Origin of the sequence: Bradyrhizobium sp. CCH5-F6 (genome assembly GCF_001556045.1) — a bacterium.
GTDB lineage: Bacteria > Pseudomonadota > Alphaproteobacteria > Rhizobiales > Xanthobacteraceae > Bradyrhizobium.
Genome location: NZ_LSIC01000113.1, coordinates 1 through 57671 on the forward strand (window position 1 = coordinate 1; position 57671 = coordinate 57671).

Here is a 57671-nt window from a genome sequence, read left to right on the forward strand (position 1 = left end):
GTCACGGGCGTGAGCGGCGGCGTCAACGGCACCGTCAGCTTCAATGCCCAGACCAATACGGTCACCTTCACGCCGACCGCCGGCTATACCGGCGCCGCATCCTTCAGCTATGCCATCGCCGACGGCCGCGGCGGCACCGCAACTGCAACGGTCGGTCTGACGGTCAATACCGCACCCAACCAGTCGCCGGTTGCCAACAACGACAGCGGCTACAGCACCACGCAGGACACGGCTCTGACCATTGCCGCGTCTGCCCTGCTTGCGAACGACACCGATCCGAACGGCGATCCGCTGACGATCACGGGCGTGAGCGGCGGCGTCAACGGCACCGTCAGCTTCAATGCCCAGACCAATCTCGTCACCTTCACGCCGACTGCCGGCTACACCGGCGCCGCATCCTTCAGCTATGCCATCGCCGATGGCCGCGGCGGCACTGCGACCGCGACAGCCAATTTGGCGGTGACTACGCCGATCGTGAGCCTGTTTTCAAATTCGGATACACCGGCCGTCCTCTCGGATCCCGATACGGCCCAGGTCAATCTCGGGGTGCGTTTCACGTCATCTGCGGCCGGCACCATCAACGGCATCAAGTACTACAAGGGCACGGGCGACACCGGCACCCATACGGGGTCATTGTGGAGCAGCACCGGCACGCTGCTGGCGAGCGCTACATTCTCGAACGAAACCAGCAGCGGGTGGCAGACCGTCATCTTCAACAATCCGGTTTCGATCACCGCCGGCACGACCTATGTGGCGAGCTACCACAGCAACGGCCATTACACGTCCACGGGCAACTACTTCACCAGCCCGCACGTCAATGGTCCGCTCACAGCGCCCGCCGGCAACAATGGCGTCTACACCTACGGCTCCGGCAATCTGTTCCCGACCAGCACCTACGGGGCCAGCAACTACTGGGTGGACGTGCTGTATAGCCCCGCGAGCGGCGGCGCCAACCTGGCACCAGTCGCCGCGAATGACTCCGGCTTCAGCACAACTCAGAACTCTCCGATCTCGATCCCAGCCTCGGCCCTGCTTGCCAACGACACCGATCCCGACGGCGATGTCCTGACGATCACGGGAGTGAGCAATGGTGTCGGCGGCGCGGCAAGCTTCAACGCGCAGACCAACACCATCACTTTCACCCCCAATTCCGGATATACTGGAGCGGCGTCGTTCGCCTATGCCATCTCTGACGGTCGCGGCGGGACGGCAAGCGCGTCCGCCTCTCTGGATGTCAACGCAACATCCGGCAGCATCGTAAGCCTGTTCAGCAGCAACCCGACGCCGAGCGTGGTAACGGTCAATGATCCGAACCCGGTGGAGCTTGGGTTCAAATTCCAGGCATCCAGCCCCGGCGACGTCACCGGACTGCGCTTCTACAAGGGCCCGTCGAACGTCGGCACTCATACCGCAAATCTCTGGAGCGGCACCGGCACCCTGCTGGCCACCGCGACCTTCAGCAATGAGACGGCGAGCGGCTGGCAGCAAGTCAATTTCGCCACGCCGGTCGCGATCACGGCGGGGGCGACTTACGTTGCGTCCTATCACACGTCAGGAAACTACTCCGTCGAACCCAACCTCTTTAGCTCGGCGGTCAGCAACGGACCGCTGACTGCGCCATCCTCGGCTTCGAGCGGAGGCAATGGAGTGTATGCCTATGGATCCGACAGCCTCTTCCCGACCAACACCTATAACTCATCGAGTTACGGTGTGGACGTTTTGTTCCGTGCGCAACTGACCGCGTAGCGAGGCAGCGGCTGACTGAGCCACTGCTACCGTGAGAAAAGCCATGTCGCGGTCGAGGCGGATGTTTGCGCAGCAGTGTTTGCGAGAACAACCGACCGCGGTGAACAGCACGATGTTCGTCAGCTCCCGGCACAACCCGGTCAACGGGTGAGGCGTGCGAATGCGCCTCGACCAGAGGCGCGGACCTGATACGCCCCAACGCATCCGATTGTCCGGCGTCGTTTTCGGTTGACCCTCGTCCCGACATGTAACATATACAGTTACATGAGACGCGATTCCCGCTTGTCCGGCGTGCTCCACGTTCTGCTGCACATGGCGCAGCAGCCTGGGCCGTTCACGTCCGAGACCCTGGCCAAGGCGATGGACACCAACCCGGTGGTGATCCGGCGCATCATGGCGGGCCTGCGCGACCTCGGCTATGTCCGCTCCGAGAAGGGGCATGGCGGCGGCTGGACGCTGGCGTGCGACCTTTCGAAAGTAACGCTGCGCGACGTCTACATTGCACTTGGCAGCCCGGCGCTGCTGGCGATGGGCAACCGCACGGAGGCGCCCGGCTGCCTCGTCGAGCAAGCGGTCAATGCCGCGCTCGATCAGGCCTTTCACGATGCGGAAGCGCTGCTGCTGTCGCGGCTCGGTGAGGATCTCCGCAAGCGGCTCGGCTCCCGCAAGCTTCAAGCCATAAGCGCGCATCACACGTGATGGGGGCTTCAGCAAGGACGACGTCATGACCGGCATTCAAGACATGTTCTCCGATCCGCAGGCGGTGGCGAACTACACCAACGGACCGCCGCGATTTGTTCCCGGCTACAACGCGATGCTGTCGATGGCAGCAATCCTGCTGGCCGAGCGCGCACGTGAAGATGCGCGGATCCTCGTCCTCGGCGCCGGCGGCGGCCTGGAGCTGAGGGCGTTCGCGCAGGCACAGCCGGGTTGGCGCCTCGACGGTGTGGACCCGTCCGCCGCGATGCTGGGGCTCGCGAGGCAGACCCTTGGCGAGCTCGCGCCGCGCGCGCGTCTTCATCAGGGTTACATCGACGATGCGCCGGAGGGGCCGTTCGACGGGGCGACCTGCCTGCTGACCCTGCACTTCGTCGATGTCGCGGAACGGCGTCGCATCGCGTCGGCAATCCACCGGCGACTCAAGCCGCGCGCACCTTTCGTGGTCGCCCATTTGAGCGCGCCCAACGGCGATGAGGAGCGCCCGCTGTGGCTGTCGCGGTACTCCGCGTTCCTGGCCTTCTCCGGGGTCGAACCCGAGAAGGCGGCGGCCGCGCGGGACGCCGTGACCAAGCATCTGGACATCCTCGCGCCGGCGCAGGACGAGGCGGTTCTGCGCGAGGCCGGCTTCACCGACCCCACCCTGTTCTATGCCGGCTTCGCCTTCCGCGGCTGGGTGGCTTACGCCTGAGGCGTCGCGGTTCGGTCACCGATCAACCGGCATGCCGGGGCCGAGATGATACCTGCTGGAGAAGAACACCAGCGGTGTGGAGTCGCGATGATCGCAGCTCGAGACTTCAGCGATGATCAGCGTGTGGTCGCTGACCTCGACGTGCCGTGTGACCTCGCAGGCGAACCAGGCGATGCATCCCTGCAGGCGCGGAAGGCCGTCGACGATGTCGTAATGCGGCGCCGCGCCTGCGTTCGGCTGGCTGGCGAAATGTCGTGACAGATCCCGGCCGTGGTCAGGCAGGACGTTGACGCAATAGCGTCCCGTCGCCGAGATCGCGCGGTGCATGCGGCCGGGCATGACGGAGACCAGCACGGTCGGCGGCGACAGGCTGACGGTCACGAAGCTGTTCGCGGTCATGCCGCAGACGCGGCCGTGCTCGTCCAATGCGGTCAGCACCGTGACGCCGGTCGCAAAGCGCGACGCGGCTTCGCGAAACGATGCCGGGTTGGCGCGCGGCCTCTCAGTCTCCGCTCGCATCGATCCTCACGCGATCGCCCTGACGGGCTCGGGCGGCGCCGACATGCGTTCGATCCAGGCCTGGATGCGCTGCGGCGTGGAGATGCGATCCCACTGCCGGTCCGGATAGTTGAAGTTCTCGGTGAATTCGTTTGCCAGTATTGGATTCTGGCTCATCGCGCCGATCAGCATGCCCAGGGCTTCCGTCGGCGGCTGCAGCATCACGTTGGTCCAGCGCGAGGCCGCCAGCACGCGGTCCTGCCGCTTCAGATCAATCTTCTCGCAGAGGCGCGCGTCGAGTGCGTCGGCGTTGACGATCTCCTCGCCGAGCACGAAGGCCGCATAGGAGGCGACATTGGCGCCCTGGCCCATCATGGGATCGACGATGGCATGGACGTCGCCGAGCGCGATGGCGCATTTGCCATCGTCGAATTCGACCACCGTGTTGCGCACCGTCGGGACCACGCCGCCTTGCAGCAGATCCTGCGGCTGCGCGAGATCGAAGCGCGCGGTGTCGATGCGGTCGTAGGTGGTCGGGTGATGCTTCTCCAGTTTGCCCAGCAGCACCTTCAGAAAGTGCCTGGGGTCATCGTCGTAGCTGAGCGTGGCCAGCTCCTCCATGTCGCCGCCGGGCACGTTCTCCATCAGCAGCGCGTTGGCGATGCCGCCGAAGGTGACGGTCGGGATCACGATCATCTCGCCATGACCGGGCGACACAGAGAGCGTGACGTTCATGGGATCGGGCTGACGCACGCCGGTGTAGAGGCCGACGCACAGCCGCCGCTGCGGCTGGGAATAGGGGGTATGCTCGGGACGATAGGTGAAGAGCTGACCGAGCGGCCCCTTGCCGGTGGAGACGACCAGCAGGTCGAAGCGCGCGACCAGCGGACGGATGTCGCGCTCCTCGATGCGGCGGTACTCGATGATGCCGCCGCGCTTCGTGAAGTCCTGCATCAGGGCAGGAAGATAGATCCGGTAATCGACGGCGCGGCTCGCTTTCGAGAAGTCGCCACGAAAGCGCAGCGGCTGCGGAAAATTGAAGACGTGGTCGTGGTAGTAGTAATGGTCCTTCGGATCGGTCCAGTGATTGACGCCGAGATAGTCCTCGCGCGCGATCGTCACATGGTGGTGCGCGACGGTGTTGAGCAGCCGGCTATCGCGATAGTCTTCCGGCGTCCGGTCGGTGATGACGGTGGCGTCCACGCCATGCTTTTGCAGGTAGAGCGCGAGATGCAGGCCGGCGATTCCGGCGCCGACAATTCCGATATGGCGTGCCACGTGACTCCCTCCCCGGCTGCTTGTTTTGAGGAAGCCTAGCGGCACGAGCCGTTGCGCACCACGGAATATATGGGATATGATTTATTCCAGCTCGGAATTAATCATGGACCGGATCGACTGCCTCCGCGCTTTCGTTCGAACCCTGGAAGGCGGCAGCTTCTCGGCGGCGGCCAAGGAGCTCGGCATTGGCCAGCCCTCGATTAGCAAGCGCATCGCGATGCTGGAGAGCGAGTTCGGTACGCAGCTGTTCTCGCGCACGACGCGCACGCTGAAACCGACGGCCGAGGCGCACCGCATCTACGATCTCGCGCGCCAGATCCTCGACAATTTCGACATGGCACGGTCGAGCGTGGAGCAGGCGGCGCCACGCCCGACAGGCACGCTGCGGATCGGTGTGCCCTCATCGTTCGGGCGGCGCTACATGATGCCGGTCATCGCCGAGTATGTGCGGCACTATCCGGAGGTCCGGGTCGACATCCGCTTCAGCGAGCGGTTCGTCAATCTCGTCGAAGAAGGCATTGAGCTCGCGCTGCGCATCGGAAACCTGGAGGCGAGCACGCTGGTCGCCCGCCGGCTCGGCACCGTGCAGCGCTATTTGGTTGCGACACCGACCTATCTGCACGGCCGCCCGATGCCGCGGACGCCCGACGATCTCAGCGCGCACCAATGCATCGTCTATTCCAGGATGTCGCCGGCCCACCAATGGGCCTTCGAATCCGAGCATGGCCGTCACGTCGCGTCGATCAACGGACCCATTCATGTCGACGATGCCGACGCGATGCAGGAAGCAACGATGCATCATCTCGGCATCGCGGTTCTGCCCGACTGGAATGCCGCGAACGGTCTTCGCAGCGGCGAGCTCGAACATGTGCTGCCGGACTACACGATTGCCGCGCTGCCGCTGCATGCGGTCTATCCGGAGACGCAGTGGATGTCGCCCCGCGCGCGAACCTTCCTGGATCTCCTCGTGGAGCGCGCCGAACATTTTGCTGTGTCCTGGCCGCAGAGCACCGGCATCAGTGCGGATGGTTGACGCCGTCCCACGCATCATTAAATGACGCCCATGAAAAAGATCGGATTCCTCTCCTTCGGGCACTGGACGCCCTCGCCGCAATCGCAGACGCGCTCTGCCGGCGACACGCTGCTGCAATCGATCGAGCTTGCGGTCGCGGCCGAGCAGTTAGGGGCCGACGGCGCCTATTTCCGCGTGCACCATTTCGCACGGCAGCTGGCCTCGCCGTTCCCGCTGCTGGCCGCCGTCGGCGCGAAGACGAGCAGGATCGAGATCGGCACCGCCGTGATCGACATGCGCTACGAGAACCCGCTCTACATGGTGGAGGACGCAGGCAGCGCCGACCTCATCGCCGGCGGCAGGCTCCAGCTCGGGATCAGCCGCGGCTCGCCCGAGCAGGTGATCGACGGCTGGCGCTATTTCGGCTATCGGCCGGCCGAAGGCCAGAACGACGCCGACATGGGACGGCGCCATGCCGAGGTCTTCCTCGACCTGCTCCGCGGCGAAGGTTTTGCCGAGCCCAATCCGCAGCCGATGTTTCCGAACCCGCCGGGGCTGCTTCGCCTCGAGCCGCATGCGCCGGGCCTGCGCGAACGGATCTGGTGGGGCGCCGGCTCGAATGCCACCGCCGTATGGGCGGCGAAGCTCGGCATGAACCTGCAGAGCTCGACGCTGAAGAACGACGAGACCGGCGAAGCCTTCCATGTGCAGCAGGCCGCTCAGATCCGCGCCTATCGCGCGGCATGGAAGGAGGCGGGGCACAGCCGCGAGCCGCGCGTGTCCGTCAGCCGCAGCATCTTCGCGCTGATGAACGATCGCGACCGCGCCTATTTCGGCGGGGAGCGCGGAGGCGAGGACCAAATCGGCTTCATCGATCCGCGCACGCGGGCGATCTTCGGCCGCTCCTATGCGGCGGAGCCCGATGTGCTGATCGAGCAGCTGCGGCAGGACGAGGCGATCGCCGAGGCCGACACGCTGCTGCTGACGATTCCGAACCAGCTCGGGGTGAGCTACTGCGCGCATGCGATCGAGGCGATCTTGAAGCACGTGGCGCCGGCGCTGGGATGGCGGTAGCGCAAACCAACGATCTCCATCGATGAACAATTGCCGGCTCAGCTTCCTCATGGACGGGCAACCCTGAGGAGGTGGACGCAGCAACGCACGTCATTGACAGCACGACACAACCTGAGAGAGCATCTGGCGTTTCATTCAGACCTTTGGAGAATGCCAGTATGACCGCCATCCACATGGATTCCTCAGTCAGCCAGACCATCACCCGCGCCGTCATGAATGGCGGGGTTCTGAGCTGCACCAAGACCAGCGACAAGGACGTCTACTCCCATTCCATATGGGCGACGGAGAGCAACATTCGCCAGTTCACGATGCATGAGGGCGACAGCATCGTCGTTCCGCCCGGCTCGACCCTCACGATCTGGATTTTCCGGAAGCTGCCCGGGCAGTCGACGTGGCAGATGGATTTCGACCTCACGGAAAAGGCGGCCTGAGGCCTCAAACAGGTTCAAGACCGAGCATCGCCGCGACGTGCAGACGACGGCGCGGCGATGTCATCATCCAACCGCAAGACCCAGTGCGCCACCCTCGGGGTGAGGCGCCACCGAACCGGCGGGCACGTGATTGACGACGAGGCCGGTCGGCACGGCCGCATATTTCGACAGCGCCGCGGTCACCCTGCGCATCGCGCCCGAGCCAAGCTCGCCCGCGCGCGCCACCAGGACGATCAGGTCGGCATGCGCGGCCAGGGCGACGGCGTCGGGCTGCAAGGCGAGATTGCCGGCATGGACGACGATCAGGTCGAACTCCGAACGTATGTCGTCCTCGGGCCTCGCATCGGGTTTTCGGCCGGCACTCAGGAGCTCGTCGATCGACTGAAGTCCCGCCGTGGTCGAGCCGTCGTTCCATTCGGTCACCGGCGGCTGGTGACTTGCGAATTCCGGCTGGAGCCGGATCAGCACGCTCATCATGCCCCGATTCACGGCGGCCCGATTGAGGGAGCGCGCAACCGTGTTGCCGCCGGCGCTCTTGCCGACCGACAACACCAGCGCGACCTTGCAGCCGCGCACCGGCACACGGTCGATGCGTTCGAGCAGCGGCCGCAGATGGATGCCGAGATCGAGCTCTGCTGAAGTGGCGATCGGTCTTTGCCAGACCGTGTTGGTCCCGGCTCCGGACGCCAGCTCGGGGATGCGGGCCCAGACAGGAAGGCCGGGCATCGGCTCGGCCTTCGACATCGCTTCGGTTCGGTGCATGGCCGCGGCCGGAGGCTGGGCTTCCCGGCCGGGCGTCTCCTCCGCGTCCAAGGATGCAGGCGCCTGAACGGACGCGGGCTTGTCGGCGGTCATGCTCGACGTCACCGAAACCGCGGCGGTGGACGTCAACAGCGAGCCGATCGCCAGCGCCGCGAGCAGCAAGGCGAGCGGCGGACGCGTCGGGCGCACCGGCGGAATGGCGGGCGAGGCGATCTTGGTCTGGGACGCCTGCAGCTGACGCTGCTCATTGGTGGTCTTGAACCTCGACAGGAACTGCTCGTAGATGTTCCTGTTGGCGTCGGCGTCGCGCTGCAGCTCCTGCAGCTTCACCAGCGCCTGGCCGTCGATCAGCATCTTCGTCTCGAACGCCTTGAGCTGCTTCTCCAGCGCATTCTGCTGCTCGAGCTGGGCCTCATATTCGGACTTGGCCGTGTCGATGTTCTTCTTGCGCTCGATCTCGATCTGCCGGTTGATATCCGCCAGCTGGCTGTAGGAGATCGCGAGGTCGGGATGGCGGTCGCCGTACACCGCCTTCTTCTGCGCGATCTGGTCATTCAGGGCCGAGCGCTGCGCGCGCAGCATGCTGAGGAGGTCCTGCTTCACCGGCCCTTCGACGTTGGCCTTGAGATCGCGCTGCACCTGCTCGTAGCGGGCCTTGGCCTCCTCGGTGCGCAAGCGAGCGGCGGAGACCTGCTGGGTCAGATCGGTGACCCGCAATTGCTGCGTGGTGGATTCCTTGCCGGCATTGACGATCTTGTGCTCGAGCCGGAAGGCGGCGACGGCGTCTTCCGATGCGCGCAGGCGCTCGTTCAGCGTCTTCAGCCGGTCCTTGAGCCAGTCGGCCGCCTCGTCGGTCGCCTCGGTGCGAACGCGGCCCTGACTGGCGACGAACGCCTCTGCGATCGCATTGGCGTAGTAAGCGGCCCGCTCGGGGCGGTTCGAGGTGACGGAAATCGCCATGACGTAGGTGAGCCCGCGCCGGGTGATCTCGAGGCGGTTGCGGAATCTTTCGAGCACGCGCGTCATGTCGGTATAACCGCCCGCGATGTCCTCGTCGTCCGCGATCTTGAGCTGCTCGATCAGGGGGCGGAGAAAGCCGTCGGATTTGGCGATCTCGATCTGGCTCTGGAGCGCCGCGGCATCCTGGCCGATGCCCGGCAGCACCTCCTGATCCGAGGTCACGCGCAGCTCGCGGGGATCGAGCACGACCAGGGCCGTCGCGGCGTACCGGACCGGAAGAACCATCAGAACCACGGCGCCGAGGGCGAACAGCGCCAGGGCCAGCGTCAGAATGCGCCGGCCATTCTCGCGCAGAAAGGAGAGCGTACCGGAGACGGTCAGCGAACCCTTGACCATTGCCGGCCCGGTGCCGTCGGACTTCACTCTCGCAGCCCGGGGCGCTTCCCACGAAGCCGCTTGCTCCGTCGGGGCGATGCTTCGCGGAGATGCGCGGCTACCGAACGCCATGGGGTTGGACTCGAAATCAACTGACAGTCATAGCCGAGAGGCTTGTCACACCGTAAATATCCATGGTTAACCGCCGGTTACGGCCGCCGCGCGAAGCCGTTATGGCACGCGGCTCGGCCATGCCGCCGGCGACGGCGCCTTGGCGGCGCCCGCAGGCTCGAGCTTACGATCGCCAAGCAGGCAGGACCGCAGGGTCTCGATCTCTGGACAATCGGCGGTGCCGAGCGGGCCGATCAGGAAGCCGCTGTCCAGAGGCTCGCACCTGTAGCCGGTGCAGCGCTGCACCCTGTCCGCGATCAAGACATCGACCTTGCCTTCGAGCAGCTCGTGCAGCCCAGCCGGCTGGCTGATGCGAACGGCGAGCTGTGGCTGAGCCCGACGGAACTGTGCCAGGCGAGTCCGCAACCCATCAATGGCAAAACTCGCGTGGAGCCCGACATGCAGCAGGCTCGTGACGCCCTCAGGCTTGAGTTCGGCGGTCGCCTCGGCGAGGCAACGAAACGCCTGACGCACCCGCGCCAGATAGGTTTCGCCTGCCGACGTCAGAATGACCTGCCGCGTCCGGCGCTCGAACAGCTGCACGCCCAGCCGTTCCTCCAGCAGGCGGACCTGCTGGCTGACGGCACCAGCCGTGACGTGCAGCTCGTGGGCGGCCTGCTTGAAGCTGAGGTGGCGGGCCGCGGCCTCGAAGGCGCGCAGGGCATTGAGTGGCGGCAACAGATACGTCATGGCCGGCTCCGGACGATGCGGGAAGGATAGGGAAGATGCATGAGTTTCGTTCGCCGGACAAAAGAGAAATCCTGCTTTGTCGCCTGTGACGGCGGACGATACCCCGGGCCGTAGCTCCCCAGCCCGAGGAGATCTGCCGCAGTGCCGCCTGACATTCCGTCGATCGAGGCTCCCTATTCCTGGATTCGTCTTTCGGCCTCCATCATCCTCAGCACATTGGGCTGCGTTGGGATGTGGTCGCTGGTCGTGGCCTTGCCGGCGGTGCAGGCCGACTTCGATGCGCCTCGCGCCGCGGCGACCTTGCCGTACACGCTTGCCATCATCGGCTTCATGATCGGGGGCATCGTCGTCGGCCGGTTGGCGGATCGCTTCGGCATCCTCCCGCCGCTGGCCGGCGGCACGATCCTGATGAGCCTCGGCTACCTCCTCACCGCCTTCGCGCCAAACCTGTCTGTCTTCGCGACGATCTGCGGTCTCACGATCGGCCTCGGCGGCGCCGCTAGCTTCGCGCCCCTGGTGGCCGACGCCTCGCTGTGGTTCGACAAGCATCGCGGCCTCGCCGTTTCCCTGGCGACGGCCGGCAGCTCCCTGGCCGGAGTGGTCTGGCCACCCATCGTCCAGAACGCCATCGCTGCGGTCGGCTGGCGGCAGACCCATATCGGCATCGGCCTGTTCTGCCTCGCGACGATGCTGCCGCTGTCGCTGGTCCTGCTGCGCCGGCCGGAGTTGCAGAAGGCGACGCCCAGAGCCGTGAGCAGCGGCGGCACGGTACGAACCATAGGCTTGCCTCCCGCTGCCACGCAGGGCCTGCTCGCCTTCGCCGGCATGTGCTGCTGCGTCGCCATGTCGATGCCGCAGGTGCACCTGGTTGCCTATTGCGGCGACCTCGGCTACGGCCCTGCGCGCGGAGCCGAGATGCTGGCGGTCATGCTCGGCTTTGGCGTGGCGAGCCGCCTGATCTTCGGCTGGGTGTTGAACCTCATCGGCGGCCTGCCGACCTTGCTGCTGGGCTCGGCGATGCAGGCCGTGGCACTCGCGCTTTATCTGCCGTTCAACGGGCTGGTCTCACTTTATTTCGTTTCCGCCATTTTCGGACTGGCGCAGGGTGGCATCGTGCCGAGTTATGCGGTGATCGTCCGTGAGCTGTTCCCGGCCCAAGAGGCCGGCTTTCGCGTCAGCCTCGCCATCTCGGTCACGCTCGCCGGCATGGCACTGGGAGGCTGGATGGCCGGCGCGATCTACGACTGGACCGGCTCCTACGCTTCCGCGCTGGTCAATGGCATCGCCTGGAATATCGTGAACATGGCGATCACGGCCTGGCTGCTGGAGCGCCAGCGTCGGCATGCTGCCGGCGCGTGCGCGTCGAACGCAGCGCTCAGCTGATGTTCAGAAGGATCCGTCCCGATGTGCCGCTGCGCATCAGGTCCAGCGCGTCGTTGATGTCATCGAGCGCGAACTCGTGGGTGACGATGCCGCGGTAGCTCACCTTGCCGGCATCGCTCAGGCGGACCAGACGCGGGATATCGCGCGCGGGCTGGCATTGCCCGCCTTCCGAGCCCTTCAGCACCTTCTCGAAGTGTAACGGCAGCGTGTAGATCTCGGCCTTCTCGCGGGGAACGCCGACGAGGATGCAGCGGCCCTTCTTCGCCGTGATCTCGTAGGCGAGCTCGATCAAATTCTTGACGCCGGTGGTCTCGACGACCTTGTCGGGTCCGTCGGGCCCCGTGATGGACCGAACCTCGGCGGCCACGTCCTTCACCACCTCGGAATTGATGATGTGCGTGGCACCGAAATCCCTCGCCATCGCCAGCTTGTTGTCGAGGCGGTCGATCGCAATGACCGGCCAGGCGCCGACCATCGCGGCAAATTGCACGATGTTCAATCCGACGCCGCCGACGCCGAACACGACGACCGCTTCGCCGATGGCGATTTGCGCATCGTTGTTGACGACGCCGAGCGCGGTCGTCACCGCGCAGCCGAGCAGCGGCGCGCTGGTGCGATCGATCGAGGCGGGAACGGGCGTGACGCGGTTCTCCGACACCACGGCATATTCATTGAAGGTGGTGACCCAGCCCGCATTGAGGCGCTTGCCGCGCCAGGAATAGACCGGCGTGTTGGACTGGATGCCCTTGCCCGGCCGCCAATGCATGACGACGGTGTCGCCCTGCTTGCAGGAGACGACGCCGGGCCCGGTTTCGACGATGGTCGCCAGCGCCTCGTGCCCCAAGAGATGCGGCAGGAACTTGTCGACGCCCTTGACGGCGTCGATCTCGTTGATCTGTGCGCCGCAGATGCTCGACGTGTGCACATGCGCAAGCACCTGGCCGTGCTCGAGCTTACCCGGCAAGGTGAACTCGTCGACGACCAGCGGCTTGCCGGACTCGACGAGAATGGCTGCCTTCGCAGTCTTGATGTCCATCGGCAGCGCCCGGTCACTCGAAATAGATGAATTCGTAATCGCCGGTGTAGCCGAGCTTGCCATACAGCCAGATCCATTCCGACGTGTGCAGGATCGACTCCGCCGTCAGCGCCCAGCATTCGAGATTGTGCAGCTCGGCGACGGTCCGGTAGCCCTCGACCATGACGTATTTGTTCTTGCCGACCCGCTCGATCTCCTTGAGCGCGGCCTCGAGCTCGTAGAGCCTGAGATTGTGCAGGGTGCCGAGCGAGATGACGAGGTCGAAACTGTCGTCGCCATAGGGATAGACGTCCTGGGCGCGATAGTTGAACAGGTACGGCTTCACCTGCTCATGCGCGTTCGCGAGACCGTGCTTGGAGATATCGAAGCCGACGACCTTCAGGCCCGGCAGGATCTTCTGCATCTCGTACAGCAGAAAGCCCTTGCCGCAGCCGACGTCGAGCACGCTGGACTCATCCTTCAGACCATAGGTCTCGATCAGCGCCTTGGCGACCGGCGCCCAGCGCCCCTCGATGAAGCGGTAGCCGCCATAGCCGAAGCGGCGGTCTCCATCCCAGTAATCGGCCTCGTATTCCCGCGCCTTCAGCGAGCAGCCGATCTTGTCGTCGTTCATGCGGGCCATGTAGTCGCGCTTGGTCGCCGTATGCAGCGGCGTCACGATATTCAAAAGTCGTCCCATCGAGTCCTCGGATTCCATCACGCGCTGAGATCGTCTTGACCGGCCTGGGGAGCCGTGCGCCGTGACCTGCGACTCGCCCTAGCATTTGTGCCGAATTGCCGTCATTGTTTCAGATCAATGATGCCGCAATCGAACGGCATCGGCCCCACGTTCCGCGCGCGGGACGCATCGAGATTGACCGCATCCCGATCGACGAGCAGGGCCCGCGGTGCAGGTTCAGCTTCAAATTGTTCCGACTGCATCCTTACGAACATTTCATTTTCTGCGACCGTCTGACGCTCGCACTGCCCTGAGGGAACGGAGCGTGCAACCGGCCGTTGCTCCATCATTCGACAACATGGAGTCCACATGACAATCCGCAGAACTTTCGTCGTCCTCGCGGCCGCTGGAGCGATGCTCTCGACGGCTGCCGCGCCGGTGCTCGCGGCACCTCTGCCGATCGGCAATCCCGGTCCCGACTCGGGCGTTCAGCAGGTGCAGTACCGGCACGGACATGGACACGGGCATGGCTACGGCCACAGGCATCATCACCGGCATTACGGTGGCGGCGCAGCCGTACTCGGCGGCCTCGCGGCGGGCGCAATCATCGGCGGCGCCATCGCCAACAGCCAGGCCCAATCCAGCGCCGCCTCCTACTGTGCGCAGCGATATCGATCCTACGATCCTGGCTCGGGAACCTATTTGGGTCGCGACGGACTGCGTCGCCCCTGCCCGTGACGCACGCATGAGCATTCGGCAGCCTCCTCGCATCGCGCGGCAGGCTGCCGACCCCGCGAGAGACGAGCGCATCTTGATCGCACCGCCCACTGCGGTGTACCTTCCCGACATGATGTTCATCTCCACATTCTTCCCGCTGATCTGAACGGCTGACGTCGTTTCCAGCGCATCCGCGCCAATCAGATCAAACGGCTTCGCTTGATGCGATAGCCGAACGGAGAATGTTGAATGCACAGGAACGAACAGGCGGGCCTGTCTCCCCGTCAGGTCCAGAACTTCATCGAAGACGGTTTCATCAAGATCGAGAATGCCTTCAGCACCGACCTTGCGAAGCAATGCAGGGACGAACTGTGGGCGGATATCGGCCTGTCGCCGGAGGAGCCCGAAAGCTGGACTCGCCCCGTTGTCCGGGTGGGATCCAAGGCGTCGCCCCCATTCATCGAAGCCGCGAACACGCCGGCCCTGCACGAGGCCTACGATCAACTCGTTGGCAAGGAGCGCTGGCTTGCGCCCAGGGGCCTCGGAACCTTTCCGATCCGCTTCCCTTCAGCGGAATGCCCTGGTGACGATGGCTGGCACGTGGATATGAGCTTTGGCACCGCCAATCCGGATTTCATGGAGTGGCGCGCCAATGTGAAGAGCAGCGGCCGCGCATTGCTGATGCTCTTTCTGTTCTCGGATGTCGGCCCGGACGATGCACCCACGAGGATCCGGAAGGGCTCGCATGCTGCTATCGCGCGGGAGCTGCTGCCCTTTGGCGAAGCAGGCGCGACGCTCCGGCAGCTCGCTTCCGAAAACTGGGTGTCGACGGAGGACTGCGAGGTCGAACTGGCAACCGGCGCGGCAGGCACCGTCTATCTGTGCCACCCGTTCCTGGTTCATGCCGCGCAACCTCACCGAGGGAAGCAGCCGCGCTTCATGGCACAGCCTCCGCTACTGCCGAGGGGCGAACTCGATCCGGCGTTGCCACCATCGCCGGTTCAGATCGCGATCCGGCGGGCTTGCGGACTGAGATTCTAATTGGACGGTATCCGGGGCCGTTCGCGGCCCCGGATATCAGCCGGATTCGCAAGACTTATTGCACGTCGATGTTGGCGTCCTTGACCAGCCTGCGCCAGCGCGCCTCCTCCTGGGAGACATAGCGATCGAGCTCTTCCGGAGCGCTGCCGACCATGATGAGGCCTTCGTTCGCCTCGAGCTTCTTGAAAGCACCGGACTGGACGGCTTTTGCGATCGCCTGATTGAGGCGTGCAATCACTGTCGCAGGCGTTTTGGCCGGAGCGTACAATCCATACCAGGATTCAGCCGCGTAGCCGGGAACCCCGGCCTCGGCAACGGTGGGCAATTGCGGAAACACCGCCGACCGCTCGGCGGATGTGACGGCCAGCGCGCGGAGTTGCCCGGCTGCCACCAGCGAGGCCGCGCTTGCCACCGTGGTGAACATCACGTCGATCTGTCCCCCCAGGAGATCGCTGATCGCGGGTGCCGCGCCCTTGTAGGGCACCGCCGTCATCTTGACCTTCGCCATCGCATTGAACAGCTCGCCCGCGAGATGGGCCGAGGTGCCGGTGCCGAACGTGCCGAAATTGAGCTTGCCCGGATTGGCCTTGGCCTCGGTGATCAGATCGGAGATCGAGTTGATCCTGGAGGCCGGATTGACGACGACGATATTGAAGGACCGCGCGATCAGGGAGACCGCCGCGAAATCCCGGTGCGGATCGAACGGCAGCTTCTTGTACAGGCTCGGGTTGACCGCGTGCGCGAAGGTCGCCATCAGCAGCGAATAGCCGTCGGGCTCGCTGGTGGCTACCGTTTGGGTCCCGATGATGGTCCCGGCGCCCGGCTTGTTCTCGATGATGACGGGCTTGCCGAGATCGGTCTGGATTTCCTGGGCTGTCGTTCGCGCCATGATGTCGGTCCCGCCGCCGGCTGCGAAGGGCACCACGATCTTGATGATCTTGTCGGGATATTCGGCGCGCGCCGGCGTCACTCCGAGGCCTGCGACGACCGCACAGGCGAGGATGGCAAGACTTCGCCTGCGCTGCACAGCAAAACCCTTCCCGCAAACGCGGTCGAATTTGATGATTCCGCCACTGGCCATCTGGATCTCCATCCGATTTTGTTCAGACATTGAGAACGACCAATCCGTCTGCCGCCTTCACGCCCCGGCCCGCCGGCAGGACGAACACCGGATTGATCTCCGCCTCTGAAAGTCGATCGCCCAGTTGCGCAACCATGCGCGAGAAGTCGACGACCGCTTCCGCCAGCGCTTCGACATCGCATTTCGGCCGGCCGCGAAAGCCATCCAGCAGCGGCCAGGAGACGAGCTCGCGCGCCATCGCGCTCGCCTCGGACAGACCCAGGCCACCTTCCGGTGGCAGCAGACGCATCGTGGTGTCCTTGAACAGTTCGGCGGCGACCCCGCCCATTCCGAGGAGGATGGCGGTTCCCAGGGGATCGCGATGCATTCCGAGAATGATCTCGACGCCACCTGAAACCATCTCCTGCACCAGGAATTGGTCGGGCCTCTTCCCGGCCCTGGCCTCGACCTCGTCTGCCATTGCCGTCAGGCGGCTGCCGACCGTCTCGGCGGTCAGGTTGACCGCGACGCCGCCGACGTCGCTCTTGTGCGCGATCTCGCGCGACAGAATCTTGAGCACGACCCGGCCGCCGAAGTCGCGCGCCGCCTGTTCCGCTTCGCTGGCCGTTGCGACCACTTTCTCTGCAGCGACCGGAACACCAAAGCGGGCGAACAACGCCTTGGCCTGAGCCTCATCGAGCGAACCAGTCGGGAAGTCGCCGATATCGACCGAAGCCTCGATCGCGCCGGATGTCTGGACCTGCTGCGGCACCGCGGCCCGCAAGAGCCCGTCGAGCGCAGCCGTGCAGCTCTCGGCAGACGTGTAAGCCGGAACGCCGCGCCGGGTGAGGACGGAAACCACCTCGGGCGCGTAGGGGCTGACATAGGCAATGACCGGCTTGTCGCTGAGCGGCAGGCAGTCGCGGATGGCATCGGCCATCAGGGCCGGCGATCCCACAGCCGACGAGCCGGCAATGACGACCAGCGCATCGTAGGAGGGACTGGCGAGCAGGATGCGAATGGCGGCACGAAGCAGATCGGGCTGCAGGCCGGCGAGGGTCACGTCGATCGGATTGCGATCGAGATTGGCCTGCGGTCCCGACTGGAGGCTGCGCAATTGCGCGGCCGTCTCCGCATCTGGTGCGGGCGTTGCAAAGCCGGCGACGCCGAGACTGTCTGACACGATCGTGCCAGCGCCGCCGGTCGAGGTGAGGATCGCAACACGCCGGCCGGAGAGCTTCCGTCCCGCGGAAAGGACTGCGGGAATGTCGAGCAGGTCTTCGAACGTTTTTGCGCGGATGACGCCGAGTTGCCTGAACAAGGCGTCATACATGCGGTCGGAGCCGGCCAATGCGCCGGTGTGCGAGACGGCCGCTTGCGCGCCGGCCTCCGATCGACCGATCTTGAAGGCGACAATGGGCTTGCCGGCGCGGCGTGCTTTCAGAACCGCCTCGCGGAAGCGAGACGGATTTCGGATCGCCTCGACATAGAGCGCAATGACGCGCGTTGCGCTGTCGTCGGCGAGGAAGTCGATGAAATCGGCGAGCTCGAGATCGGCTTCGTTGCTGGTCGACACCAGCTTGGACAGACCGACCCCGCGCGCCGCAGCGCGCGACAGCAAGGCACCGAGAATGCCGCCGCTTTGCGAGATCAATCCGACCGGCCCCGTCGGAAAGTCATCCATCGCCAGCGCGCCCGACGCCGACAGCACGATATTGTCGGTGAGATTGACGAGGCCGATCGTGTTCGGCCCGAGGATCCGCATGGAGCCGGCGGCTTGCATGAGCTGTTTCTGGCGCTCGGCGCCTTCCGCACCCGTTTCGGTGAAGCCGCTGGCAAGGACGATCGCCGCGGCAGCCCCTCGCTCGGACAATTCGCGCACCGCGACGTGCGCGCGCTCGGCGCCGAGCAGGACGAGGCCGACGTCAGGCACATCAGGCAGCGAGGCGATGTCGGGGTAGCAGGTCAGACCACCGATATCAGCGACCTTCGGATTGACGGGATAGATTGCGCCCGCAAAGCCATGCTTCCGGAGATAGGACACCGGCCGCCCCGAGGTCTTGCCCGGGTCCGCCGATGCACCGATGATTGCGACGCTGCGGGGCCGGATCAGGCGTTCGATGGCATCCATGGCTCAATCCTTCGAGGCGGATTGCGCAAGGAACGCGGTCACAGCATCGCGATGCTCCGCGCTGGTGTAGCAGATGGCCTGCGCCTGGCTGCCGAGACTGAAAATGTCGTGCGCGGAATGCTCGAAGGTCTCGTTCAGGATCTTCTTGCCCAGCGCCAACGCCGTGGGAGACCCCTGAGCCAGTTCGGACGCCCAGGCCTGCGCTGCCGACAGCAGCTCGCTCGAGGCCACCTTGCGATCCACGATGCCGAGCGCGAGCGCTTCGTCAGCCTCGACGACGCGCCCGGTGAAGATCAGCTCCTTGGCCTTGGAAAGCCCGACCCGGCGCGGCAGGAAATACAGGCCGCCGCCGTCGGGGATCAAACCTCGCTTGATGTAGGACCAGGTGAACTTCGATCGCTCCGTGCCCATGACGAAGTCGCAGGCCAGCGCGGTGTCCGCACCGAGCCCCGCCGCCGCGCCGTTGACGGCGGCAATCGTCGGCTTCGGCAGGCCGAGCAGGAACGACTGCACGTGATGCACGCCCTGCTGACGGCTCCATCCGTTGAAGGCGACCTCGCCCTGCGGCGCCGCGAGCCGGCGCTTCATTCCGCTGATGTCGCCGCCGGCGCAGAACGCACTGCCGCACCCCGTCAGCACCAGGGCCTTGATCGCCTTGTCGCGGGCCACGGTTTCGAGCGCGGCGACGAACTCGGTGCGCATGTCGTCGCTCATGGCGTTGCGCCGGTCCGGCCGGTTGAATGCAATCGTCGCGACACCGACCTCGACGGAAAATTCGATGAGCTGATAGGACATGGCAGGCCCCCTGGCTGGAGTCGGATCGATCGCCGCGACGCATGCGGAGGCCGAATGCCGATTTCGGCCGTGCCGTTTCCTCGTCGAGCCCCGGCGCGGCCGGGCGTTCTTCTTGCCTGTGCTGATAGCGGCTTGCGCTGCCCGAGACATCCCCATATTTCCACTTAGTGGAAATGTCAGAAGGCCCAGATGGCGCGCATTTATGCGGGCGGAGTTGATGGCAATCGCTCGCTCGAACGAGGCATCGAAATCCTCAGGGCCTTCCGCCCCGGCGTCGACACGCTCGGCAACGGCGAGATTGCGGAGCGGACCGGATTGCCGCGATCGACGGTCAGCCGTCTGACGCGAACGCTGGTCGATTCTGGGATGCTCGACGAAGTCCGGAACCAGCGGAGCTACCGCCTTGCCGCCTCCGTCATCAGCATCGGCCACGCGATGCGGACGGGATCACCGGTGCTCAACGCGATCGGACCGATGATGCGGGCCGAATCGGCCAGGCGCCGGCTGAACGTCGGGCTCGCGACCGCGGATCGAACCATGATGGTCTATCTGGAATCGATCCGCTACAGTCCGCGCGCGGCGTTGCGCAACGTGGTCGCCGGCCAGCAGGTCCCGATGGAGCTGACGTCGCTTGGTCGCGCCTACCTCGCCGGCACTGCCGAAACCGAGCGAGAGCGTTTGCTGAAGTTGTTCAAGCGGCGCAACGCAGCGGCCACCAAGGCGCTGCTCGCGGAGGTCAGGAGATCGATCATCTCCGTCGAACACGACGGCTATTGTGCCGTATCCTGGCAGCCCGCCGTGCTCGCCGTCGCAACACCGATCGTGCTGCCCGGGCTTCCGGTCTACGCCCTCAACATGAGCCTGCAGAATATCGACCGGTCCGATGCGCTGGCGAGCGAGATGGGCGCGTACCTCAATGCGTTTGCGGCGAAGTGCAAGGAGGTGCTGGCGGTCGGTTGACGTTGATCGAGGCCCTTACAGCTTTCCATAGACCCTCCCGGCGACCGCCTTCAGGCGCTCGACCGAGCCGGACTCGGGATGCGGCTTGACCGGCGCGAACAGGATCGAGGCCTGCCTGCCATTCTTCCAGACATAGATGGTGACGGCGTTGCCGTTGCCCTTGCTGCAAGAATGCTCGCCGAACGCTTCACGGCCGAGCTCTTGTATCGCCACATGCTTGCAGGGGCCAGCGCGCTTCATCATGCCGATGGCGGTGTCGCGCGAGGTCGCGATCACCGCGACGGTCATGGTGTTGGCCTCGCGATCAAACATCATGCAGCTGCCCGCGCCGGTGCGCTGGACCGTCAGCGTGCTGTTGTCGAGAAAACCGTCGGCATCCGCGGCCGTGAGCCACTCGCAATTGCCGAACCGCTCGCTGCTCTTGCCTACGCTTCCGATGGCAATGCGCGCGGCTTCGCTGAGCGGTCCGAACAGCGCATCGTCGGCACGCCGGCCGATCGGATAGACGGTGAGCTGGAGGATGTAATCGCCGGACAAGGCGACGACCGAGGCCTCCTGGCGCTCCGCGCCGGCGGCGCTTGTTCCGCCCTGGCCTTCGTCACCGATCCCCGTCACTGCGCTCAGCGGCATGCGCTCGCCCAGCGTCTTGACGAAGGTCGCGTACAATTCCCTGGCGCGGTCCTTGTCGGGATTGCGGAATACGGTGAGCATCATCGTGTCGCCGCGTCCGGCCTGGTAGATGCAGCCGCGGCCGTCCTGATTGGAGATCAGCGACCATTTGAACGCCGGCATCGCGCGGGCCAGCTCCTGGGCGCTGATGAACGGGCAGGTTTCCGCCGCGCGCGCGGGAAGCGCCGCTGCGATTGCAAGGAACAGAACGAGGCTGCAGAACAGACGATCGATGGTACGCATGGGACGTACTTACTACCGAAACGGCGCGCCGGGAACGATTCGAACCTGTCGTCACCGTCCCTGATATTCGGCCCAGCAGTCCGCCGTCTCATAGACCCGGACCGCCGACAGCTCGCGAAGGCTCGGCTTCAACCGGTCCCAGATCCAGACCGCGATGTTCTCGGCGGTCGGATTCTCGAGTCCTTCGACCTCGTTCAGGCAGTGGTGGTCCAGCGCGGACATGATGTCGGCGAAGCTCTTTTCGATATCGAAGAAGTCTGCAACGAAGCCGGTGTGCGGGTCCACCGGACCGTCCAGTTGGACCTCGACCCGATAGGAATGACCATGCATCCGGCTGCATCGGTGCGTCTCCGGCACGTTCGGCAGCCGATGCGCCGCCTCGAACTTGAACGCCTGCGATATCCTCATCCAGTTCCTCACACGGCATGGCCATCCGGTCTCGGGCCCGTCTGGCGACCAGATGCTGCCTTGTCCTGACCTTCCGTCGAAGAATGGCGCGCCCGGAACGATTCGAACGTCCGACCCTCAGATTCGTAGTCTGGGCTAAATCATTGATTTTGCGTTGACTCGTTACCGTCAGAAAGGACTAAGCACATAAACGTTCGGCTTTTCAACCTCTTTGGATTCGACGGTTACCGTGGAAGAAGGAAGAGCGTTCTTCGTCCTCCACGCCTCCTCCTCGCCAGCGGGGATGGCCTCGGGGCCCTTTGGAAAAGATCGCGATGTCTGCATCGACCGATGTTGTTCGTGACTGTCATCAGCCGGAGACCGTACGCTCGCGAATTTCCTGAGCCCCGGAAAGAATGCCGCGCTGGAGCGCGCGCGCGGCAGGCGAGAGATCGCGGCCGATGCGCCAGATCAAATAGAGCTCGCGCTCGATCACGGGCTCGACCAGCTTGCGCCAGGTGAGCACGGGATGGCTGGCCTCCGGCCAAGCGAGACTCGGCAACGGTGCGACGCCGACGCCGGCCTCGACCAGCGCGAGCAGCGTCGCCGGATGCTCGGCCTCGTGGATCGGCATGCCCTGACCGAGATCGGCGACGCCGCGCTCGATCTCGAGCCGGATTCCGGTGCCTGATGCCATCACGACGAGGCCGGCCTTCGAGGCTTCCGCCCAACTTACGGCGTCCCGGGCGGCGAGCGGATGGTCGCGGCGCATCACCAGTGCGAAATTGTCGACGAGCAGTCGTGAAGCATCGAGCTCGGGATCGTCGCCCGGGACGTTGGCAATGCCAAGATCGACGTCGCCGCCGCGCAGCGCAGCGAAGATCTGATGCCGCGAGATCTCCTTCAACGTCACCGCGACCATCGGATGCTCGCGCTGGAACGCGGCGAGCACGCGCGGCATCAGCCGCAGCGCGACCGACGGCACGCAGGCCACCGTGACGTGACCGCGGCGATGTTCGCGCAAATCGCGCAGATCCTGAAGCTGTCGATCGAGATCGGCGAGCAGGCGCTGAATGCCCGGCATGAAGTCCGCGCCGACCTTACTGAGCTGAAGCCTTCGCGTGGTGCGGTCGAGCAGCCGCACGCGCAGGCCGTCTTCCAGCTGGCGCACCAACTGGCTGACAGCGGATTGCGACATGCCGAGCGACCGTGCCGCGGCGCTGAAGCTGCCGGTCTCGACAACGCTGACGAAAACGCGGAGCTGTTTCAGGTCGATCTGATCTATCATTCCTGCTTATAAATATATCTCTCTATTCCCAATTGCTAATGAAAATCTCCAGTGCAAGGATTTTGTGCGAAGACCGGGAACGATCAGAAATTGGGCACAATGGGAACTAACCCACTGTTCCAACAAGCAAAAGGATTGGGACGTGATCAACCGACGCGACCTCATGAAATACTCGCTTCTGGGCGCAGCAACGGCGCCACTGGCCGGCCTCTCCACCCCCACCTTCGCAGCCGGGAAAGTGACAATCACCGAAGCGCTGCGGCTCGGCATGTACAACTCGCTTTATGTCGCGGCTGACAAGGGACTGTTCGCCAAGCATGGCCTCGATGCCGACCTCTCCACCGCCGGCGGCATCGCCCTGCCCGTGCCGATCCTGCTTTCAGGGCGCGGACAAATCGGGGTGACCAGCCCGGGCATGTCGGTGAATGCAGTGCGCGAGGGCGGCAAGATCAAGAACATCGCCAAGATCGTCGGCGGCGTGTCGATGTGGGGCATTGCGAAACCCGACAGCAAAATCAGGACGATCGAGGATCTCCGCGGCAAGACCATCGCGACGCTGAAATTCCCCTCTTCGACGATCCAGGTGCCGACTTATGCGATCAAGACCATCGGTAAGTTCGATCCGAAGGAGGCCGGCGTCACGTTCCTCGAACTGCCGCCGGGCGCGCAGGCCGCCGCGGTGAAGGACGGCCGCGCCGACATCGCTACCGCCTTCGAATGGGACGTCAGCATCGCCGCCGAGCAGTTCGGCCTCGTGCCGGTGCTGTCCTTTGCCGATGCGCTGGGATCGCTCTGCTTTACCACCGCGATGGCGACGGAAGAGACGATCGCGAGCAACCCGGCGGCCATCCAGGGCTTTTGCAATGCGATCGCAGAAGCGCAGAAGCTGATGCACGAGAACAACGCTGTTTTCACCGAGGTCGCCGAAAAATACTTCCCGAAGGTCACACCATCTGTCGTCGCCAGCGCAACGAAGAACTTCTTCGGCTCGAAGACCGCGATCCCGCGCAACCCGACCATCTCCGCCGACGAATGGGACCGCGCGATGCGGCTCGAACAAGGCGGCGGCGCAGTGCAATCCGCACTCCCCTATACGCAGATGGTCGATAACCGTTTCGCCGAGCAGGCGACCAGGCAGTTCGGTCTCGCGTGATGATCGTGAACACCTCCGACGCGCACGAGCAGCGCTTTGTCACGCTCCCGGCGCGGCCCGAGCCGCTCCGGCTCGCCGTCGACGAGACGGCCGTGGTCGTCGTCGACATGCAGAACGCCTATGCCTCGCCGAACGGCTATCTCGACCTCGCCGGCTTCGACATCTCCGGCGCCAAGGCCGCGATCACGGCGATCCAGGACGTGGTGGCGGTCGCGCGGGGCGCCGGCGTTCCCGTGATCTTCTTCCAGAACGGCTGGGACGCCGACTATGTCGAGGCCGGTGGGCCGGGCTCGCCGAACTGGCACAAGTCGAACGCGCTGAAGACGATGCGCAAGCGGCCCGAGCTGCAAGGCAGGCTGCTCGCCAAGGGCGGCTGGGACTATGCGCTGGTCGACGAATTGACGCCGAAGCCCGGCGACATCGTGGTGCCGAAGACGCGCTATAGCGGCTTCTTCAACAGCCAGTTCGACAGCATCCTGCGCGCGCGCGGCATCCGCAACCTCGTGTTCTGCGGCATCGCCACCAATGTCTGCGTGGAATCGACGCTGCGCGACGGCTTCCATCTCGAATATTTCGGCGTGATGCTGGAGGACGCGACGCATCAGGCCGGCCCCGACTATCTCCAGAAAGCCTCCGTCTTCAACATCGAAACCTTCTTCGGCTGGGTCTCGAACGCGAGCGACTTCCGCCGCGCCTTTGCCCAGACCGAAGCCGTTCCAGCCAAAGAGGACACACCATGACCGACCGCGCCATCATTCCGCCGGGCACCACCGCCCCCATCGCCCCGTTTTCGCCGGGCATGATGGCCGACAACGTCATCTACGTCTCGGGCACGCTGGCGTTCGATGCCAACAACGACGTGGTCCATGAAGGCGATGCCGCCGGCCAGACCCGGCACATCCTTGAGACCATCAAGCGCGTGCTGGAGACGGCGGGGTCGAGCCTTGCAGACGTTACCTTCAACTCGATCTTCATCACTGATTGGGCGAACTATGCGGCGGTCAACAAGGTCTATGCCGAATATTTTCCCGGCGAGAAGCCGGCGCGGTACTGCATTCAGTGCGGCCTCGTGAAGCCCGCCTGCCTCGTCGAGATCGCCTCGATCGCGCACAAGAGGGCGTGAGGTGGCCGTGCTCGATGCAGGCCAGACAGCGGGAACAAGTGCGCGGTTCAAGCTGCCCACCGCAGCTCGGATTGCGCTGCTCCAGATCGCACTATTGGTCGCACTGCTGGCGGCCTGGGAGCTTGCGATCCGCCTCGGCTTCATCGCCGTCTATCTCTACGGCCAGCCGAGCGGCATCATCGCGAAAGCGGGCAAGCTCATCGCCAGTGGCGAGTTGCTCCGCGACGCCGGGCTGACCGCATGGGAAGCCATCGCCGGTTTCCTGATCGGCACGTTGCTCGGCAGCGCTGCGGGATTGTCGCTATGGCTGTTCCCGACCGGCGCGGCGGTGCTGCGGCCGTATCTGATCGCGCTCAACGGCCTACCGAAAATCGCGCTGGCACCGCTGATCATCGTCTGGTTCGGCATCGGCCTCTCCTCGAAGATCGCGATCGCGGCGATCATCACCTTCATCGTCGCGGTCATCACCGCGCTCCAGGGCGCCAAGGAGGTCGACGCAGATCTCGTCAAGCTGCTGCGCTCGCTCGGCGCTTCGCGCTGGAAGACCTGGCGCGCCGTGATCGTGCCCGGCGCGATGCCGTGGATCGTCGCGGCCTTCCGCCTCAATGTCGGCTTTGCCCTGATCGGCGCCGTCGTCGGCGAGTACATCGCCTCGAAAGAGGGCCTCGGTTACATGATCTACTATGCCGGCGTGCTCTACGACCTCAACGCGGTGTGGGTGGGCATCGCAGCGCTGATGGCGGTGGCGCTGCTGATGTACGCCGCGATCGACTTGATCGAGCGGCGCCTGCTGTCCTGATCCGAAACTCATCACTCAATAGCTGGGACGTCATGGCTTTTGCACGCGGCAAGGATGCCGAGATCTATTACGAAGTTCACGGGCACGGTACGCCGGTTTTGCTCTCGGCCGGCATGGGCGGCAGCGGCTCGTTCTGGGCGCCGCAGCTGGATGCGCTCACCGAGCGCCATCAGGTCATTCTCTACGATCACGTCGGCACCGGCCGCAGCGCACGAAGCGATCGCAGCATCGCCGGCATGGCCGACGACATCGCCAGCGTGCTCGACCATGCAAACGTCGATGCCGCGCATGTCGTCGGCCACGCCATCGGCGGCATTGTCGGCATGGAGCTGGCGCTGCGTCATCCGAAACGCCTGCGCAGCCTCACCATCGTCAACGGCTGGGGCCGCGCCGATCCGTTCCTGCGGCGCTGCTTCGAGATCCGGAAAATGCTGCTCAACCAGTCCGGACCGCAAGCCTATGTGCGCGCGCAGCCGCTGTTCCTCTATCCGCCGCAATGGATCTCCGAGAACATCGCCCATCTCGACGCGGAGGAAGAACGCATCCTGAAACACTTCCCGTCCGTCGCGACGATGAACCAGCGCATCGACATGTTCCTGGCATTCGAGGGCGGCCGGCGCCTCAAAGAGATCAACGTACCCACGCTGCTGTCGTCCGCAAAGGACGACGCGCTGGTGCCGGCCTATCTCACCCGCGAGCTCGCCGCTTCCATTCCCGGCGCGCGCGTGCACGAGGTGGGTTGGGGGGCCCATGCCTTCAGCGTGGTCACACCGAATATCTTCAACGACACGCTGCTCGACTTCTGCAGGGAGGTGGACCGATGAACGCGCTCGCGCAGAATATTGCAGGCTCGGAGCCGATCGTGCTGCGCGCCGAGAATGTCGGCGTCACCTTCGAAGGCGCCGGCCATCCGGTCGAGGCGATCCGCAAGGTGGATTTCGAGCTGCGCCGCGGCGAGACGCTCGCGATCGTCGGCCCCTCCGGCTGCGGTAAGTCCACGCTGTTCAACGCCATCGCCGGCCTGCTGCGGCCGACCCGAGGCCATGTCGAGGTCGGTGGCCGCCGCGTCGACGATGCCGCGGGCCATGTCGGCTACATGCTGCAGAAGGATCTGCTGCTGCCGTGGCGCAGCGTGCTCGACAACGTCATGCTCGGGCTGGAGATCCGCAAAACGCCGAAGTCGCGCGCGCGAGAGATCGCACTGGAGCTGATCAAGGCCTATGGCCTCGCCGGCTTCGAACAGGCCAAGCCAGCGGCGCTCTCCGGCGGCATGCGCCAACGCGTCGCCATCATGCGCACGCTCGCCTTCGATCCCGAAGTGATCCTGCTCGACGAGCCGTTCTCGGCGCTCGACTTCCAGACGCGCCTGCTGATGCAGGCCGACGTCTCCCGCATCATCGCCGAGCGCGGCAAGAGCGCGATCCTCGTCACTCACGATATCGGCGAAGCCATCGCCATGGCCGACCGCGTGCTGGTGCTGAGCGCACGGCCCGCCACGGTGCGCGCGCTACACGTGATCGAGTTGCCGCGGGAGGGCCGCGATCCCGCCGCGCTGCGCACCGATACAGCGTTCCAGCATTATTTTGCTCAGATCTGGGCCGACTTGGAGAAGCCTGCCGGCGTCGCGTGAGGCCAGCCCACCCCTGTGCCGGGCCGGGCACTCGGGCATTGAACGTTGTGGCCTTCAATCGGGCAAAAGGCTCAGCGCGAGGAATTGTACGCCGTTCTGCACCGAATGGCGGAAAATGGCGCGCCATTCAGAACAAAACTACGAACTTGTATATTATTGAAATAGTTATCTAATTTCAAGCAGCCAATGATCGTTTTGGGCCATCCGCCCCCGGGTCCGGAGCGGCTTGTCTCGGGCCGCTATACGCATCGCGTCGCCATCGCCAACAGCCGGCTGACTCGCTCGCCGATGGTAAGGTGAGCGTCGAGTTGCGCCAGTCTTATGCGAGGGTGGGCACTTCGCCCTGATCAAGCATCAGCGCTACGCCCATGCCAAGCTGTTCAAGCGTGCCGGGCGGGCGCTGAAGACGTTGCGCACCTTTCTCGGCCGTGTGATGCGCGACATCAGCCGCAAGATTGCGGGCGACGCCGCGCTTGAGAGGAGGTTTGCCAAGCTGTTATGCTGATGGTGTTCAAGCTCATCCTCGCCGCATTAAAGATCTGGCGGCAGCTCAAAGGCACAAATCATTTGTCGAAACTCATTGCAGGTGTCAGATTCAACGACCGCATCGAGGTCATCCAAAAGCCGGCGAACCGGGTCGCCTGATCACCTTGTCGTCACCCAAATATTCCGCATAGCTCACTCAAGAACGTCAGGTACCCGCGCCCTCGCAATCGAACTGCGCGGCAAGCGTGAGTTTTCGCCTGAGCGCGCCAAGCGTTGTATCGACCGTCGAACAAGCGCGACAGCTCCGACCTACCGACCGGCTCTTCTTAAACTGTTAGCACAAGGTCTTCAAAACGATTCTCGGGGGATTGTCTCACTCCCATACGCCAAGGACAGTGGCGTGCGGGTTACAGTTCGCGCCATACGGAAATCTGCTTACGGCTAAGACGCGCTTCCAAAGTTCGCTAAGGGCAAGTCTCGTCACGCATTCTCATAGGTCGGTTGTTAGAAGCATTCCAATTTGACAGCTACTCCGCGGCAGATTTTAGAAAACCTACAAGTCAGGCCGATTCGAAAAGGGTGTTGCCAGGAATCCATTGCGGACTTCCGGTTCCAATGATCCATTTCATCAAGCGACGAAATCGCGCGAGAAGAGATTGAATTGGGGGCTATATGTTTTGCGTGAAAATACCAAGAACGCTTCGCGTTGGTAAGAACGGGATCAAGTCGACCGCTGAAGAATGCCAATCCGGAAAGGTGTCTGCGGTGGCTGGGCTGATTGCTGTCGCATCGTTCTCCGGCGCAAAAGCCCAGCAATCCGATCTCCCTCCCGTGACGGTCGACGCGCCGATTCAGCGGCCGCGGCCCAAGGCATCGAAGCCGTCACCCGACCAGATCCGGGCTCGCGATGCGCTCCGGCGCGCACCGACCCGGCAAACGACGCAGGCTCCGCCTCCGGCCGCCGGAAGCCGGGCTCCCGATCGCAACCCGTATGCCGATCCGTCCGCTCCCTACAAGGTCGACCATCTACAGGCAGGCGGCAAATTTCCAGAGCCGCTGCTCAATACGCCGAAGACGGTGACCGTTCTCAGCAAGGAGGTGCTCGCGGACAAGAACGCGACATCGCTGAAGCAGGCGATTCTGAGCACGGCCGGCGTCACGCTCGGCACCGGCGAAGGCGGAAATGCCTTTGGCGACCGCTTCTTCATCCGCGGTTTTGACGCGCGCAATGACATCTTCATCGACGGCGTGCGCGATTCCGGCGTCAGCGTGCGCGAGAACTTCTTCACCGAGCAGGTCGAGATCTTGCGCGGTCCGGGCTCGTCATTTGCAGGCCGCGGCACCACCGGCGGCGCGATCAACATCGTAACCAAGCAGGCCACGACCGATGGCAATTTCTACAACATGGACACGACGTTCGGCACCGACAGGACCAAGCGCGTCGTGCTCGACGTCAACCAGGTCATCAACCCGACCTGGGGGGTGCGCGCCGGCGGACTGTTCCAGGATGCCGGCGTGGCCGGCCGGGACTATGTCACCGACAATCGCAACGGCGGCTTTCTGGCAACGACGTGGACGCCGACCGATGCTGTCAAGATCTACGCCAACTACATCCACACCGAGCTGACCGGCTTCCCGGATTTCGGCGTTCCCTATTACCGGCCGAGCACGGCGACTACGGCCGGCGGCCCGTTCCCGGACTTCGGCTCGAACCGCAGGAATTGGTACGGCTTTGTTAACCGCGATTTCTCCCGGACGGGCCAGGACATCGGGACACTCAATGCCGAATTCCAGGTGACGCCCGACGTGCTGATCACCAACAAGTTCCGCGACTCGCACTCGACGCAGAACTACATCGGGACGCTGCCGGAAGCGCCGGTCATTGCCACTCCGCTCTCGGCCTCGACGCTCAGCGCCAACCCGCAGAGCCGCTACCAGGCCACCGACGTGATTGCCAACCAGACCGAGGCGACCTACAAATTTACGGACAATGCCGGCTTCAAGCATACCGCGCTGGGCGGCTTCGAATACGACCGGGAGAGGTCGTCGATCGACCGCTATCTCGGCCTCAGCTCGGAAGCGCTGCCCGGCGGCTTTAGCGGGAACGGTTCGCTGGCGGGCGTGAGCGTGTTCTATCCGCAGTTCACCAACCTCCCCTTCGGTGTGCCGTTTGGCCTCTCGGGATTGCCGACCAAGATCGCGATCGACACCAAGAGCATCTACGTCATCGATTCCGCCAACTACAACGACCTACTGATCCTCAATGGCGGCGTCCGCTATGACGACTACAACATCAAGGTGAACGGCTACGGCACCGTCAACGGCGTCGCCAACGTCTTCGGTCAGCAAGAGCAGCATACGGGGATGCCGAACTTCAACCTCGGCCTGACGCTAAAGCCCTTGCCGAACGGAAGCGTCTACGCCGCCTACGCCACATCGTCGAACCCGGTCGGCGCGGAGTTCGACGGCACCAGCATCCAGTATGGCGGCCTTGCACCGGTGCTGAACGGCAATCCGCCTCAGATCTTCGGTCCGGAGAAGAACAGGGCGATCGAAATCGGCACCAAGTGGGAATTGTTCGACCGGCACGCGCTGCTGACCGCCGCACTGTTCCAGACCGAAAAGGAAAACGCACGCGAGTCACGCAACATCACGGCCGCAACTGCGACCGCGGCGTGTCCCTACCCAGCCGGCACCACCGGTACCGTCTCCTGCCTCAGCGCGGGCGCGGCCTATCGCATCCGCGGCATCGATCTCGGCCTTGGCGGCAACATCACCGACAAATGGAGCGTCATGGCGGGACTCGTGCTGATGCAGTCCGAGGTCACGAAGTCCAACATCCCGCCCGCCAATACCACGCTCTATGCAACCAATGTCGGCCGGCCGCTTGCGAACGTGGCGCACCAGTCGTTGAGCCTGCTCAGCAAATACCAGGTGACTGATGTCTGGGAGCTTGGCGGCCAGGCCGTCTATCGTTCGAAGGTATATGGCGGCACGTTCCTCGCCGCCAACCAAGGCACATCGATCCCGAGCTACTGGCGCTTCGACGCCTTTGCCGAGGCGAAGATCAACCAGAACTGGAAGCTGAAGGTTCACGTCAACAACATCTTCGACAAGCGCTACTACGATGCGCTGTATCAGAGCGCCGCACCGTTCGTCTTCCAAGCTCCAGGACGCGCAGCCTATCTTGTGATTTCAGCGCGATACTAAGTCGGAAAGGTGTGAGCTGGCAGTTGGTCAATTCACGCTATTCACCGCCACGGCGGGATATGCCTATCACACCCAAAAACCACCGCATTTGTTACGATGCACCAAAGAAGTCGCGCTCAGTTCGCTATAAAGCTATAAGCTTGTTTCAGAACGAGTGATTGAGTCGTCCTTCCTTATGGTGAGCCGAAATGAAGCGCGAGCCGGGCCGGGATCGGCTCACTGCTGAAAAACGGAACCGCGCCGCGAAAGAGCGGCAAACGCCCTGCTTCACCCTGGAAATAAATCAGAGGCCGGTGTTGGTTTTCACTGCGCCGTCCTTGTCGAGCGCCATGAGACGCATTTCTGAGGATTGGTTCGTCGAAGAGCTAGGACGAATGCGCTCAGTCGGATGCTCACTTCTGAGAACACGCGACCAACGTCAAATCAGACCTGCGAACCCGGAGGAGGCAACGAGGCTGGAGTTGGAACGTAGCTTGGACCGGGCTCGTGGCGAGGATACGAAGTATGCGTTTGCCTTCCTCATCCCGATCGACAAAGATCCAAACTGACGCGCGTCTAACGACCTCGCGGAGCCGGATTTGTTCCAGCTACGGCTGACGGACGAAACATCGCGGGAGTGGAAAGTACATAAGCGTTGCGGCGATCAATCCGTCCGCAACAGTTCTGGAAATCTGGGGAAAGCACACGCGGATCCCAGGCCGGCACTTCACCGTACGCAGGCCTACTCATTCAAATGGGCAAGTCAAGCCTGCCGAAAGGGCGGGGCTAGAGTTTGAGTGAAACAAACCCAACTTAACCTAGCGGGCAACTTAATAACTTAGACTGCAAGCCGGAATTCGTGTGGTTCCCGTCGGACAGCCGCCTGGGCTCTTTTGTCAGTCAAAATGATGGATCACTCGTCGCGTCGAATGATCAACAATCACGGGCCTCTCGTTGAGGAGACCGTATCCGTAGTGGCTTCCGTGCGGGACGCGCGTAGCAAGCGTGTCAGGAAGGGGATGAAGCTCCATTGCGTCCGGAACGACATCTCCGACATGGGCATGAAAGTGAGGATCGCGGAACGAACTGTAGTGCTGATGTCTAAAATGCTGGTGGAGCATTTCCCTATGTTCTGTAGTGAAAGTGGGTGCGCCATCATGATGATGCTGCGCGGTTGCGACGCCTGCCGAAGCCAACAGAAAAGCGGACCCGGCGATTGAGAAAATAGTCAGTCGTTTCATCTGCATACCTCGGCTTTAGAATGGCGGCGAATAATCAAGCTACGTATCGGCATTCAAAGGGTCGTGGCATTGCGACAAATGGAACCATTCAAATACCATCCGAACAATATACAAAATTCCGAGATTTGTGAATTGCCTCGTCTATGCTGGGCTGTTTTGGAACGCCATAGCGGCAATTCGACTTGCGCAAGACGACGATTGCTTGGCGGATCCGAGGGCAGCGAACCACTATGCTTGAGCCTTGATTAGAGTGTCCATCATTGTTTGCACAACAGACATGATGCGCGCATTGGCGGCGTAAGCGTTCTGCAACTGGATCAGGTTCGACATCTCCGCGTCCAGGTTGACGCTGGAGGTCGAGTTGAACTTGGCTTGCAACGTAGAAACCACGACGCTCTGCCCCTGCTGCAGCTGCGTCGCCTGAGTCGATGCATTGCTCTGCACGCTCAGGAATTGCTGCAGATAGCGCGAAACTGAACCGGTGAAGGGTTGCCCTGTTGAGCCGAGCCCGGTCTGCGGCGAGTACGAGAATACGGCATTGGTGAGCTGGGAATAGAGGTAGTCCGAACGCGTGGTGTCGCCGGCTGGCGTCTGCGGCGAGGTGCTATAGATCGACATCTTGGTCGGATCGCTCAGTACCGCCGCGTTCACCTGGATGCGCCCGGCAAGTCCCGTCATCTGCGAGCCGGCCGCGGTGATCGCGCCGGTATAGAGCGCGCCGCCGTCGGTGAAGAGCGGCAGCTGCGGATTGCCCGACGCCAGCGACGAGATGGTCTTGGTGAGCGAGGCACTGTTGACGGCCGCCGAGCCCGTGCCGTCGTCGCGGATTTGCAACGTCGCGCCGGAGGTGGCGAACGTCAAAGGCGTGCCTCCGAAAACAGAGTTGAGCGTTGCCAAGATCGAGGTCATGCCTCCGCTGAAGTCGACCCCGACCTTGAGAGGGTTGGCATTCCCCGCGTTTTGGAGCGGCAATGCCGCGGGGTCAGTCACGTTGACGAGCGTGATCTGGCGCTGGGTATTGCTCGTTTTATCCGTATAGGTCAGATTGACGGTGTTGCCGGGCAAGGCGCCTGACAGATTGACGTCGAAGCCGGCAGGCGGTCCCGTTACAGCCTTGCCGGCCGCGGTCTGGTCTGACAACGCGCTCGCAATTGCTGCGGCGAGCTGGTCGATTTGGGTCTGCGCTTGCACCAGCGTCTGGTCGCGCAGCTTGATATCTGCGGCGATCTGACCCGAGGATACCACATTGTTGGCGACCACATCGATCGAAGAGCCATTGGGCAGCTTGACGTTCAGCGCGCCGACGCCGGACTTGGCCGGATTGGGATCGTAAAGCGCGATCGCATTGAGTGCGCCTCTCGAAGAGAAGGCGAACTGCGATGCGAGATCGGCGCCGACGAGCTGAATGCCCGTGGTTGTGAAGATGTTGGCCTGATTCGAAGCGTCGGTTACGACCCGCACGTCGACGTATTTCGACAGCGTGTTGATCGCCTGGTCGCGCTGGTCCATCAGCGTTGCGGCGGACGGATCGTTCAGGGCCAGGCCCTGAAGCTTTCCGTTAATGGCTGCGATCTGCGTCATAGCCGCGTTGGCCTGCTGCGCCGAGATGCCGAGGTCCTGCTCGACGTTGGAGCGCAGCGACTGGATTCCCTTCGTGGACACGTTGAGCTGCTGCGCCAATGCCTGAGCGGCTGAGATCGCTACGGTCTGCGCCGACTGCGCGCCTGCACTCGTCGACAGCGCCTGCAATGCGCTGGTCAGCTTGTTGAGCCCGCTTTCGAGCGTGCCGCTGCCGCCGGGGTTGCCATAGACGCTCTGCAACTGCTTCAGGATGTTGGCCATTTGATCGGCGTAGCCAGCGCCCCCGGTCTCCGTACGGAGCTGGTCCTGCACATAACGATCGAGCTCGCGGCTGACGCCGGTGGTGATAACCGAGGATCCGAAGTCGCCGGTCGTGACCTCGATCTGGTTCGGCGTCTGGGCGACGTAACCTGGCGTCTGCGAGTTGGCGACGTTCGACGAGACGATCGAGAGTGCGGCCTGGTTGGCACGCAGGCCACTCATCGCACTGGCCAAGGCTGAATTCAAACCCATGTTAGCCGCCGCTCACTACCGTAAATATTCATTGAGCCTGTCTCCGTGCATCACGGCCGGTCGATCTCTCTTCCGCCCATGATCAGCCGAGAGAAGGCAAGCGCGATGCCATTGCGGAATCAGTTGCAAAATCAATGCTAAGATGACGCGATTGCGGTGATTTGACAGGGGTAATTTGCCGGATCGGCAAAGATTGCCCGGTTGATCCTGCAATTTCAGGCATCCAGGGGCGCTAACGATAGCCTGGCCAAGCGCCGTGCCCGATTGATGCGCATGGCCGTGGTTGCGGCGACATCAGAGGCGTTGACGGTACAACTTCCCTCGCGCTCGGGAAAATCTGCGCGCGCTTGATTAAAGCTTTCGACGTTGAGTGCGTCGCCAACATGCATTTGTGAGCTATGGATCAGCTGGTTTGTTTAGTGGGTAAAGCTGCGCCAACGTGTCTCGTATACGCTTCATTAACCATACTTTGACAAATGACTGCTCAACTGGGAGCTGGACGCCGCATGATTGTAAAGCGAAATGGGTAAGGCACGCACCGTAATCCTGGTGGCCGCCACTGGTGCCGGCGAAGCCGCGCGCCTCGCCGGCTGCTCCGACAAGTCAGCCCCGCCTCCCGCCGCCCGGTCGTACAGCTTCCCATCATTGACGTCCTCGTCGCCAAGAACGCCATCGGCCCCCGGCCAGCCCGTCAAGCCGGAAGAGGTCCCGTGGCAGACCTGCCCGGCCGTGACCGCCAGCGCCACCTTCATTCGCCGCACCGATCGTCCATCGGAAACACCCAGGCTCGGCGCGATCGCACGTGCTTCCTTAATGCGGGGTGAGACATCCGCGACCAGAAGTAGGTTAAGGCCGACTTCTGCGGCGTCAGGGCTGCGATGCTGCCGCCTGACGTCCGCGCCGTCGCCGGCCCGAACCGTCCTGCTCGAGGTCACGCCGGAACAGACCGAGACGCTCGCCCGTGCGCGCCAGAGTGGCACGCTGTGGTTGGCGCTGCGCAGCATCTCCGACGCCAATGCCAAGGAACCCGCGTCGGATGAGCCGACACGCAAGCGCGGCGAGAGCATCTCGATCATCCGGTTCGGCGTGCCGAGCCAGATGACGGCACAGAAGTGACGATGAGGACTTTCGATATGAAATGCCGGGTCACCACGGCGAGCTTGCGGACCATGATTATCCGCGCCCTGTCGATTTCCGCAGCGGCCGCGTTGACTCTCAACCCGGTGCTGACGCCGGTGATCGCCGACGATTATCGCCCGGCGGCGCAGGTTTCCGCCGCCGACGGCCAGATGAACGCGCGTTTCCTGTCGCTCGGCATCGGCAAGTCGATCGTGATCGACCTGCCGCGGGACATCAAGGACGTGCTGGTGGCCGATCCCAAGATCGCCAATGCGGTCGTGCGCTCGTCGCAGCGCGCCTACATCATCGGCGCTGCGGTCGGCCAGACCAACATCGTGTTCTTCGATTCCGCCGGCCAGCAGATCGCGTCCTATGACATCGCGGTCAAGCGCGACCTCAACGGCGCGCGTGCCGCACTGAAGCAGATCCTGCCCAATTCCGATATCCAGATCGACGGCCTCGGCGAAGGCGTGGTCCTTACCGGTACCGCCCAGAGTCCGATCGAGGCGCAGCAGGCCAACGACATCGCCGCGCGCATTGCCGGTGGTGCCGACAAGGTCGTGAACTCGGTCGTCGTCCGCGGCCGCGACCAAGTCATGCTTAAGGTGACGGTCGCCGAAGTCGCGCGCAACATCATCAAGCAGCTCGGCATCGATCTCTCCGCAAACCTCAATTACGGCACGGCGGTGGTGAATTTCGCTCACTCCAACCCGTTTACCGCCTACGGACGCAACCTGGTAGACGGCAACAACCTTACCACGAAGTTCGGCGCAACGCCGTCGGTGCAGACAGTCCTGCGAGCGATGGAAAGCGCTGGCGTTTTGCGCACCTTGGCGGAGCCGAATCTGACCGCGATCTCCGGCGAGTCGGCGACCTTCATCGCCGGCGGCGAATTCCCGGTTCCAGCGGGCTATGCCTGCGATCCCACCACCCGTGTTTGCACCACCCAGATAAGTTTCAAAAAGTTCGGTATCTCCCTGAACTTTACCCCGGTTGTGATGACCGAGGGTCGAATCAGCCTCCGTGTGATGACGGAAGTGTCGGACCTGTCGAACGAAAACGCGATCACGCTGTCACAGGCCGTGAGCTCGACGTCGGTCAACTCGTTGACGGTGCCCGCGATCAAGACCCGCCGCGTCGAGACTTCGCTGGAAATTCCGTCCGGTGGCGCGATAGCGATGGCTGGCCTGATCCAGCAGCAGACCAAGCAAGCAGCCAGCGGCCTGCCAGGCCTGATGCAGCTTCCGATCCTCGGCTCACTTTTCCGCAGCCGCGACTTCGTCAACAACACGACTGAGCTAATCGTGATTGTGGCGCCTTATATCGTCCGCGCAGTCGCGCAAAAGGATCTGTCGCGCCCGGATGACGGCTTTGCGGCGCCTTCGGATGCGCAGGCAGAATTGCTCGGCAACATCAACCGCATCTATGGCGTGCCCCGTCGGACCGAGCCGGCGCGCAAATACGGGGGCTCCTACGGGTTCATTGTTGACTAACCCAAATAGAATGCAAAAGCGATTTGTTGACCAGATTCCAGCGTTGGAAGTGCTTAGATCTGTGTTCGACGAAGCTCAACCTAGCACGATAGGTGCGCTGTCCGATTTGCGTCGCCCGCTGATGCCGAGTGCTTCCATTTTCCGCGCTCGTGGTTCGTGCAACCCAAAAACGCGGATCGTCACCACCTGAGAACGCTCACCAGTCGTGAGGGAATCGGAGCCGTCATAGGAGAACGCATTGGCTCAAAACTCCAGCGCCAGCTTCAACCGAGCCTTGTCCAGGCGCTTCTTGATCGAAGCGAGTTTGATGCTGAACTCGCTCAGCTCCTTCTCGCAAAAATCCTGGAAAATAAATTCGCTGAGCGCGATTTCTTGCTCGGCCACGCTGGCAAGTTGCTGAACTGACGCTTTTGATAAAGCGAGCCGCATAACGCGGGCGTCTGCAGGACAAGGCTTCCGGCTTAAAAAGCCCATGTTCTCCAGCTTTTTTGATTGCGTTGTCACGAATGAAGCGTCGACATGCAACGTCTTGGCGACAACGTTGACGGGGATTCCGTCGTTTGCATCTTCATGGTCGGAAATGGCCAACAAGATCTTCCACTGCGGGCCGCTGATGTTGAGGGCTCTTGCCCGAATGCGATGAAGTTTCTCAATGGAGAAATTAATCGAGATTATCTCCCAGGTTAGGCGTTTCAGCGCGTCCTGCTTGCGCTGAGCCGGTTTCGAAGACGCGGGCGAAGTTCCCTCCTTGGGCTTCATTCTTGCGAACTCTCAACGAACGAGATGGGTAAACGAACATGAAAACTACCGCAACTACATCCGGTGCGATCGAAAGCGGATGCCGTTGGCGACCTGCAGTTCTCTGACGTACTGTACGATCGACATGATCTGCTGTGCGCTCACCTGCGGTTGAGGCGGCATGTTGCCATAAGACCAGTGGTGCTGGCGCACGCCGTTCTGGGCCGCGAACACAAAGGCCGCATCGGCATGATGGCCTGGATTGTAGATGTCGTGCACCAATGGCGGACCGTGGTCCGTACCCGCCGCCTTCAGGCCGTGGCAAGGCGCACAATTCGTATCAAAAAGCGCCTTCCCCTCGCGCCCGGCGAAGGAGAGTTCTGGCTCCGTCACATCGACGATGTAGCTCTTGGGCTTTTCGGCCGGCGCGAGCAACTGCCACATAGTGACCGCCACCCCAGCGCCCAGCAGTGCGACAATGAGGTATTTGGGAGCGTTGGCGACAAATGTCATAGAGTTCTGTCTCTGGTCGTCGGGCTTGATTGTTGTCGCAGGCGTTCAATGCTCGCGGTAGCGAAAATGCGTTCCGACTCTAGAACCGTGTGCCCGCGCCGAACAAGCCAGATATGCCCACGCTCGATTGCACTTTCGCTCCAAATTCGCAGTCGTGACCGGTCGAGTTCCACCTCACCGGATCAAGATGGCGCGCTGCATTGTCTTGGGATCAGGGACGAGCGGCTGGCCAACTCATGCAGGCGGCCGCCAAGCAGTTTTGAGCTTAGAGGTTTGTCTCCCGGTCCTCACGCTTTCTCGAGGTTCTTGGCGTTTGCCGGCCTAGCGCTTCCCGATTGCTGTCTTAAGCAGGTTCAGGCTTTTCGAGTACAACGAGGTGGCAGCCGCATAATCCATTTGATTTTGAGCCGACTTCATCATTTCCTCCTCCAGACTGACTTGATTGCCTGCGGGACGGGTCTGGTAGCCACTTTTTGCGTTTTGACTCGGCCCTGCACCGCTTGAAATTGACGCCATATGGTTCGGCGCGGTCTGGAGCATGACAAGTGAAGCTGCCGGAACTCCGACGCCCCGGCCGGTTCGATCGAATTTGGTTCGACCAAATCCAGGGGTTTGAATTTGGGCGTATCTGAATTTGCGACGTTTTGTGCCAAAACGCGCTGACGCTCCTGGTGCCATTGCATTTTCGTGCGCAGCACGGACAGGGTGGAAATATCGTTGATTGCCATCGGCAGCCTCCTGCGGAGCTAGGCAGAAATTGCCGACTACATGGTTAATTTTTCGTTAATTGGCATTCGGCTCTTAAGAGAACCAGTGACTTGCACGAAATAACAAATGGCGGCGGTGAGCGCGGGACACAGCGGAGCATTTCCTCCAGGGCTGATACCGCAAAAAGCCGCAAAGCGAGGTGAACGGCTCCCCCATAATTTTCGTCGTAGCCGGCCTCTTTGTTTGGCTCAAAGAGAGACGACCGCCGGCTCATGAGGCGAACCCGCAGGCCGGCGGTCTAAGCTCGGTGGGCGTCTGGGAACGGCCGAGCCTGTGAAGAAACTAGCATTTTCTCGAGAAAGCCGTCACTGCTCGCTGCCAAATTGCGTGGACAGACAGAGCTAGAAAGGCCGCCTCACCCTGGGGGTGTTGGCCGCAGTAGAAGCTTTGGTCGGCCGCCGCCTCCCATCGCCGCGCTCGCTTGAGCAATATCTCGTGCCTGGCTCCGGCGCCATTTTCCCGGCCTCAGTTCGATCCGCCAGCGCACGGTCTATCAACCGCTTGCAGTCCGGTAAGCTTTCGCGAATCCACTTCTTTGACGCTCCATTTGTAAGCTCGTAATCCGCAGCTCGTCTCTTTGCACTAAATACAGCTTGTGTCTGTTGCTTATGCCCGCTTCGATTGTTAACCACATCTAACCCGCCGAACTCGACCGTTGAAGAATATTTCAGGTCGGGTGCGGGGTGTGGATGCCAAGGCACAGCTCTTCGTGACGCCCGCAACGACGCGCGGTTGCGCTATGGCCAATGCCTGTTTGGCATACATGGCGCGACCAGCCTCAGTAACAGGCTAAAAGACCCAGCAATCTGCGATTAAAACCAGGAGCGTAGCCCCACAACAAACCTTGTTGAGCCGCTGTCTTTGCCTGAACTCCTCGCGTACGCAGCTGTATTCCCAAGCTTCTGATCGTAGGAGACGCCGATATAAGGGGCAAATTCCCGGCGGAATTCATATCGCAGCCTTAGGCCTAGTTCGGCGTTGGAAAGGCCTGCTCCGACGCCAATATCCTGCGAGTTCTGAGCCGCAAAATTCAATTCGGCGCGCGGTTGCAGAACCAACTGTTGCGTCAACAGCAAATCATAAGATCCTTCGAGCCGGGCGAGCAGCTCTCCTTTGTTCGAAACAAAGAGAGCTCCCTCGAACTCGAACCAATACGGAAAGAGCTGCTGCACGCCTAACGTCAGATAGGCCCGCGAGGGATCGGGTTTGAAATCGTAGCGAATACCTGCCTGCACGTCTGTGTAAGGTGCCACGGCTCGCGAATAGAGCAACTGGACTTCGGCGCTGTCGAGACCTTCGCGACGGCTGCCATCGCCTTGGCTTTTGACAACGAATCGGTTGATATCGCCGCCCAGCCAAGCCTGTCCATCCCAGCGGTAACCGCCGGGCTGGCCCAATTGAAATTCAGCGATGTTGAAAAACACCTTCGAGTATACTCCGCCGCCCTGCTCTTGACGGAGTTCGCGCCGCGCCTCAGCCATCTGCGCGGGATCGTAATAATAATCCGCAGCATGGTCTGGCGGCGGCGGAGGAGGCGGCGAGTGAGGAATGGACGCCGCGGCGGGCGCGGCATTTTTTCCCTTGGTCTTCATCCCGGGCATTTGCATGCCTGACATTGATCCATCCTGAGCGCCTTGCGAGTTCGGCGACGTCTTTGCAGATGCCGCTCCTTTTGCGGCGCTCTTTTTTTTTGGCGCAACAGCGGCAGCCGGCTTGTTAGCGGGCATGCTCATACCCGGCATATTGCCACTCATTTGGGCTCCGGCTGGAACGCTGCACGTTCCCAGCCCGGCCGCCGCCAAGATCAGCACGGACCTGTTCATGCGTTATCGCCTGTGAGTGGCCGCACACTGAACACCTGAAACATGCCCGCATGCATGTGGTAGAGCATGTGGCAGTGAAAGGCCCAGTCACCCGGTTCGGCAGTGATGTCGAAGCTTACTTTTCCACCTGGCAACACGTTGACCGTATGCTTGCGTGGCCTGTGGTTTTCGGGAGCGCCATTCACCACTTCGAAGAAATGACCGTGCAGGTGGATGGGATGGAGCATCATCGAATCGTTGATCAACGTCACACGAACACGCTCGCGTTTTCGGAACGTGTAGGGTTTGGTGGTTTCGCTGAACTTTTCCCCATCAAAGCCCCACATGAACTTTTGCATGTTGCCGGTGAGGTGGATGTCGAGCGCCCGGGTCGGGGTGCGAGGGTCGGGATTGCGCTCAAGGGCAATCAAATCCCGATACGTCAGGACCCGATGCCCTACGCTTTCAAGCCCCATGCCGGGATCCCCCGTTCGATCTTGCGGCATGGGCGCAATCGTCTGGACGCCAGGCCCCATCTTGACGCCTGGTGCATTTTTGGGATCGCGCATATCCATTTCGGGGCCGCTCATCAGGTCTGAACCGCGCGGCTTTTGCGGAGCCATTCCAGGCGGAGTGGATGATGACATTCGCGCCATGCCCGACTTACCGGACATCCCCGACATGCCCTGCATGCCGCCTGATTGCTGCATTCCCTGTTTGGCTTGAGCGCCCGTTTGGACGCCCTTGGACATGCCCGACATCCCGGACATCCCGCTACTGTTCGATCCTGTTGATTTGTCCATGTCCCCCATATCCATGGAAGACATGTCCATTCCCATGTCCTTCATTGTCGCCAGCGGTCGCTCACGAAGCGGCGGGACCGGCGCCGTCATCCCCAGCCTGGGGGCCAGCGTGGCGCGCCCCATTCCGGAGCGGTCGACTGCCTCAGAGACGATCGTGTAAGCTTTATCGTCCATCGGCTGGACGGTGACGTCGTAGGTTTCGGCGTTGCCGATCTGGAATTCATCTACGCGAACCGGCCGCACCATCTGTCCATCGGCGGCGACAACTGTCATATGCAGGCCGGGTATCCGCACGTTGAACACCATCTGCGCGCCGGCATTGATGAACCTTAAGCGGATGCGCTCACCTCGCCTGAACAAACCCGTCCAGTTATCTTCCGGTCCATACCCGTTGATCAGGAACGTGTATATCGCACCTGTGACATCGGAAATATCGGTGGGGTCCATCAGCATCTTGGCCCACTGAAGTCTCTCGGCCAACGTCTGGTCCCGGCCCGCGAGCAAACTGGCGACAGTTTGCCGCTGATAGTTGAATACACCGCCCTCCTGCTTCAACCGCTGGATGATCATCTCTGGAGATAGGAAGCTGAAGTCCGAGAGCATCACCACATACTCTCGATCGTATTGGACGGGATCAACGCCCTTTGGATCGATGACGATCGGGCCGTAGAGCCCGACCTGCTCCTGAAAGCCGGAGTGGCTATGGTACCAATAAGTTCCGCTTTGGACGACGGGAAACTCATAGACGAAGGTGCTGCGGGCCGGGATTCCCGGAAAGGTCACGCCGGGCACGCCATCCATGCGGAATGGAACCAGCATGCCATGCCAATGGATGGAAGCGGCTTCGTCCATGCGGTTTGTGACAGCGATGCGGACTCGTTGTCCCTCTTTCAAGCGCAAAATCGGACCTGGCACAGTTCCATTTATTGTGATCGCGGAACCTGCTTTGCCGTTGATCGGCCAGGCCGCCCTGTCGAGGGTCAGATCGATGCTGCTTCCGGAAACCTCTGAGAGCCGGCTTGCAGGATGGAAGGGGCCGCTTTGCGCCCAACTCGGCAGGGCTGACGAAGCTAAGCCGGCAGCGCCGGACAGTGAGGCGAGCCGGAGTAGATGGCGACGGCTGAGCTCGTTCAAGGTCCAATCTCCTTAAGGGATGCGGGCTGAACTGTTCGTTCGGTAGGCGCGCGATGGTGAGAGTACTCGGATGGGGAGCCTTGGTCTCAATAACATGCAGCAAGAATCCCGAGAGCGGCGGCTTCGCGAGGAGATTCTGGCTGGATGTGATCGCTTAGCCACACACTGGCCACGAAGCGTCAAAGGAACAGCGCAAGATTGGAAGAGTTGGCTGGCAGCATTCCTGTGCGCTGAGCAGGCGCAAGACGAGGTTTTGCTATTGGAGATGACGCAACATGGCATCGGGCGGAATTAAGGAAAGCGGCTCAGTCGTTCTCATCACCGGCGCCAGTGGATTCATCGGCCGCGGGATTATCGGACGCTTGGGCCGACAATATACGCTAGTCGGTCTGGACCGTGCGGGCCCCCCTCACCCTCCCTCTCCAGCGAATGTCATCGACTTCGACTTGACGTCAGAAGAGAGCGTGAAAGCAGGCCTTAACGAGCTGCAGAGGCGTTTCGGAAAGCGGATCGCTTCCGTCGTGCACCTGGCAGCTTATTACGACATATCGGGTGACCCAAACCCGCTATATGAACGGGTGACGGTTGAAGGAACACATCGCCTGATCGATGCACTACAATCATTCCAGGTCGAACAGTTCGTGTTTGCCAGCACGATGCTTGTCTACAAGGCAACAGACCGGCCCGATGCAAAAATCAGGGAAGACTCTCCGATCGAGCCGTCATGGGCCTATCCGGAGTCGAAGGTCAGAACCGAGACGGTGCTGCGCGAACGGCATGGTCACATCCCCGTGGTCATGCTTCGGATCGCCGGCGTTTACGATGATCTCGGCCATTCACCTTTCATCGCCGAGCAGGTGTCGCGAATTTATGAGCACCGCGCGACGGCGCATATCTATCCCGGCATGCTTTGCGCCGGGCAGTCCTTCCTGCATCTTGATGACTTAGCGAACGCGATCGCTCGGCTGATCGAGCGAAGAGATCGCCTTCCCACCGAATTGCCGCTCCTTGTGGGCGAACCCGATGCGATTGGCTACGCCGAAGTGCAGAACATCATCGGCGAGGCGCTGCATGGCGAGGATTGGACGACTATTCGCGTCCCCGAGACCCTGGCGCTTGCCGGATCGTGGCTTCAGACCGAAGTCTTGGGGGATGATCAATTCATCAAGCCCTGGATGGTCGAGCAGTCAAGCGCTCACTATGTACTCGATATATCGCGCGCGCGGCAGTTGCTGGATTGGCAGCCGCGACATTCATTGCGACAGACATTGCCAAAGATCATCGATGCGCTGCGCCGTGATCCGACCGCATGGTACAAAGCCAACAAGCTCAATCCCGCGCTCGTGGCGTGGTACGGACAGCGTCCGGCGCCGGCCCAGTCAGGCAATGAAAAGAAGGATGCGCATGGCGCCGCCCAGGCCTCTGCGCCCCCTCACCATGGGACGGATCATGCCACTCGAAGCGGCCACGACCACATGTCGAAGATGAAAGACGAAGAGCGGCGCACGCGATGGGCGCATTACGCGAACGTGGGGCTGGGTCTTTGGCTGGCTGCCAGTCCCCTGGTTTACGACGCTATGCGTGCAGATAGCATCAATACAAATGTTCTCGTCGTGTCTCTGGACCGGGACCTGCCTTCGCTCGAGTGGCGGACGAGCTTGCTCCTCGCGAGCGATGTGATCAGCGGGCTCTTGATTGCCTGCTTCGGCGCGCTTTCGCTCTCGAGCAGAACGGCCTGGTGGGCGCAATGGGCAGCGGCTGCTGTCGGTTTATGGCTGTTATTCGCGCCCCTCTTGTTTTGGAGCCCGAGTGCCGCGCAATACAATAACGATCTCCTGGTAGGAGCGCTGGTCATTTCGTTCGCGGTGCTCGTGCCCATGATGCCTGGGATGAGCATGGCCGGCATGATGGACCCCAAAGTAATTCCCCCCGGCTGGACTTATTGCCCATCCACGGGCGCACAGCGGCTGCCTATAGCCGCAATGGGCCTCATTGGCCTGATTATCGCCCGCGTGCTGACGGCATATCAGCTCGGACATGTGGACCACGTCTGGGAGCCATTCTTTTCCGGCAATCCCAATGATCCAAGGAACGGCACCGAGGAGATTATCACGTCTACTGTTTCCAAGGCATGGCCCATTCCGGATGCCGGCCTTGGGGCTGTCGCCTATACGCTTGAAATCTTAATGGCTGTCATGGGGGGCCGCGACCGCTGGCGTACGATGCCCTGGATGGTGACGTTCTTCGGCATTCTCGTCATTCCCTTGGGCGTCATCAGCATCTACTTCATCATTATCCAGCCCATCGTCATCGGGACCTGGAGCACGCCAGCACTTATTGCAGCGCTTGCGATGCTCATCATGATTCCATTCGCATTGGACGAAGTCATCGCGATGGGCCAATTTCTGTACTGGTCCAGTTGCCGGGGCAAGCCGCTCATTCGCACTTTCTTTAGGGGCGATGCCGTGGATGCCGGGGCAGAGGATCGATCGGATGGGCTGGCGAGCTGGGGCGCATTCTGGACCGATACAATGCGGGGCGTCTGCGTGCCTTGGAATCTCGCTGGCTGCATGGCCATCGCCGTGTTTCTGATGTTCAGCCGACTTATCTTCGGCACGACCAACGCGATGGCTAACAGCGACCATTTGATGGGGGCCCTTACGCTGACCGTCGCAATTATTGCGACCGCGGAGGTGGCGCGTATTCTGCGACTATTGATCGTGCTTTTCGGAGCTTGGCTGATCGCAGCGCCATGGATTCTGGATGGGGCAACGAGAACGGCGTCCTGGAGTAGCGTCTTCCTAGGTGTCGCATTAGCTATTCTTAGTCTGCGGCGTGGCAAGAGAACCCGCGAACACTACGCTGGTTGGGACCGCTTCGTCATCTAGCATCAACCGAAAGGGAGCGCCCAAGTCCAGGAGACCGCTCGGCCTAGCGAGGTGCGATTGAGATGAAACGTCATCGCGCTATGATTTATTGAGCATGATCGTTCCCCTTCGACTTCTCAGGATCATGCTCACATATGAAAAGGGCGGCATGCTCCATATGAAGTCGTCCGTTAAGAAAACCGATTTGAGCTGTGAGCGGTCGCTGGCGGCCGCGATGAGCGTGGTCAGGATCAGGCACCAAAGAGCCCTCGGCCAGGCGAGGATGCGACGGAAGTTGTGGCCGACGGGGAGAGGATGACGTTGGCCGCATCGCCGAGGCGGCCTTTGAGGTAGCAGCGGCCGAGGTGACCATCGGTCTTCAAGTGCCCGATGATCAATGGCCGAGCGGCGGCGCAGCTCGCGCTCGATGACACCGAAGACGCCGCGCTTCTGGCCGGAGATGAAGACGCGACGACGATTTTGCGCGTGGTGGCCACGGTATCCCTTGTCGACATAGGCCCGCTCGATCGCACAGCCGGTGAGTGTCTCGGTGCGGTCGATGACGTCCGCAAGGTGTGACCGTCGTACGCATTATCTGGTAGCGCCCTGGCGTGCAGCACGAATAGAGCGCCGGGAGAGGCTTTGACACCGAACTCGTAAGCGCGGCTGCCTTGGCCCTTGCCGATTGCACTCGACCTCCGGAGCGTGGAAGGAATAAAGCTTCTAGCCGCGCTGGCGCTGCTGCTGCGAGCGGATCTGGGAGGCCCGGCCGAGCGGGAGGGCGACGGCATTCTCGAGCGCGGTCTGACCTTCGATCTTGCGGCGAATATCGCGGATGATCCGGCCCAGCGTAAGCGAAGCTTTGTCCCCATTTGATTGATGGGTTTCCCCTCGGTTTGTGGTCTGCGATTCTTGGTTGATCAGGCAGCCAGGAGGAGACTGAGGGCGATGGAACTATCGGGCGAGGAAGCCGAAGCCGACGGTTTTGTAGGGAAGCTTGCGCGCCGTACCCTTTCTGGAGGCCGGTTGTGGTCTGCGGAGACCAAGGGGCGCGCTGTTTTCGAGAGCATGAAGCCCGGTGCCCGCGTATATGATGTCGCACAGCGTTATGGCGTCAACGCGCAGGAATTGACGACGTGGCGCAGATTGGCGCGTGCCGGCCGGATCGCATCGGTCACGGACGAAGCGGCGGATTTCGTGTCGATCGAGTTGAGTGATCCAGCGGCGTCAGGCAAGAACGTGGGGCCTGGCGAGATTACGATATTGGCAAGGTTTCGGTTCGCCCGGACGCGGACGTGTCAGCGGTGCGGATCGCGGAGATCGTGACCGCGATCGAGCGCGGCGCAGCCCATTTCGGCGCAGGGACTGGGGATTGTGCTTACGGTACGTCCTCTCGATTGCCGGTGCGGGCACGACGCGTTGACCGGCCTCGTGCATAACACGCTCGGGCTCGATCCGCATTCGGGCCTGATTGTGGTTTTTCGTTCGAAGCGCGCCGACCGGCTGAAGATTTTGCTATGGGACGGCACGAGCCTCGTTCTAATTTACAAGCGTCTTGGTCGCGATGGCCGTTTTGAGTGGCCGCAGATCAGCGGCGGCGTCGTGCATCTGACGCGGGTGCAGTTCGAAGCGCTGTTTGACGGGCTGAACTGGAAGCGTGTGGGCGAATGGATCGTCGCAACACCAGCTGCGGCGAACTGACTCGGGGGCTGACCATTTGTTTCGCACGGCGCCTCGGGATGATAGCTTGCGGATGTGTCACCGTCCGCCATTGATCCCGCCCGTCTTGCAGCGCTGCCCGCCGATTTGCGAGCGCTCTTCAGCACGCAGGAAGCGATGCTCGAAGCCGAGCGTCGTCGCGCTGATGACGAACGCACGGCGCGCCTTCATGTCGAGAACGAACTGGCTGCGTCCAAACAGATCGTCGACCGTCTCGAACTGCTCGTGAAGGAGTACGAGCGCGCACGCTTCGACAAACGCTCGGAGAAGTTCAATCCCGATCAGATGCAGCTGGTGCTCGAAGACATCGAGATCGCCATCGCCGAAGTCCAGGAGCGCCAGGACGATCGTGCGCGCCGCACCGGCGCGGCACCGTCGGGCCGCCGGGCCAGCCGCGCCGCCCGCGCCTTTCCCGCGCACCTGCCGCGCATTGAGCAGGTGATCGAACCCGAGAGCCTCGAGTGTCCCTGCGGCTGCGGCCGGATGGTCCGGATCGGCGAGGATCGCTCCAGACGCCTCTACGTGACGCCGGCCCAGTATCGCATGGTCGAGACGGTGCGACCGCGCTACGCCTGCGCGACAGGATGCGCTGGCGTGCGCCAGGCGCCGGCTCCCGCCCATCTGGTGGAGGGTGGCCTGCCCACCGAGGCGATGCTGGCGCAGGTGGCGGTCGCCAGGTTCAGCGAGCACATGCCGCTCTATCGTCAGTCCCAGGTTCTCGCCCGGCATGGCATCCTCATCGATCGCGCCGTTCTGACGGATTGGATGGGAACGGTCGCCTTCCACCTCCCGCCGCTGATCGAGCGTATGAGCGTCGTGATGAAGCAATCGGGCCGCTTGTTCATGGACGAGACCAGGGCACCCGTGCTCGATCCGGGCCTGGGCCGGACCAAGACCGGCTATCTGTGGGCTGTCCTGCGCGACGATCGCGGCCACGGCGGCGCTGATCCACCAATCGTGGTCTACCACTACGCGCCAGGACGCAGTGGCAAACATGCCGAGCATATCCTCGACGGCTTCGACGGCATCCTTCAGGTCGATGGATACCAGGGCTATCACAGGCTCGCACGACTCGAGCGTCAAGGCGGCGCGCCGCTGCGGCTGGCCGCATGCTGGTCCCACTCCAGGCGCGAGATCATTGCTGCGACTCCGAAGGCCGGCTCACCCATCGCCGAAGCCGTCCTCGCGCGCATCGCAGCGCTCTATGCAATCGAGAAGGAGATCCCTGGCTCCGACGCCGCGATCCGACAAAAGGCGCGCAACGAGCGATCACGGCCGCTCGTCGCCGAACTCGAGAGATTCCTGCGCGAGCAAGCTGCGCGCCTGTCGCCGGGCAGCGAGATGGGCAAGGCGATAGCCTATCTGCTGAACCATTGGGATGGCCTCACTTTGTTTCTCGACGATGGCCGCGTTGAGATGGACACTAACCCCGTCGAAAATCAAATCAGACCGCTGATTCTGACGCGCAAAAATAGTTTATTTGCAGGTCACGACGAAGGTGGCCGTTCATGGGCCCGCATAGCTTCGCTCATCGCCACCTGCAAGATCAACAGCGTGGAGCCCTACGCCTGGATGAAAGCGACCCTCGAAGCGATCGCAACCAGTCACCCGCAGTCGCGGATCGACGAACTCTTGCCCTGGTCGTTCGCCCGCACCTCCTAATTCTCCGTAGCTGCCGCCGCAGTCGCGACTTCAACGATTTGCAACGCGTTGATCAACGGATTTGCAGTCCGTGGCGCCAACGCGTTGCAATCCGTCCCTCCAAATCTTTGCGAATGGGACGTGGACGTCGCTTACGGCCCAGCCGCCTGCGCAGGATGCGCAACGGCCGCTTGGCATGGGCATAGGGCCCCGCCATCATCCACTTCGCCGCTCTTAACGGACGGGCGGCAAATCAAGGTCAGCGGCGGAATCTGAGCAGACTGACGATCTGCCCCTGCAAGCCAGTCATATCGACCCGTTGGTTTATTGCTCGCGGAAAGCGCGAGTGACCTGATCGGTTATGGGTTTTGCGAAATAGGACAGCGCTGTCCTGGAGGTGGTTTGGACAAACGCTTCAACGGGCATCCCGGGTACGAGCTTCTCCTGTTTCAGGCGAACCAACTCCTCCGAAGATGGTGTAATTTGAATCTTGAAATACGACTTGCCACTCTTGTCATCCGTGATCTCGTCGGCTCCCACCAGCGTCACCGTTCCGTGAACTTCGGGCGTCGTGCGCTGATTAAAGGCAGTGAAACGGAGGACTGCTGACTGCTGCAGCCTGATTTCATCAATGTCTTTCGGCGCAATCTTGGCCTCGACCACGAGGACGTCGGCCTGGGGAACGATCAGCATCAACTGCTCGCCTGGGCTGATCACTCCTCCGACCGTGTGGACCGAGAGCTGATGAACCATGCCGCTTTGCGGCGCCCGGATATCTATTCGGTTGAGCTGATCCTGAGCCGAGACGCGCTTCTCAACCAATTCGCCAACTTTTCCCTCCGTTTCGCGAAGCTCCTTTGCAACCTCGCTTCGAAGATCCTGATCGACCTGGATGATCTGCAATCCAATTTCAGACATCTTTCCCTTGGCTTCCGCCGTCGACGCCACAAGCTGGCCGTGCTCTCCCTTGATGCGTGCTGCATCCCGCTCTAATGCGGTTACGCGCTGGATCGGAATGAGATTTTTGGCCCAAAGCTCGCGCACGCCGACAAGCTCCCGGCTGATCAACTCGGTCTCCTGCTTTTTGCCCGCAATTTGCTCGGTCAGGCCCTGGATCTGCTCTGTGATTTGGCCGATCTTCTCGCGAAGCTGGGCTTTTTGCCCCGCCCGTGCCGTTTGGCGCAGCTCGAACAGTCTTCGCTCGCCTGCGAGCACCTCGGCGGCTCGCGCGGCGTCCGAGAAGCCACGCAGAGAGGACGGTTGTTCGACTGTGCCCAAAGCGTCGCGCTCGGCAGTCAATCGAGCTTGTCGCGCATATAATTCCATCAGGCTATTTTCAACAGCAGCCAGATTTGCACGCGTTACAGTTTCGTCGAGTCTGATCAGCACGTCTCCCGCGCCGACGACGTCGCCCTCATGAACCCGTAACTCTCCGACGACGCCGCCCGTCGGGTGCTGGACTTTCTTGACACTGGAGCGAACGACCAAAGATCCTGAGGCGACAACGGCGCCAGCGAGTTCTGTGGTAGAAGCCCAGCCACCAAATCCGCCTATCAGCAGAGCAGCGCCGAACGAGCTCAACAGCAGATGACGACGAACTGAACGACGCATGTCCGCGGAGCTGGCCATCATGTGCCCACCCGCGTGATTCGTAACGATGCACCCGATTGCGGTGCAAGCGTTCGCGCGTTTTGGGGCAGTTGCTCTGCTCTATCGGCCGGCTCCACTCCTTGTCGCAACGCCTTCAGCACCTCGTCCCTTGCGCCAAACGCCCGCATTTGGCCTGCTCCCAGAACAAGGATGCGATCCACAGCGGCTAGGATGCTCTGGCGATGCGCCATGATAACGAACGCCATTCCCTTCTCGCGCCCGCGCCGGATGCCCTCCAGCAGCGCCGCCTCGCCGTCGGCGTCCAAACTGGAATTTGGTTCATCCAGCACGACCAGGAACGGGTCGCCGAAAAGAGCGCGCGCAAGCGCAACGCGCTGGCGTTGGCCGGCCGAGAGCGACGTACCCCGCGGACCGATATTGGTATCATACCCATCGGGCAGAGAGCATATGAGATTGTGAACCCCGGCAGCCGTGGCAGCCGAAATGATCGCTTCCGAGTTCGCACTAGCTGAAAAGCGCGAGATATTCTGGGCGACGGTGCCTTCGAACAGCTCAACGTCCTGGGGCAGGTAACCTATGTGGCGGCCGAGCTGATCGGGCGACCATTGATCCAGCGGGGCGCCATCAAGTCTGATCCTGCCCCTCATCGCCTGCCACACTCCGACGAGCGCGCGCGCAAGTGACGACTTTCCGGCCCCGGACGGGCCGACCACGGCCAAGACCTGCCCTGCCGATAGGGAGAAGTTGATATCGCGCAGCAACAAACGTTCTCCTCCCGGAGCCGCCAAGCTGACAAAGTCGACGCTGATTTCGCGAAGTGGCGGGGGCAGCCTAATGGACGGACGCTTCTGCGGCGACCGGAGCAGGAAGATACGCAAACGGCTCCAGCTTTGGCGGGCCGCCACAAAGCCCTTCCAATTGGCGATTGCAAGCTCGACAGGCGCGAGTGCGCGAGCCAGCAGGATTGAACTTGCGATCATGATACCGCCTGTTGCTTCGCCCTGAATGACCAGCAAAGCTCCTGTGGCCAGCACGCTCGACTGAAGGCCTAAGCGGACGACCTTCGTGATCGCCCCTAAGCCTCCGGCCACGTCAGCGACGCGGGCGTAGTTGTACCCATGATCATCGCGCCGTTGCTCCCAAACATCGGCCATTTGCGGAACCATACCCATGGCCCTGAGCACCTCAGCATTTCTTTGCGCAGCTTCAGCGAGATCCATAGCGGCTGCGGCAGCGCTCGCCGAGCGAAGCGTTGGCCGGCGGGACAGCAATTCGGTCGTCAGCGTCAGAGCGAGGAGCAGCACAGCGCCAATCGAGGCGACCACTCCGATCCAGAAGTGGAAGGCGAAGCATAACAGGACATAGATGGGAACCCAGGGAAGATCGAACAGAGCCGCCGGCCCGGTGCTCGACAAAAACGTCCTGATTTGATCGAGGTCCCGCAAGGGCTGAAGCCCTTCACTGCGGGAAGCCGGTCCCAGTGGCGCCTGCACGACCGCCTCGTATGTTTTTCGGCGAAGCGACATGTCCACCGCCCCGGCCAGCCGGACCAGCAGCCGAGAGCGCATCAGATCAAAAAACCCTTGAAAGGCATAAAGTCCGGCGACGATCACGCTCAACCCGACCAAGGTCGGGATGCTTCGGCTCGGCAAAACACGGTCGTAGACTTCAAGCATATACAGCGAGCCGGTCAGGTACAGCACGCTGACCAGCGCACTCAGGCAGGCGATTCCAACAAGCGCAGCGACGAGCTGCGGGCGGTATGTGTCCTTGTCATCGCGCAAAATGTCCAAGGCAAGGTGCTCCGCGACCGTCTATGACTTACAAAAACGCTCGTGATGCGAGCCATGATGGCCCGCATCACGAGCGACGTGAGGGGAGGAGGAAGGCCTCACGCCATCGGCCAATCGGGGTGCCCATTCTGAAACAGCATGCGGCTTCCTTCCGTGCTGATTTGGGGGTCAGGAACAAACGCCCCGCCTTCGACGGCGTTGAACATGAAATCATCCTGAGCCATCTGGCCTTTGGCGATGCCTTCCAGGAAAATTGATCCATCGCCCCATGCGACGAGCACGCCTGTATGAGCATCTCCGTGATTCGAGGCAGAATCCGCCACATTGACTTCGTTTGGCATGATGTCGGTGAATGCGATGTGATCGAACGCTCCGGGACCTGGATCAAAGCCACCCACCACAACATCATTACCGCTGCCATGCGCGACAATGAACGCGTCGGCTCCGGCCCCGCCGCTATAGACGTCGTTGCCCGCGCCACCATCCAGCATGTCGTGCCCCGCACCTCCGCTGAGATAATCGTTACCGGCTCCGCCCATCAAGTTGTCGCCCATGGCGCCGCCGTAGAGCTTGTCGTTCCCATCACCGCCGCGCAGGTCGTCCTGTCCAGATCCTCCGACGAGGGTGTCATTACCGGCCCCGCCGTCGAGGTGATTGTCGCCCGCACCGCCAGACAGATAATCGTTGCCGCCCAGACCAAAGTAAAAATCGTTCTTGGCGGTGCCAAGAAGCATGTCATTTTGAGCGTCAGTTCCGAATTTCACGTTGTTGTCGTCAAAAGAACTGGTGAATGACGCATTGGTGGGCGCGCCAGTCGGACCTGGGCCGGCCTCGTTGCCGCCGGTCGTGCCTAAGTGCTCAGCGGAGAAACGATCAGAATGCGCATCCGCCGGATTGAGCAGGTGGCGGTCGTCGGTAAACATGAAGTCGTCCTGGGCCAGATCTTTCTTGTAGACGCCTTCCAACAGAACCGAACCATCTCCTTTGCCCGTATCCCAACTGATCAGGACACCGGCCTTGGTATCCGCAAAGCGCAGTTGCTCGGGTTCGAGATTCATGACTGCGATATGATCGAACATTCCGGGCCCGGCGCGGAAATCCTTGATGATATCGTTGCCGCTATCTGGGGAGATGACGAAGGCGTCGGCTCCCAGACCGCCGGTCAGCATGTCATTGCCCGGCCCGCCTTCCAGATCGCCGTGACCGGCGCCTTCGTTGAGAACATCATTGCCGGGACCGCCCATCAGCATGTCAGCTTGGTCCCCGCCAACCAGTCGGTCGTTGCCGGCACCGCCGACAAGATGATCGGCGCCCGCACCACCCGTGAGGACATCGTTGCCGGCTCCTCCGATCAAATCGTCATCCATGGACGCGCCGGATAGTTGATCGTTGCCGCCCCGACCGAATGTGATGTTCATGTCGCTGCTCGGGCCGGAAAAATGGTTTGAGCTGCCATCGCCGATATAGAGCTGATAGTCATCGAAGGTCTGAATTATCGCGTCATCGTTCCCGCGGTGATCGTTTTTATGGTTTCTGCTCATGCCGGTGCTCCAAATCTGTGCCCTGGAGCTGCAGCGACCGCCGCATCCTCCGCTCCGAGCCTGCAAACGACAGGTCTCTTCAAACGTTCCAAACGCCGCAGGCTAAACCAATTGTCGGCATTTTGCCGTTCGTAGCGACTAACTTCGAGATGCCCGTGCGAGGCGGAAGTTCCGATGAGGAGGACGAAATCCCGGGCTGAGCGCTGCCGAGGAGCGCCTGGGCTTCGCTTTGGAACCACGAGCACCATCGGATGGTTCACGCGGTGTCGAAACCCCCAATAAGGAACTTATGATGAAAAAGCTCGGTCAGTTCACATTCGCCGCGACGTTGTTGGTCTTGGGTGGCCTTCCGGCAGCGGCGCAGCAGGCACCTGCGTCGGGCGGATCCATGCAAGGTATGTCAGACAAGAGCATGCAGGGCATGTCGGATAAAAGCATGCAGGGCATGTCGGACAAGAACATGAACCCTTTCCAGAAGGACGCAATGTCGGCAATGGACAAGATGAACAAGTCCATGATGGAGGGCATGATGGACGCCGACCCCGAGATGGCGTGGATGAAGAGCATGGCCGCCCATCATCAGGGAGCGATTGATATGTCGGAGGCGCTTCTCAAGAACACAAAGGATACAGACACTGCCAAGGAAGCGCGCAAGACCCTCCAGCAGAATGAAAAGGATTTGAAAGAGCTTCAAGCAAAAATGAAGAAGGAAGAGAAGAAGGAGGATAAGAAAGGCTAGGTGAGCGGGCTCGTACAGGCCACGATCAGAGCCTCGTCCGAATGCGGTGCAAGCTTCTCACGTTGCTTGCACCGCTGCGAGAGTTGGGACGCTTGGTCAGTGCTGGTGCCCCGCCGGTTTGTTCGCTTCACCCATAGGCTTGTTTGCTTCGCTGGACGATTTGTTGGCTTCGCTCGTTGGCTTGTTAGCTTCGCCGGTCGATGCCTTGTTGGGCTTTTCGGGTCCACCTTGCGATTGCATATTGGGCATGTCTTGCATGTCATCGTCAGGTGGAGCTTTCGCGACGATGTCTTCGTACTGTGGGCCGGACATTCCCTTTAATTTCATGACGAACGCCACAACGTTCCAGATCGTATCGTCATCGTGGGTCCGCCCCCACGCCGGCATTCCCGTCATTTTGATTCCGTGCTTTGTCACCCAAAATATCGTCTTGGCATCCAAGCTCATTTGATAGAGATTCGGTGGCTTAGGATACAGCCCCTCGCCCAATTCGGTATCGGGTTTGCCGGGCGCCGAATGGCAGTTTACGCACATTGCGGCATACTGCCCGGCTCCCTTGAGTATCCGTTGCTCGTCGGATAGATTCGGTATGGTGAGAGACGTCGCGCGAGCCGCGATTGAGCGCTCGCGCGTGACCTCCATGATCTGTCGCGTAAGCGCCCAGTGGGGCGTATCGGCGCCAATGTCGTATGTGCCTGATGTGATAAACAAAACGGCTCCTATTGCAACGCCGATGACGAGCAGAGCCGCCGCAGTTAAGACTTTCCTCACTCCATCAATCCTTATCTTTGAGTTCTTCGCATCGGTTTAGCGCCGCTGCGCTTGTGGCCGGCCACTATGACCGAAACTCTGCCCGCGACGATCGAAAATGACCGATCATGCGCAAGCACTCGCAGGCCTGCTGGAGGCAGGCATTTGCGCCAGGTGTCATCAAAATGCGGCGCAACAGCGTCAGTTCCCCAAAGCAGGGCTGCAAAACCGAGCATCTTGCCCTCTCGGACTGAGGCCGGCCGGTCCAGCTCGACGACATGGAGACGACCGTCGGCGCGCAACAAGGGCGCAAGACCCCGCAGCAATGCAATTTTGTTTGCTGGCATGAGCCGATGCAGCGCGAAATTGCAGATGATCGTATCGAACGCCTCGTGCGTGAACGGAAGCGGCGCGTCTGCGGGCACTTCGATAAAGTTTACATTATTGAGGCCCTGGCGTCCCGCAGAGCGCGTGTACCGTTGACTTCCCTGCGGCTCGACCGCAACAAAGCAGACTTCGGGGTAATGGGTTGCGAAAGACAGAGCAAACGCAAAACTGTGCGGCCCGACGATAAGCACCTGCTTTGCACAATCGGAATCGAGCATAGGGTAAAAACGGCAGCACCACTCGACATCGGTGACGAGGGATCGCAGTATGCGATCATAGACAAGGCGCGCCGCGCTGACCCGGAGCTGAAAGACTGCGGTCTTCAGCCGTCCTGCGACTGCAGCCGGGATTGTCTGCCGTCTCGCAGCATGTTCGGTCATTGGATTGCGCCAGCGCTGGAGGGGCCTGGACCCGGAGAGTTATTCTTGGCCGGCCAAGATCTCAGCCAGGCGACAGCAGCTAGAAGGGCGATACCGCCGATGCTCACCGCGATCTGCATCAGCAAAGAATTGGAGATGAGTTCGAGCAAGAAATGAGCGACGAACGACAGGAAAATACCGACGCAGAAAACCTCCAGCGATCGGCGTCCGCAGAGCATCATCGGGCGAAGAAGCGGACTGCGAAGCCAGGGTCGGTCACGAGGGACCAGGCTGATCGTAAGAACAGCCAGCGCAATGAAATGCAGAAGACGTGACGGCGCAAGATTGGTTTTGTCGTCGATGGCCAAACCATCTGACAACCAGGCGAGGGCGGATGATTGCATACCCAGATTTTGCGGCAGTGCTACAATGAGTGCGAAAACGAGGTAAAGGATACAGAACCTCAGTACGGCCGGAGAGGTTAGCAACCAGTGTAATTGCTTCGCGCCGCCGAGAGCGCACCAGGCACCAAGCACGAACAGCAGCTGCCAGGCGAACGGATTGAAATACCAGACGCCCTCAGGCCAAGCGGGCAGATTCCAGCCTAAGAGGCGCGCAAAAACGTACAGGCTGAGCGAGCAAAAGAGCGTCGTGTTGGGCCTCGCCAACATCGCGCGGAGCACGACCGGAAAAACCGCCATCAGCACGATGTAAAGTGGCAGGACGTCCATGTTCAACGGCTTGAACTTTAGCAGCAATCCCGCAGTGAGGTATTCAATCGGATTGGCGATGAGACCGGCGACGTTGAATTCGTCCAAGAGGTGAGAATGACGGTAGGTTTGGGCGACCCAGCCGATGGCGGCGACGTAGACCACAAATAGGAGAATGTGCGCCACATAGAGCTGCCAGACGCGCCGCATCAGTTTGACTGCACCTGCCCAAAAGCCGTCACGGCGCATGGCTTTGGAGTAGGCCAAGGCCGCCGTGTAGCCGGAGATGAAGACAAAGAGATCGGCGGCGTCGCTAAAGCCATAGTTCCTGGTGGTTAGCCAAGCGACCGCATTGTTCGGGATGTGGTCGAGAAAGATCGTCCAGTTCGCCAGCCCGCGAAACAGATCAAGCCTCACGTCCCGGCCGTCGCCAGCCGGCGTCCTGCCAGCACGCACCTGCACCGCTCGTACCGGTATATTCGTCATGCAGTTCATCGCCGCGGTCGGCACGCAGATTTGGCACTGTGACGGCGAAAAGGATTGACGTTCATCGATGTGTTTACTCGCATTGCGGTGGGCGACATGTTTAGGGGATACGGCAGTCGATCGTCAGATCGCCATCGCCTGGCAGCTATCGGCACAGAAACGACAAGCCTCGGCACATTCGTCCATGCCGCCGACACGTTCGCATTCCCT

52 protein-coding genes and 3 pseudogenes (1 of these 55 running past the window's edge) are annotated in these 57671 nt (G+C 61.9%); 27 read left to right on the plus strand and 28 right to left on the minus strand.

Going from position 1 to position 57671, the window contains the following annotated elements; genetic code table 11:
• The 3 genes from AX729_RS20075 to AX729_RS20085 form a co-directional block, all read left to right on the plus strand.
• The coding region (locus tag AX729_RS20075; protein ID WP_156457087.1) for a DUF4082 domain-containing protein at positions 1–1746 on the plus strand (1746 nt) is incomplete at its 5' end.
• Between the two features lie 264 nt (positions 1747–2010).
• Positions 2011–2445 (plus strand): Rrf2 family transcriptional regulator, encoded by a 435-nt coding sequence (locus AX729_RS20080; protein WP_061026141.1) that lies wholly within the window; start codon positions 2011–2013, stop codon positions 2443–2445.
• A 25-nt stretch (positions 2446–2470) separates the two neighbouring features.
• Positions 2471–3154, plus strand: a complete 684-nt coding sequence (locus AX729_RS20085) for a class I SAM-dependent methyltransferase (RefSeq protein ID WP_061026142.1) — start codon at positions 2471–2473, stop codon at positions 3152–3154.
• Between the two features lie 15 nt (positions 3155–3169).
• Here the strand turns inward: AX729_RS20085 and styB are convergent, their stop codons facing one another.
• Positions 3170–3673, minus strand: a complete 504-nt coding sequence (gene styB, locus AX729_RS20090; protein WP_061026143.1) for a styrene monooxygenase NADH-dependent flavin reductase subunit StyB — start codon at positions 3671–3673, stop codon at positions 3170–3172.
• 6 nt (positions 3674–3679) lie between these two features.
• Positions 3680–4930, minus strand: a complete 1251-nt coding sequence (gene styA / locus AX729_RS20095; RefSeq protein WP_061026144.1) for a styrene monooxygenase subunit StyA — start codon at positions 4928–4930, stop codon at positions 3680–3682.
• A gap of 103 nt (positions 4931–5033) precedes the next feature.
• Here styA and AX729_RS20100 point away from each other — a divergent pair, with 103 nt between their 5' ends.
• The 3 genes from AX729_RS20100 (at position 5034) to AX729_RS20110 (ending at position 7447) form a co-directional block, all read left to right on the plus strand.
• Complete coding sequence (locus AX729_RS20100) at positions 5034–5963, plus strand: LysR family transcriptional regulator (protein ID WP_061026145.1); 930 nt, start codon at positions 5034–5036, stop codon at positions 5961–5963.
• 30 nt (positions 5964–5993) lie between these two features.
• Complete coding sequence (locus tag AX729_RS20105) at positions 5994–7016, plus strand: LLM class flavin-dependent oxidoreductase (protein WP_061026146.1); 1023 nt, start codon at positions 5994–5996, stop codon at positions 7014–7016.
• A 158-nt stretch (positions 7017–7174) separates the two neighbouring features.
• Positions 7175–7447 (plus strand): hypothetical protein, encoded by a 273-nt coding sequence (locus AX729_RS20110; RefSeq protein WP_061026147.1) that lies wholly within the window; start codon positions 7175–7177, stop codon positions 7445–7447.
• Positions 7448–7510: 63 nt separating this feature from the next.
• On the opposite strand, the gene AX729_RS20115 is transcribed toward AX729_RS20110, so the two are convergent.
• Together AX729_RS20115 and AX729_RS20120 are read right to left on the minus strand one after the other, a co-directional pair.
• Entirely contained in the window at positions 7511–9676 is a 2166-nt protein-coding gene (locus AX729_RS20115; protein ID WP_061026148.1) for a GumC family protein, read from the minus strand.
• Positions 9677–9775: 99 nt separating this feature from the next.
• The gene (locus AX729_RS20120) at positions 9776–10405 is read right to left on the minus strand and encodes a LysR family transcriptional regulator (RefSeq protein ID WP_061026149.1); all 630 of its coding nucleotides are present in this window, start codon (positions 10403–10405) and stop codon (positions 9776–9778) included.
• A gap of 141 nt (positions 10406–10546) precedes the next feature.
• On the opposite strand from AX729_RS20120, the gene AX729_RS20125 reads away from it, so the two are divergent.
• Entirely contained in the window at positions 10547–11788 is a 1242-nt protein-coding gene (locus AX729_RS20125) for an MFS transporter (RefSeq protein WP_061026150.1), read from the plus strand.
• Here AX729_RS20125 and AX729_RS20130 read toward each other — a convergent pair.
• From AX729_RS20130 to AX729_RS39765, 3 genes are all read right to left on the minus strand, one after another.
• Positions 11781–12824 carry a zinc-binding dehydrogenase gene (locus AX729_RS20130; RefSeq protein ID WP_061026151.1) on the minus strand — a complete coding sequence of 348 codons (1044 nt, stop codon included), beginning with the start codon at positions 12822–12824 and terminating at the stop codon, positions 11781–11783. The genes AX729_RS20125 and AX729_RS20130 overlap by 8 nt on opposite strands.
• Positions 12825–12837: 13 nt before the next feature.
• Positions 12838–13524, minus strand: coding sequence for a class I SAM-dependent methyltransferase (locus tag AX729_RS20135; RefSeq protein ID WP_156457088.1), 687 nt, complete (start codon positions 13522–13524; stop codon positions 12838–12840).
• Between the two features lie 80 nt (positions 13525–13604).
• On the minus strand, positions 13605–13832 hold the full coding sequence (locus AX729_RS39765) for a hypothetical protein (RefSeq protein ID WP_156457089.1): 228 nt from the start codon (positions 13830–13832) through the stop codon (positions 13605–13607).
• 19 nt (positions 13833–13851) lie between these two features.
• Between AX729_RS39765 and AX729_RS20145 the strand changes: the two genes are divergently transcribed.
• The 3 genes from AX729_RS20145 to AX729_RS20150 all read left to right on the plus strand — a co-directional run bounded on the left by AX729_RS20145 (position 13852) and on the right by AX729_RS20150 (position 15240).
• Entirely contained in the window at positions 13852–14220 is a 369-nt protein-coding gene (locus AX729_RS20145; protein ID WP_061026153.1) for a BA14K family protein, read from the plus strand.
• Positions 14221–14227: 7 nt separating this feature from the next.
• Positions 14228–14365 carry a hypothetical protein gene (locus AX729_RS39770; RefSeq protein ID WP_156457090.1) on the plus strand — a complete coding sequence of 46 codons (138 nt, stop codon included), beginning with the start codon at positions 14228–14230 and terminating at the stop codon, positions 14363–14365.
• An 83-nt stretch (positions 14366–14448) separates the two neighbouring features.
• Positions 14449–15240 carry a phytanoyl-CoA dioxygenase family protein gene (locus AX729_RS20150; protein ID WP_061026154.1) on the plus strand — a complete coding sequence of 264 codons (792 nt, stop codon included), beginning with the start codon at positions 14449–14451 and terminating at the stop codon, positions 15238–15240.
• A 55-nt stretch (positions 15241–15295) separates the two neighbouring features.
• Here the strand turns inward: AX729_RS20150 and AX729_RS20155 are convergent, their stop codons facing one another.
• The 3 genes from AX729_RS20155 to AX729_RS20165 are packed head-to-tail and all read right to left on the minus strand — an operon-like array spanning position 15296 to position 19226.
• On the minus strand, positions 15296–16333 hold the full coding sequence (locus AX729_RS20155) for a tripartite tricarboxylate transporter substrate binding protein (protein WP_156457092.1): 1038 nt from the start codon (positions 16331–16333) through the stop codon (positions 15296–15298).
• A 10-nt stretch (positions 16334–16343) separates the two neighbouring features.
• Positions 16344–18431: an acetate--CoA ligase family protein gene (locus tag AX729_RS20160; RefSeq protein ID WP_061026155.1), complete on the minus strand. Its 2088-nt coding sequence runs from the start codon at positions 18429–18431 to the stop codon at positions 16344–16346.
• A 3-nt stretch (positions 18432–18434) separates the two neighbouring features.
• Entirely contained in the window at positions 18435–19226 is a 792-nt protein-coding gene (locus tag AX729_RS20165; protein ID WP_061026156.1) for an enoyl-CoA hydratase/isomerase family protein, read from the minus strand.
• Positions 19227–19415: 189 nt separating this feature from the next.
• Between AX729_RS20165 and AX729_RS20170 the strand changes: the two genes are divergently transcribed.
• Positions 19416–20186, plus strand: a complete 771-nt coding sequence (locus AX729_RS20170) for an IclR family transcriptional regulator (RefSeq protein ID WP_061026157.1) — start codon at positions 19416–19418, stop codon at positions 20184–20186.
• A 15-nt stretch (positions 20187–20201) separates the two neighbouring features.
• On the opposite strand, the gene AX729_RS20175 is transcribed toward AX729_RS20170, so the two are convergent.
• From AX729_RS20175 to AX729_RS20185, 3 genes are all read right to left on the minus strand, one after another.
• Positions 20202–21098, minus strand: a complete 897-nt coding sequence (locus AX729_RS20175; RefSeq protein ID WP_061026158.1) for a hypothetical protein — start codon at positions 21096–21098, stop codon at positions 20202–20204.
• 51 nt (positions 21099–21149) lie between these two features.
• A complete protein-coding gene (gene queD / locus AX729_RS20180; protein WP_061026159.1) occupies positions 21150–21506 on the minus strand; it encodes a 6-carboxytetrahydropterin synthase QueD in 357 nt (118 codons plus the stop codon).
• A 349-nt stretch (positions 21507–21855) separates the two neighbouring features.
• Positions 21856–22773, minus strand: a complete 918-nt coding sequence (locus tag AX729_RS20185) for a LysR family transcriptional regulator (protein ID WP_061026160.1) — start codon at positions 22771–22773, stop codon at positions 21856–21858.
• A 142-nt stretch (positions 22774–22915) separates the two neighbouring features.
• Between AX729_RS20185 and AX729_RS20190 the strand changes: the two genes are divergently transcribed.
• From AX729_RS20190 to AX729_RS20220, 9 genes and pseudogenes are all read left to right on the plus strand, one after another.
• Complete coding sequence (locus tag AX729_RS20190; RefSeq protein ID WP_061026161.1) at positions 22916–23926, plus strand: ABC transporter substrate-binding protein; 1011 nt, start codon at positions 22916–22918, stop codon at positions 23924–23926.
• 5 nt (positions 23927–23931) lie between these two features.
• Positions 23932–24666 (plus strand): pyrimidine utilization protein B, encoded by a 735-nt coding sequence (gene rutB / locus AX729_RS20195; RefSeq protein WP_245325288.1) that lies wholly within the window; start codon positions 23932–23934, stop codon positions 24664–24666.
• A complete protein-coding gene (gene rutC / locus AX729_RS20200; RefSeq protein WP_061026163.1) occupies positions 24663–25049 on the plus strand; it encodes a pyrimidine utilization protein C in 387 nt (128 codons plus the stop codon). Before rutB ends, rutC begins: the two co-directional genes overlap by 4 nt.
• Position 25050: 1 nt before the next feature.
• The gene (locus tag AX729_RS20205) at positions 25051–25848 is read left to right on the plus strand and encodes an ABC transporter permease (RefSeq protein ID WP_063817264.1); all 798 of its coding nucleotides are present in this window, start codon (positions 25051–25053) and stop codon (positions 25846–25848) included.
• A 32-nt stretch (positions 25849–25880) separates the two neighbouring features.
• Positions 25881–26672, plus strand: coding sequence for a pyrimidine utilization protein D (rutD, locus tag AX729_RS20210; protein ID WP_061026164.1), 792 nt, complete (start codon positions 25881–25883; stop codon positions 26670–26672).
• On the plus strand, positions 26669–27478 hold the full coding sequence (locus AX729_RS20215; RefSeq protein ID WP_061026165.1) for an ABC transporter ATP-binding protein: 810 nt from the start codon (positions 26669–26671) through the stop codon (positions 27476–27478). The genes rutD and AX729_RS20215 overlap by 4 nt, the downstream gene beginning before the upstream one ends.
• A 293-nt stretch (positions 27479–27771) precedes the next feature.
• Positions 27772–27974, plus strand: a pseudogene (locus tag AX729_RS40545) (IS5/IS1182 family transposase); the annotation flags it as partial.
• A gap of 2 nt (positions 27975–27976) precedes the next feature.
• Entirely contained in the window at positions 27977–28123 is a 147-nt protein-coding gene (locus AX729_RS39775) for a hypothetical protein (RefSeq protein WP_502686911.1), read from the plus strand.
• A 513-nt stretch (positions 28124–28636) separates the two neighbouring features.
• Positions 28637–31174 (plus strand): TonB-dependent receptor, encoded by a 2538-nt coding sequence (locus tag AX729_RS20220; RefSeq protein WP_082528980.1) that lies wholly within the window; start codon positions 28637–28639, stop codon positions 31172–31174.
• An 875-nt stretch (positions 31175–32049) separates the two neighbouring features.
• On the opposite strand, the gene AX729_RS41795 is transcribed toward AX729_RS20220, so the two are convergent.
• Positions 32050–32400 carry a DUF1236 domain-containing protein gene (locus AX729_RS41795; protein WP_082528979.1) on the minus strand — a complete coding sequence of 117 codons (351 nt, stop codon included), beginning with the start codon at positions 32398–32400 and terminating at the stop codon, positions 32050–32052.
• 222 nt (positions 32401–32622) lie between these two features.
• Positions 32623–34488 (minus strand): flagellar hook-associated protein FlgK, encoded by a 1866-nt coding sequence (gene flgK, locus AX729_RS20235; RefSeq protein ID WP_057196805.1) that lies wholly within the window; start codon positions 34486–34488, stop codon positions 32623–32625.
• Between the two features lie 522 nt (positions 34489–35010).
• Here flgK and AX729_RS38755 point away from each other — a divergent pair.
• Both AX729_RS38755 and AX729_RS20245 read left to right on the plus strand, forming a co-directional pair.
• The gene (locus tag AX729_RS38755; RefSeq protein ID WP_230646623.1) at positions 35011–35604 is read left to right on the plus strand and encodes an RcpC/CpaB family pilus assembly protein; all 594 of its coding nucleotides are present in this window, start codon (positions 35011–35013) and stop codon (positions 35602–35604) included.
• 2 nt (positions 35605–35606) lie between these two features.
• Complete coding sequence (locus AX729_RS20245; protein WP_156402710.1) at positions 35607–37100, plus strand: type II and III secretion system protein family protein; 1494 nt, start codon at positions 35607–35609, stop codon at positions 37098–37100.
• Positions 37101–37343: 243 nt separating this feature from the next.
• Here AX729_RS20245 and AX729_RS20250 read toward each other — a convergent pair whose 3' ends face one another.
• The 5 genes and pseudogenes from AX729_RS20250 to AX729_RS20270 form a co-directional block, all read right to left on the minus strand.
• Positions 37344–37859: a MarR family winged helix-turn-helix transcriptional regulator gene (locus AX729_RS20250; protein ID WP_057196802.1), complete on the minus strand. Its 516-nt coding sequence runs from the start codon at positions 37857–37859 to the stop codon at positions 37344–37346.
• Positions 37860–37913: 54 nt separating this feature from the next.
• Positions 37914–38351: a c-type cytochrome gene (locus AX729_RS20255; protein ID WP_057196801.1), complete on the minus strand. Its 438-nt coding sequence runs from the start codon at positions 38349–38351 to the stop codon at positions 37914–37916.
• Between the two features lie 321 nt (positions 38352–38672).
• Positions 38673–39079 (minus strand): annotated as a pseudogene (gene flgB / locus AX729_RS20260) (flagellar basal body rod protein FlgB).
• 852 nt (positions 39080–39931) lie between these two features.
• Positions 39932–40942 (minus strand): copper resistance protein B, encoded by a 1011-nt coding sequence (locus tag AX729_RS20265; protein ID WP_063817265.1) that lies wholly within the window; start codon positions 40940–40942, stop codon positions 39932–39934.
• Positions 40939–42858 (minus strand): copper resistance system multicopper oxidase, encoded by a 1920-nt coding sequence (locus tag AX729_RS20270; RefSeq protein WP_057196799.1) that lies wholly within the window; start codon positions 42856–42858, stop codon positions 40939–40941. Before AX729_RS20270 ends, AX729_RS20265 begins: the two co-directional genes overlap by 4 nt.
• 275 nt (positions 42859–43133) lie before the next feature.
• Here AX729_RS20270 and AX729_RS20275 point away from each other — a divergent pair, with 275 nt between their 5' ends.
• Positions 43134–45746 carry an NAD-dependent epimerase/dehydratase family protein gene (locus tag AX729_RS20275; protein WP_057196798.1) on the plus strand — a complete coding sequence of 871 codons (2613 nt, stop codon included), beginning with the start codon at positions 43134–43136 and terminating at the stop codon, positions 45744–45746.
• A gap of 216 nt (positions 45747–45962) precedes the next feature.
• Here the strand turns inward: AX729_RS20275 and AX729_RS20280 are convergent.
• Positions 45963–46574, minus strand: a pseudogene (locus AX729_RS20280) (transposase family protein); the annotation flags it as partial.
• A 99-nt stretch (positions 46575–46673) separates the two neighbouring features.
• Between AX729_RS20280 and AX729_RS20285 the strand changes: the two are divergent.
• From AX729_RS20285 to tnpC, 3 genes are all read left to right on the plus strand, one after another.
• Positions 46674–47051 (plus strand): transposase, encoded by a 378-nt coding sequence (locus AX729_RS20285; protein WP_057196849.1) that lies wholly within the window; start codon positions 46674–46676, stop codon positions 47049–47051.
• A gap of 48 nt (positions 47052–47099) precedes the next feature.
• On the plus strand, positions 47100–47426 hold the full coding sequence (gene tnpB / locus AX729_RS20290) for an IS66 family insertion sequence element accessory protein TnpB (protein ID WP_162250059.1): 327 nt from the start codon (positions 47100–47102) through the stop codon (positions 47424–47426).
• Positions 47427–47561: 135 nt separating this feature from the next.
• On the plus strand, positions 47562–49106 hold the full coding sequence (tnpC, locus tag AX729_RS20295) for an IS66 family transposase (protein ID WP_502686912.1): 1545 nt from the start codon (positions 47562–47564) through the stop codon (positions 49104–49106).
• 303 nt (positions 49107–49409) lie between these two features.
• Here the strand turns inward: tnpC and AX729_RS20300 are convergent, their stop codons facing one another.
• The 3 genes from AX729_RS20300 to AX729_RS41530 form a co-directional block, all read right to left on the minus strand.
• A complete protein-coding gene (locus AX729_RS20300; RefSeq protein ID WP_057196792.1) occupies positions 49410–50717 on the minus strand; it encodes an HlyD family type I secretion periplasmic adaptor subunit in 1308 nt (435 codons plus the stop codon).
• Positions 50714–52489: a type I secretion system permease/ATPase gene (locus AX729_RS20305; protein WP_063817266.1), complete on the minus strand. Its 1776-nt coding sequence runs from the start codon at positions 52487–52489 to the stop codon at positions 50714–50716. The genes AX729_RS20300 and AX729_RS20305 overlap by 4 nt, the downstream gene beginning before the upstream one ends.
• A gap of 98 nt (positions 52490–52587) precedes the next feature.
• Positions 52588–54030 (minus strand): calcium-binding protein, encoded by a 1443-nt coding sequence (locus tag AX729_RS41530; protein WP_057196791.1) that lies wholly within the window; start codon positions 54028–54030, stop codon positions 52588–52590.
• Between the two features lie 292 nt (positions 54031–54322).
• Here AX729_RS41530 and AX729_RS20315 point away from each other — a divergent pair, with 292 nt between their 5' ends.
• Entirely contained in the window at positions 54323–54769 is a 447-nt protein-coding gene (locus AX729_RS20315) for a DUF305 domain-containing protein (RefSeq protein WP_230646625.1), read from the plus strand.
• Between the two features lie 96 nt (positions 54770–54865).
• Here the strand turns inward: AX729_RS20315 and AX729_RS20320 are convergent, their stop codons facing one another.
• From AX729_RS20320 to AX729_RS20335, 4 genes are all read right to left on the minus strand, one after another.
• Complete coding sequence (locus tag AX729_RS20320; protein WP_063817267.1) at positions 54866–55540, minus strand: c-type cytochrome; 675 nt, start codon at positions 55538–55540, stop codon at positions 54866–54868.
• Between the two features lie 11 nt (positions 55541–55551).
• Entirely contained in the window at positions 55552–56286 is a 735-nt protein-coding gene (locus tag AX729_RS20325) for a class I SAM-dependent methyltransferase (RefSeq protein ID WP_057196790.1), read from the minus strand.
• Positions 56283–57461 (minus strand): OpgC family protein, encoded by a 1179-nt coding sequence (locus tag AX729_RS20330; protein WP_057196847.1) that lies wholly within the window; start codon positions 57459–57461, stop codon positions 56283–56285. The genes AX729_RS20325 and AX729_RS20330 overlap by 4 nt, the downstream gene beginning before the upstream one ends.
• A 123-nt stretch (positions 57462–57584) precedes the next feature.
• Positions 57585–57671, minus strand: the 3' portion of a protein-coding gene (locus tag AX729_RS20335) for a four-helix bundle copper-binding protein (RefSeq protein WP_245325289.1). 261 nt of this gene lie beyond the right edge of the window; 87 of the gene's 348 nt are visible here — the last part of the coding sequence; the start codon falls outside the window, past its right edge; the stop codon is at positions 57585–57587.

Coding starts and splice junctions, on each gene's coding strand:
- flgK (WP_057196805.1), bottom strand. CDS start 34,488: ATGGGTTTGAATTCAGCCTTGGCCAGTGCGATGAGTGGCCTGCGTGCC.
- AX729_RS20215 (WP_061026165.1), top strand. CDS start 26,669: ATGAACGCGCTCGCGCAGAATATTGCAGGCTCGGAGCCGATCGTGCTG.
- tnpC (WP_502686912.1), top strand. CDS start 47,562: ATGCTCGAAGCCGAGCGTCGTCGCGCTGATGACGAACGCACGGCGCGC.
- queD (WP_061026159.1), bottom strand. CDS start 21,506: ATGAGGATATCGCAGGCGTTCAAGTTCGAGGCGGCGCATCGGCTGCCG.
- AX729_RS20245 (WP_156402710.1), top strand. CDS start 35,607: ATGAGGACTTTCGATATGAAATGCCGGGTCACCACGGCGAGCTTGCGG.
- AX729_RS20160 (WP_061026155.1), bottom strand. CDS start 18,431: ATGGATGCCATCGAACGCCTGATCCGGCCCCGCAGCGTCGCAATCATC.
- AX729_RS20185 (WP_061026160.1), bottom strand. CDS start 22,773: ATGATAGATCAGATCGACCTGAAACAGCTCCGCGTTTTCGTCAGCGTT.
- AX729_RS20155 (WP_156457092.1), bottom strand. CDS start 16,333: ATGGAGATCCAGATGGCCAGTGGCGGAATCATCAAATTCGACCGCGTT.
- AX729_RS20325 (WP_057196790.1), bottom strand. CDS start 56,286: ATGACCGAACATGCTGCGAGACGGCAGACAATCCCGGCTGCAGTCGCA.
- AX729_RS20285 (WP_057196849.1), top strand. CDS start 46,674: ATGGAACTATCGGGCGAGGAAGCCGAAGCCGACGGTTTTGTAGGGAAG.
- AX729_RS20150 (WP_061026154.1), top strand. CDS start 14,449: ATGCACAGGAACGAACAGGCGGGCCTGTCTCCCCGTCAGGTCCAGAAC.
- AX729_RS39770 (WP_156457090.1), top strand. CDS start 14,228: ATGAGCATTCGGCAGCCTCCTCGCATCGCGCGGCAGGCTGCCGACCCC.
- AX729_RS20110 (WP_061026147.1), top strand. CDS start 7,175: ATGACCGCCATCCACATGGATTCCTCAGTCAGCCAGACCATCACCCGC.
- AX729_RS39765 (WP_156457089.1), bottom strand. CDS start 13,832: ATGATGGAGCAACGGCCGGTTGCACGCTCCGTTCCCTCAGGGCAGTGC.
- AX729_RS20275 (WP_057196798.1), top strand. CDS start 43,134: ATGGCATCGGGCGGAATTAAGGAAAGCGGCTCAGTCGTTCTCATCACC.
- AX729_RS20145 (WP_061026153.1), top strand. CDS start 13,852: ATGACAATCCGCAGAACTTTCGTCGTCCTCGCGGCCGCTGGAGCGATG.
- AX729_RS20100 (WP_061026145.1), top strand. CDS start 5,034: ATGGACCGGATCGACTGCCTCCGCGCTTTCGTTCGAACCCTGGAAGGC.
- AX729_RS20265 (WP_063817265.1), bottom strand. CDS start 40,942: ATGAACAGGTCCGTGCTGATCTTGGCGGCGGCCGGGCTGGGAACGTGC.
- rutD (WP_061026164.1), top strand. CDS start 25,881: ATGGCTTTTGCACGCGGCAAGGATGCCGAGATCTATTACGAAGTTCAC.
- AX729_RS20315 (WP_230646625.1), top strand. CDS start 54,323: ATGAAAAAGCTCGGTCAGTTCACATTCGCCGCGACGTTGTTGGTCTTG.
- AX729_RS20250 (WP_057196802.1), bottom strand. CDS start 37,859: ATGAAGCCCAAGGAGGGAACTTCGCCCGCGTCTTCGAAACCGGCTCAG.
- AX729_RS20300 (WP_057196792.1), bottom strand. CDS start 50,717: ATGATGGCCAGCTCCGCGGACATGCGTCGTTCAGTTCGTCGTCATCTG.
- AX729_RS20120 (WP_061026149.1), bottom strand. CDS start 10,405: ATGACGTATCTGTTGCCGCCACTCAATGCCCTGCGCGCCTTCGAGGCC.
- AX729_RS41795 (WP_082528979.1), bottom strand. CDS start 32,400: ATGCAGATGAAACGACTGACTATTTTCTCAATCGCCGGGTCCGCTTTT.
- styB (WP_061026143.1), bottom strand. CDS start 3,673: ATGCGAGCGGAGACTGAGAGGCCGCGCGCCAACCCGGCATCGTTTCGC.
- AX729_RS20080 (WP_061026141.1), top strand. CDS start 2,011: ATGAGACGCGATTCCCGCTTGTCCGGCGTGCTCCACGTTCTGCTGCAC.
- AX729_RS20255 (WP_057196801.1), bottom strand. CDS start 38,351: ATGACATTTGTCGCCAACGCTCCCAAATACCTCATTGTCGCACTGCTG.
- AX729_RS38755 (WP_230646623.1), top strand. CDS start 35,011: ATGGGTAAGGCACGCACCGTAATCCTGGTGGCCGCCACTGGTGCCGGC.
- AX729_RS20330 (WP_057196847.1), bottom strand. CDS start 57,461: ATGACGAATATACCGGTACGAGCGGTGCAGGTGCGTGCTGGCAGGACG.
- AX729_RS20105 (WP_061026146.1), top strand. CDS start 5,994: ATGAAAAAGATCGGATTCCTCTCCTTCGGGCACTGGACGCCCTCGCCG.
- AX729_RS41530 (WP_057196791.1), bottom strand. CDS start 54,030: ATGAGCAGAAACCATAAAAACGATCACCGCGGGAACGATGACGCGATA.
- AX729_RS20085 (WP_061026142.1), top strand. CDS start 2,471: ATGACCGGCATTCAAGACATGTTCTCCGATCCGCAGGCGGTGGCGAAC.
- AX729_RS20170 (WP_061026157.1), top strand. CDS start 19,416: ATGGCGCGCATTTATGCGGGCGGAGTTGATGGCAATCGCTCGCTCGAA.
- AX729_RS20220 (WP_082528980.1), top strand. CDS start 28,637: ATGTTTTGCGTGAAAATACCAAGAACGCTTCGCGTTGGTAAGAACGGG.
- AX729_RS20175 (WP_061026158.1), bottom strand. CDS start 21,098: ATGCGTACCATCGATCGTCTGTTCTGCAGCCTCGTTCTGTTCCTTGCA.
- AX729_RS20165 (WP_061026156.1), bottom strand. CDS start 19,226: ATGTCCTATCAGCTCATCGAATTTTCCGTCGAGGTCGGTGTCGCGACG.
- AX729_RS39775 (WP_502686911.1), top strand. CDS start 27,977: ATGCTGATGGTGTTCAAGCTCATCCTCGCCGCATTAAAGATCTGGCGG.
- rutC (WP_061026163.1), top strand. CDS start 24,663: ATGACCGACCGCGCCATCATTCCGCCGGGCACCACCGCCCCCATCGCC.
- AX729_RS20115 (WP_061026148.1), bottom strand. CDS start 9,676: ATGGCGTTCGGTAGCCGCGCATCTCCGCGAAGCATCGCCCCGACGGAG.
- AX729_RS20130 (WP_061026151.1), bottom strand. CDS start 12,824: ATGGACATCAAGACTGCGAAGGCAGCCATTCTCGTCGAGTCCGGCAAG.